Genomic DNA, 56,766 nt, shown 5'->3' with positions numbered 1-56,766 from the left:
TCCCATGTGATCAGCCTTTCGGAAGGCCGAGCACCTGCTCGGCGAGAACGTTGGTCATGGTGTTCGACTCCGTGCGATAACGCCGCATCGGGTGCGTTGCTCGGACCACTCCGTGTGCGCGGAGATCGAGCCCACGAGCTCACCGTCGAGATAAGAGTACACTGATTTATTGGACCGAACAGACAACCGGGGAGCCTGATAGATCACATCCGTGCCGTGAACATGCAGATGTCGGCTCCAGAATTCCCCCCTGCCACATGATTCGAGCATTGTTCAGTCAACAGCAACACCGGGTCGAATGGCGGCGAACTGATGCGATACACCAACGCGCTATCGTTCAGCGATCTATTTCAGGGCACCGATATGGCGCGCGACCGATCATCGCGCCGATGCTTGCCTGCGAGTCGCCACGAGAAGACTTGGCACAGTGCGGATTCCGGGCCGGACGAACGCCGTCGACATCTCCGACCCGGACCGCTCAGATTCCGACGAGGTCGGCCAGCCGCGCCCGATGCAAAGCCGGGCCGCCGAACAGTTGCTCGGACGACTTCGCCCGCTTCAGATACAGGTGCGCGTCATGCTCCCAGGTGTATCCGATGCCGCCGTGGATCTGGATGTTCTCCTTGGCCGCATGGGTGCCGACCTGCGAGCAGTAGGCCGCTGCCAATGCCGCGGCCGTCGACAGTTCGGTCGAACCGGCGGACGCGACGGTCGCGGCATGGTAGGCGGCCGAGCGGGCGGCCTCGACCTCGAGCAGCATGTCCGCGCACTTGTGTTTGACGGCCTGGAACGAGCCGATCGGCCGGTCGAACTGAACCCGGATTTTGGCGTATTCGACCGCGGCGTCCAGACATGCCTGTGCCACACCGACCTGCTCGGCGGCCAGCCCCACGACCGCGAGATCGAGCACGCCCTGCAGGTACGCCGACGCATCGGTCGGTGGGCTGATCCGTTGCGCCACAGCGTCGTTCAGGTCGATTCTGGCCAGCCGGCGGGTCGGATCGAGTGTCTCCAACCGGGTTCTGGTCACCCCGGCCGCAGTTCCGTCCACGGCGAACAGTCCGATCCCGGACTCGCCGTTCGCCGCCACCAGCAGCAGGTCTGCGGTGTCGCCGTCGACGACGAACATTTTGGTACCGGACAGGGTCCATGCCTCGCCCGCCCGCGTCGCCACAGTGGTGACGTCCGCGAGCCGCCACGAGCCGCTCTCCTCGGCCAGCGCAAGTGTCGCGGTCAGCGACCCGTCCGCGAGCGCGGGCAGCCAGCGCGCCTCGGCCGCCTCGTCACCGCAAGTGGCGAGCGCCTGACCGGCGAGTGCGACCGTCGCGAAATACGGCGACGGCAGCAACGCCCGCCCCATCTCCTCGAGCACGATGCCCAGCTCGACCGGTCCGCCGCCGGAACCGCCGTACTCCTGCGGCAGTGCCAGGCCGTGCAGGCCGAGTTGCTCGGCCATCTGCTGCCACACCGCAGGATCGTGGCCCGGGTCGGTTTCCATCCAGTGCCGCACCGCCGCGCTCGGCGATTTGTCCGCCAAGAAACGGCGTACGGTGGCGCGGAGTTCTTCCTGCTCCGCCGTAAATGAAAAGGCCATCACCGCGGCAACTTCGAGCGCAGGTAGACGTCGAAATCCGGCATCCGCGACCGATCGACGATCTCGAGCCGCACACCCGAAGGCGACAGGTGATAGGCGAAGATCGACGGCTGGCCGTCGACCACCGCGCAGGCCTCGAAGGCGAAACCCGCCGCCGCCAACCGCTTCGATGTGGTCGCGACGTCATCGCAGAAGTAACCGAGATGGTGCGTCGCGACGTGCGGCGGCGCAGCTGTCCACGGTGTTCCCGGAATCTCCTGCACCAGTTCGATGTGCGGGGCGTCGAGCGAATATGTGAAACTCAGCTGCATCACCCGCTCGCAGTCGGCCAGCCGGACCGGCACTTCGGCGGTCTGGGTCGCGGTCCACCGGTAGCCCGCGAGCGCGGTCATCCGCACTTTCCATTCCTCGATGTCCGGCACCACGATCCCGGTGTGATAGAGATCCGCGGCGCGGAGTATTTGTGTCACAGGGGAAATCGTCATGGCGGTCACCACTCCAATCGCAGCGATTGGATGCCGTACATGTTGCCGTGCTGCGACAGATCCTGTCCGGCCACGATCCGATACTCCAGAATCCGCTTGTGCCACTCCTCGACCGCGACATTCAGCTCCAAGCGCGCCAGATGCGAGCCGAGGCAACGGTGCGGACCCGAGCCGAAGGCGATGTGGTTGGTCGCGGTGCGATGCAGATCCACCTCCAGCGGATTCTCGAACCGCTCGGGATCGCGATTCGTGACCGCCAACGGCAGCATCACCATCTCGCCCGCCTTGACGGGGCAGCCGCCGATCTCGGTGTCCTGCACAGCTTTCCGCGCGGGCACCACGAACGAGTAGACGCGCAGGATCTCCTCGACGCTCGTCGCGATCAGCGACGGGTCGGCAATAATCGCTTCGCGCTGCTCCGGATGGGTCGCGAAGTGATAGAGGGCCCAGCCGATGGAGATCGGTACCGTATCGAAGCCCGCCTGGAACAGCAGAATGCAGAATGCGTGCATATCCGCATCGCTGATCGGCTCGCCATCGATCTCGTAATCCAGTGCACGCGAGAGCAGATCGTCGCGCGGGTCCGCGCGCCGCAGTGCGATCTGCTCGTCGAAGTAGTCCGACACGGCCCGCATCGCGGCAAGCTGTCGGGTTCCCTCCGGATCCTCGTCGTAGGGCAGGTGCAGCATGTCGTGCACCCAGTCCAGGAAGATGGGCAGATCCGCCTCGGGCAGGCCGACCAGCCGCATGAAGATGATGGTCGGGAACCGGCGGGCGAATTCGTCCAGGACATCGGCACTGCCGCTGTCCTTCAGCTGATCGATCAGCTCGATCGCGACCTGTCGGATCTCCTCCTCACGAGCGGCGATGGTCTTCGGGGAGAAGTCGTTGCCGAGCAGTCGCCGCCATTTCGTGTGCACGGGCGGATCGAGCATCTCCGGAATCCACAGGAAACGGGGATTCGGCTCGAGCGCGGTCACCGAGGTATTCGAGAAGGTTCGCCAGTCCTGCAGCGCCTCCTGCACCGCCCGGCCGTCCGTGACGACCCAGTACCCGCGCGCGATGGTGCTGCGGAATCCGGAATGGGTGCGGGCGATTTCATCCCATCGCTGCTGATGACTCAGGACCGGACCGCCGAGCCGGTTGTCGAAGTGATACGCGGGGACACCTTCATAGGTGCCCTCGGGCTCGAGCGCAATGCTCATCGCTGATCCTCTCTGGAAGGCCGTCGCGCCGGGCGCTGTATTCGCGCCTCCGCGGGCCGGTGGGCGTTGCGGCCGCACCCGTGCCGCGTCGCAGCCTCGTAGTACGTCATGCGCATGCCATGACCTGGCATGCCTCGACTCGTCGTGCTGGTCCAATATACCGGCTAGTCCTTATTTCGTAACCTCTTTTGCCTTCGCTTCGACGAAGCCTTGCTCGTCAATCTCTGGAAAAACTCACAATTAGCAGCCTATTTGATGGCCGATACGAGTAGGTGGGAATCCCATGGGATGGACGTTCAGCTTGAAAGAGGACACTTTCCTTCCGCATGCCTGCGATGCGGAAGCGACTAGGTGACCGCGCCGTCGATCTTCAGCGCGATCAGCTCCTCCTCGGTGAGACCGATCTCGAGCAGGACCTCGTCGGTGTGTTCGGCGAATTGCGGTGCCCGTGTAAGAGTTACCGGCGTCTCGTCGAACTGGACCGGGTTGGCGACCAGTTCACGGTCGACCCCATCGGCATCGACGACCGAGGCGATCAGATCGTTGGCACGCAGCGATGGATCCTGACCGACCTCCCACGCGTTCTGCACTGCCGCCCACTGTCCCTCGCCGCCGCCGAGGATCTCGACCCACTCGGCGAACGGACGCGCCGCGATGATCTCGGCGACGAGTTCGGCGGCCTGCCCCGCATTGGCCATCAGCTTCTCGGTGTTGTCGAAGCGCTCGTCGACGGCCAATTCCTCGCGACCGGCCAGCCGGCAGAACTCGGGCCAGTAGCGGCCGGGCTGCAGCATCGACAATTCGAGCCACCGCTGGTCCGAGGTGCGGTACGCCCCGATGAGCGGATTCGCGGCCGAACCGTGCCGCGGCGGCGGATTCACCGGCAGCGGACCGCCGTTCATCAATGCGAGATTGACCGTGAACTGCGTGGCCCAGGCGCCGACGCCGAGCAGCGAGACGTCCACCACCGACGGCTCCCCCGTCATTTTTCGCGAGTAGAGCGCAGCCGCTATACCGCCGGCAATGGTCATGCCACCGATCGAATCGCCGTAGGCGCCCGCGGGCATCCGGGTCATCCGGTCGGCGCCGGGCGGGGTCACCCCGGCCGCGCTGCCGCCGCGCGCCCAGAATGCCGTGCTGTCGTAGCCACCCTTGGTCGCCTCCGCGCCGCGCACACCGAAGCCGCTGCCCCGCACGTAGATGATGTCCGGATTGATCGCGCGCACGTCCTCGAGATCGATCCGCAATTTCGCTCGCGCCTCCGGCAGGAAGTTCGTGAGGAATACGTCGCTGCTGCGGATCAACTCCTCCAACACCCGGCGCGCGGCCGGCTTCTCCAGGGCGAGACCGACGCTGCGTTTGCCTCGGTTCGGTCCCTCCATGATCGGGAAGAACGACGACCCGGCACTGTTCGCCTCGTAGCCGAGCACCCGGACCAGTCCGCGCTGGGCATCACCGCGCTCCGCGTGCTCGATCTTGATCACGTCGGCGCCCCAGTCTGCGAGCACCGCACCCGCCGCCGGCACGAAGGTGAATTGCGCGACCTCGAGTACGCGTACGCCCTGCATCGGTTTGTGCATCGAACCAGCTCCTCTTAGCGTCGATAGTTGAAGAAGAGTATCCGCTATTCAATGGACACCACAAGGTTGTGCAGGGTCAGACCGCATCGGTCACCCCTGGTTTCGGTGCCACGATCCAGGCCACGAGATGCTCGACATCCGCGGCCGTCGGCACCTGTTCGGTCCACAGGAACTGCTCCATGACGGCGAAGATCGCACAGGCGGCGACCAGGGCGTCACGGTCCGGATCCGCGCTCCCACCCGCACCGAGCGGCACCGCGAGCAGTTCGGCGATCCGGCGGCGCAACTCGACACCCCCGAAGGCCGACCGGCCGTCACGGGAGGTATTCCGCAGCACTGCGCGGGTCGTCGCGGCCACCTCGGGATCGGCCGCCTGCTTGAAAACCACCTGAATACAGGCCCTGACCTGGTCGACCGGGTCGGTGTGCCGCGCGCAGCGGCGACGGATACGGCCGAGCAACCGCCTGGCCCCGTCGTCGGCGATCGCTGCCATGAGATCGTCCTTGCTCCGGAACGCCCGGTAGAAGGCGTCGTTGGAAACCCTTGCCCGGCGCACGATCTCGACGATTCGCGGATTCCCGTTCGGATCGGCCCGCATCAGCTCCATGCCCGCGTCGAGCAGGCGGCGCACCTCATCCCGCGCGGTCGCGTACCGATCCCCCGTACGCCGCCGCACCGCGCGGGCCACCAGGGATTCGCCGCCGACCGAGTCGTCCTCGATGTATGGACTCGTCATGTAAAAGAGTGTACTGTTCGGTTATCGATTCACAAGAATCGTTTTCTTGCACGGTGGTATGACGTTCTGTCGAACGGAGTGGGTATGGCCGACGGGTCACAGGTGGTGGGACCGAAGGTCGGTGTTGCCGATCCCGCCGATATCGCGCGTCGCGCGGCCGCGGCGATCGGCCGTCCACTGCACGACCTGACGCAACTGACCGGCGGCACCTCCAGCCTCACCTATTCGGCGGTGACCGACGAGCGGGTTCGCGTCGTGGTCAAGGTCGCCCCGCCGGGTCTCGAACCAGTCCGGAACCGGGATGTACTGCGCCAAGCCCACGCACTGACCGCGCTCGCCGGGGTGCCCGACGTAGCCGTGCCGGAACTGCTCGGTTCCGACATCGGCGCGCCGCCGGAGGTCCCGCCGCTGTTCGTCATGTCCTTCGCGGACGGCGAAGGGCACGAACCCCGCCATAGCGCGCTCGAGCGTCGTCCCGCACCGAACGAGGTGCGCGCGCGGGCCGCCGCGGCCGCCCGCATGCTGGCGGCCCTGCACACGGTCGGTCCCACCGAATTGGGCATCGACGAGCCAACGGTCACCCTCGGCGCCGAGGTCGAGCGGTGGCAGCGGGCGTTCGCCACCTGTGCGCTCGAACCGGATGCGGAACTCGACGAAATCAAGTGCCGGAAACTGCTCGCCGCCGCGGTTCCGAAGCCGCTGCCGCCCGCGCTCCTGCACGGCGACTGGCGGCTGGGCAATATGCAGTGCGTCGGTACCGAGATCCGGGCGGTGATCGACTGGGAGATCTGGTCGGTCGGCGATCCGCGCCTGGACCTGGCGTGGCTGCGACTGATGTCCGATCCCGCCCATCCGACGGCCGTCGCGCCCGCGGCTCCGACACTCGAACCCGACGAACTGCTCGCCGTGTACGAGGCGGCCAGCGGCGCGCCGGTGACGGATCTCGGCTGGTTCGACGCCCTGGTCCGCTACAAACAGGCCGCCGCATCCGCGCTGCTGGTCAAGAACGCCGAGCGCCGCGGCCAGGTCATCGAGCGGGTGGAGCGGATGCGCCACGGCATCCCGCCGCTGCTCATGGCCGCCCGCACCTACCTCACCCACTGATCCCTTCCGGAGGACCGATGCTGGATTTCACGATCGAACCCGAGTTCCAGGCCAAGCTGGACTGGGCCGCGGAGTTCGTGCGCAAGGAGGTCGAGCCGCTCGACCTGCTGTTCCCGCACGGCGGCGACCCGTACGACACCGGTAACGAGAAGGCCCGCGCGATCCTGCGGCCGTTGCAGGAGCAGGTCCGGGCGCAGGGCCTGTGGGCCTGCCACCTCGGCCCCGAATTGGGCGGGCCGGGCTACGGTCAGGTCAAGCTCGCCTACCTCAACGAGATCCTCGGCCGGTCCTATTGGGCGCCAACGGTTTTCGGCACTGCTGCACCGGACACCGGCAATGCCGAGATCCTGGCCATGTTCGGCACCGAGGAACAGAAGGCCCGCTACCTGCAGCCGCTGCTCGACGGCGAGATCGTCTCCACCTTCTCTATGACCGAACCGCAGGCGGGCGCCGACCCGAAGGAGTTCGTCTGTCGCGCATGGCGCGACGGGGACGAGTGGGTGATCGACGGCGAGAAGTGGTTCTCCTCCAACGCCCGGTACGCGTCATTCCTCATCGTCATGGCCGTCACCGATCCGGACGCGCCACCGCACACCCGCATGTCGATGCTGATCGTGCCCGCCGAGACGCCCGGCATCGAGATCAAGCGCAATGTCGGCACCATGGATGAACGCGACTCCCTCGACGAGGGCATCCACGGCTACATCCGCTACCACCAGGTCCGGGTCCCACTCGACGCCATGCTCGGCGCACCCGGCGAGGGTTTCAAGGTCGCCCAGGCCCGCCTCGGTGGCGGCCGCGTCCATCACGCCATGCGCACCGTGGGCAAATGCACTCGAGCCTTCGACATGATGTGCGAGCGCGCGATCTCCCGCCGCACCCAGGGCACCCTGCTCGCCGATAAGCAGGCCGTACAGCAGTTCATCGCGGACTCCTGGATCGAATTGCAGCAGTACCGATTGCTGGTGCTGAACACTGCCTGGATCATCGACACCCAGCCGCACGGCGCCGCCCGCACGCAGATCGCGATGTGCAAGGTCGCCATGGCCAAGGTGCTGCACGACATCATCCAGCGCGCGCTGCACCTGCACGGCTCACTCGGCACCACCAATGAGCTGCCGCTGGCGAAGTGGTGGATGGCCGCCCCGAATCTCGCCCTGGCCGATGGCCCGACCGAGGTGCACCGCACGACGGTCGCCAAGCAGATGTTGAAGAAGTATCGGTCCGCCGAGGGACTGTTCCCCAGCGAACATATCCCGCCGAAGCTCGAGGAGGCGCGAAAGCGCTACGCGCACATCATCAATGACGACAGCCTCAGCGGCGGGGTGAACGCATGACGGCGCAGCTTTTCGATCTGACCGGCAAGGTCGCGCTGGTCACCGGTGGCAGCCGGGGCCTCGGCCTGGAAATGGTGCGCGCCTTCGCCGCCGCGGGCGCGGATGTGGTGATCACCAGCCGCAAACTCGACGCCTGCGAGGTCGCCGCCAAGGAAGTTCGCGAGCTGGGTCGGCGCGCCCTGCCCTTCGCCGCGCACGTCGGCCACTGGGACGACCTCGGCCGACTCACCGACGCGGCCTACGAGGAGTTCGGCAAGGTCGACATCCTGGTCAATAATGCGGGTATGTCGCCGCTGGCGCCGTCCTCGGAGGAGACCAGCGAAGAGCTGTTCGACAAGGTGATCGGGGTCAATTTCAAGGGCCCGTTCCGGCTCGCGTCGCTGATCGGGCGGCGGATGGCCGACGGCGACGGCGGCTCGATCATCAATATCTCCTCCTCGGGGGCACTGCTGCCGCAACCACGATTCGGCCCTTACGCCGGAGCCAAGGCCGCACTGAATGTGCTGACCACCGTCTTCGCTCAGGAGTACGGGCCGAAGGTGCGGGTCAACACCATCTCGGCGGGGCCGTTCCTCACCGATATCTCCAAGGCCTGGGCGGAGGAGAAGCGACACATCACCCGCAGTGCACTCGGCAGGCCCGGTAAGCCGGAGGAGATCATCAGCACCGCGCTGTACCTCGCCAGCGACGCTTCCAGCTACACCACCGACGCACTGATCCGGGTGGACGGCGGATTGTACTGAGGGCCGACCCGATTGCACGAAAGCGCAATTGGCATTCTCAGTGGAGAATAATGTCGATCTTGGACCGAAAGGCGATCTCATGCCATTGACCGAAATAGATGCGCACACGGCGCTGGTCGTCGTCGACCTGCAGGATGCGGTGGTGGCGCTGCCGACCGTGCACTCCGCGAAGTCGATTGTCGAGCAGTCGATCCGGCTGGCCGACGCGTTCCGGGAACGCAACCTCCCGGTCGTGATCGTGACGGCGGCCGGTGTCGCGCCAGGCCGCACCGAGGCGAGCCGCGCTCGCGCAGCGGGCGGACAGTCCAGCTCGGCGGCCGCGAGTTCGGCGGCCGAGGCCGTTGCCCTGCTGTCCGAGTTGGGGCCGGGTGACCACACCGTGGTCAAACGGGTCTGGGGCGCGTTCCACGATCCCACGCTCGCGGGGTGGCTGCGCGAGCGCGAGGTCACCCAGGTCGTCGTGACCGGGATCGCCACCAGCATGGGCGTGGAATCGACCGCGCGTGGCGCGCACGAATACGGTTTCAACGTCACCATTGCCACCGATGCCGTGACCGATCTGGATCAGGAAGATCACGACTACGTACTGCGCAAGGTATTTCCCAAGATCGCGGAAACCGGTACCACCGACGAGATACTTGCCCTATTGGACAGGTCGACGATCGACGCATGAACGTCGCCGAGACCGTGGTCTGGACCCAAGCTCCAAACGATTGGCATGTCCAAGTCCATGAGAGTCTGCCGAAGACAATGCGACGGCGCGTTTTTCAACCACTCGTGCTCGGCTTTGGCTTCGGCAAGTTCCCTCGCCTGCTGCCGGTAATCGACCCGGGCATCACGCCGCCGATATTCACGCCGCTGCTCGAGCGCGGCCGATAACCGCGAACTCGGGATCGGTATTCACACGATATTCCCCGGCGAGCCGACCAACACCACCGAGCCGCGTCCCGCACTGCATACCGCTGTGCGGTACCGGCAAGCCCGCGGCTGAGCTTCGGCATCAGCCCAGCAGTTCCATCGCCTCATCGAGCAATACCGGCAACGCGGGCAGCATGCGTTGGTGCATGTCGTTCCACTGGCCGGACTTGCGGCCGCGTTTGATCAGCAAGGCGGTCGCGGCGGACTCCTTGTATTTGGTCAGCGCCTCGAACCAGGGCAGGTCGAGCAGGGCGGCGCCGCGCGCCTCCTGGTAGGCGTCGACCAGTTCCGCCTTGCCCGGCATGCCGGTCGGCTCATCGGATACCGATGCCGGATGCGCGGCATCGTCGGTGAAGAAGGTCAGCCAGCTCACGTCGATCCGGGGGTCGCCGAGGGACCAGATTTCCCAGTCGATGATCGAGGTGATGTGATCCGCTTCGCATAGCGTGTTGCCGAGCCGGTAGTCACCGTGGGTGAAGACCGGTGTCATGGCGGCGGGCGCGGTGGTGTGCAGGCGGTCCGCGATCGCTTCGTATCCGGTGCGCAGATCGTCCGATACGGTGGTGAAAGCCCTTGTCCAGCGGTCGATCTCAGCGCCGAGGGAAACCACCGGCTCGGTCTCGAGCGCGGTGCGCGCCGGGTTCACTCGATGCAGATCGGCGAGCATTCCGGCCGCGTGGAATGCGCGGGCCCGCACCTGGTCAGCGGGCACCGTGCCGCGCGGCACGAGCACCGGTTCGACGCAGGTGCCGGGCACCAGGTCCATGACGATGAACGGCGGAACCGTCGGTGGTGCGCCCGCATCGTGGAACAGGACCTTCGGCACCCGCACCCCGGGCCGATCCGCCAGTGCTTCCATGATTCGGGCTTGGCGTAGGACATCTCGGTTGCGGACCGGCGCAAGACCGGGAGGTGCTACCTTCAGCACGACGCGCTCGTATCCGGCTGGTGCACAAGATAATTCGGCCACATATGTCAGGCTCGACGTTCCGCCGGTGAGTGGTTCGACACCCACTACCGTCGCGGCGGGTGCCCAACCGCGGACCGCGACAGCGGTGCGCGCGGTCAGCTCCTGCACCAACTGCGAACTATTCGCGACAACGCTCATGCTCACTCACCCTTGCCATTTCGTCGGTACGATCGGCGAACCATATGTGCCGGCCCCGGTTTCAGCACCACTGCTCGCGACGATCTCGTTCGCATCCATGCAATGCTCTTGGGCGAGGAAGCGTTTCGCGCCCGGTACGGTGGCGATCAGATCGCAGGTGCCCTCCGAACGGATGCGCACACCCTTGTATCGGCGATACGATCGGCCGATCATTTCCGCACTGCTCACTCCGGAACCGGAGCAAGCGCTGTCCTCACGACTCATGCAACCGGATCGCCCGGCACACGCAACGCCTGGGCGGTCTGCGCGCGCTGCTCTCCGGTGAAGAATCCGTGGTGCAGTTCGCTTTCCACCGCGATGTAGTCCGCCGGCTCGGTGCGTTCGGCCAGTTGGAGATTCGCCTTCAGGATCCGCAGGGCGGCGCGCCTGCGCGCCGCGGGTTCGCGCACCAAATCGGCGACCTCGTGGTCGAATTCGTCATCGGGAAACACCCGGGAGACGAATCCGATGGCACGGACCTCGTCCGCGCGCACCCATGCGACGCGCCCCTCGATCGTGATGTCGAAAGTGCTCACCCCGCGGTCGGCTGACGATCGGCCGTCAGCGCCGCGGCGATATCCCGGCGCACCAGCTTGCCGGTCGCGGTACGCGGCAGTTCCGGCCAGTACGTGATGCGATCGGGAGTCTTGGAGCCGCGCAATGTCTTTCGCACCTGCGCGCGCAGTTGTTCGGCGTCGACGTCCACCCCGCTGCGCAGGACGACAACGGCCTCGATTCGCTGACCCCACTCCTCGTCGACCACACCGACGACGACCGCGTCGAGCACATCCGGATGCCGCAGCAGGACGTCCTCGATCTCGGCGGGCGCGATATTCTCCGCGCCGCGGATGATGGTGTCGTCGACCCGGCCCTCGATGTAGAGGTAGCCGTCGGCATCCACGTGGCCGTGGTCGCGGGTGTTGAAGAAACCCCGCTCGTCGACCGAGGCACCATGCCCGGCGTATTCGCCCGAGACCTGCTCGCCACGCACCCAGATCTGGCCCGGCTCCCCCGCCTCGGCGAGCGCACCGGATTCGGCGCGCACCTCGAGCTCGATACCTGGCACCGGCCGACCGGCCGAGCCGATGCGGGCACGCATCGCGGGATCATCGCTGGCGACCGCCGCGCGATGCTCGTCAGGCCCGAGCACCGAGATCGTGGACGAGGTCTCGGTCAACCCGTAGGCATTGACGAAATCGACGTGCGGCCACTCCCGCAGCGCGGTCTCGATCACCCGCACCGGCATCTTCGCGCCGCCGTAGGCGAGCGAACGCAATGACGGGACCGAGCGGTCGAGCCCGTCGCCGTCCATGATCCGGGCGAGCATGGTCGGAACCACCATCGCATTTGAAATCCGCTGCTCGCGTACGAGTTCGAGCCAATGCTGCGGCGTGAACTGTTCGAGGGTGAGCACCCGACGCCCGGCATACAGGTTCGTCAAAACGTTGGACACGGCCGCGATGTGATACGGCGGCACGCTCATCAGCGCCGCCTCGTCGGCGTCCGCGCCCGCGAATTCCACCGTGCCGAGCACATACGACACCAAGTTGTGGTGCCGCAGGACCACACCCTTCGGCGCGGATGTCGTGCCGCTGGTGTAGATCAAAACCGCGGGTGTTTCGGGCGCGGGCGCAACCTCGTCACCCTCGTCGACACCGGCATCCGCCGCGGTAGCCAACCACTCGTGCGGGCTCCGCACCGACAGCCCCGCCCGGCGCAAGGCCCCGGCCTGCTCGGGATCGGCGACACCGAATGCGCGTGGATGATTCGCCAACAATGCGTCCAGTTGCTCCGCGCCGAGGCGGTAGTTCACCGGCACCAGCGGCACACCCGCCTGGGCCGCCGCGAACAGCGCGACCGGGAAGGCCGGACCGTTGACGGCGAGGTACACGATCGCGTCGGCACCCGCCGCGCGGACCACCCGCGCCCCACCGGCGGCCAGTTCACGCAAGCGCGCCGGTGTCAGTCCATCGGCCGTCCGCCCGACCACGATTCGGTCGCCGAAACCGTCGGCGGCCATATCCAACAGCATCGCTACGTTCATCGATGCGCTCTCAGTCCGAGGCCGGCAGCGGCTTGGCGTTCTTCAGCGGCAACGCGACACCGTTCACCGCCAGCGTGCCCTGCCCCGCCTTGGTGCAGAGCAGTTCCACACCGAGTTCCTCGTCGGCGTAGCGCTTGCCCAGCTGCGAACCGCCCAGCTGCTCGGGATCGGCGGTGCCGGCGGGGATGGCATCGGGGCCCTTCGGATCGACCATCGCCGCTCCGCCACAGGTGATCTCCAGATCGGCCTGCGGAGCGCGCACGACGATGACCGTCGTCGTGTCGACCGTGCTGGCGAGCGTCTGCCCCACGCGTGGCTTCATCGAAACTTCCTCCGTGGATCTCGTCGTGCCATCTCGCCCCGACCGCCGTCGTCACGAACACATCCGGACAACCGAGACCAGAGAAGAGTATACGACTTATCTAGAATACGCAGCAGCCCAAGGGTCGGGCCGCACGGCACTATTGCTTGTCTACCACATATTAAGCGGTTCGAATCGGACCACGACCAGCGCGGAGCCGAATGTCGCAAGCGGAACAATTTGTTACACTCTAATCCAGCCCCTCTCCGGAGGGCCGCATTCAGCCGACCCACGAACATCGGAGTTTCCGGATGGAGCTGAAAACCGTCCTGTTCGACGTGACCGACCACGTCGCGACGATCACGTTGAACCGACCGGAAGCCATGAACAGCTTCAACCAGGAGATGCTCGAAGACTTCGAGCGCATCTGGCAGCGAGTGAAGTTCGATGACGATATCCGTGTCGTCGTGCTTCGCGGTGCGGGCGACCGCGCGTTCTGCACCGGCATGGATGTCAAACAGGGCTTCGACCGACAGTCCAATGTCTGGTCGCAGACCGATCCCGGGGAGAAGTTGTCGCCGAAGCTCAACCAGGTGTGGAAACCGCTGGTCTGCGCGGTGCACGGGATGGCGGCAGGTGGCGCGTTCTACTGGCTCAACGAGGCCGACATCATCATCTGCGCGGAGGACGCGAGTTTCTTCGACCCGCATGTCAGCTATGGGCTGACCGCGGCGCTGGAACCGATCGGGCTCGCCCGCCGCATTCCGCTGGGTGAGACATTGCGCATCGCGCTGCTCGGCCTGGACGAGCGCCTGTCCCCTGAGCGCGCCATGCAGATCGGCCTCGTCAGCGAGATACTGCCGCGCGATCAGCTCTGGGATCGCGCCGAGGAGATCGCCCGCATCATCGCCGCCAAACCACCGGCCGCGATCCAGGGCACGGTCCGGGCGATCTGGGAATCGCTCGATGCCACCCGCACCCAGGCATTGCGCACCGGCCTGTCCTACACCCAGATCGGCAACCCGATCGGCAAGGCCGACGTCGACCGCGCCGCGGTGCCCCGCAGCGATTGGACGCTGCGCTGACGCGCATCCACCACCGATCAGTCTGTCCAAGAGGAGAATTCGATGAAGTTCGGCATGCCGTGGCCCGGCCGCGACGTCGGGAGGGAGGCCGAGCAGGCCGGTGTGGAAGCCTTCTGCACCGGTGACTTCGTCGACCACGACGCCTACCTCACCGTGGCCGAGATCGTCGCCAGTACCGAACGCGCACTGGTCGGTCCGGCCATCGCCTACGCCTTCGCCCGCACCCCGTACGCGCACGCCACCGCCATGCGGCAGCTGCACGCGCAGGCATCGGGTCGACTGTTCCTCGGCCTCGGCACCGCCGCCTTCCGGATCAACCGTGACTGGTTCGGCGTCCCCGCCGATCGCCCAGTCGACCGAATCGCGGAGACCATCGATGTGGTGCGCGCGTGGCTGCACGCGGAAAACGGCGAGAAGATCCAGTACTCCGGTGAGTTCTATTCGATAGACGCCGATGTCCGGGCCCCAGTGCTCGGTCGCCTCGATATCCCGGTACTGCTCGCGGGATTCAACAGCCGGATGGCCGCTACAGCGGGCCGGGTCGGCGATGGTGTGATCGGCCACGGCCTGTTCACCAGTACCTGGTGGAACGACATCGTGCGTCCAGCGGTCGACCGCGGGGCGGCCGGTAGCAGTCGGAGCCCACTCGAACACGGTTGGATCATCACCGCCATCGATGACAACGCACCGGAACGCGCCATTGCCGACGCCAAGCGCATGATCGCCTTCTACCTCACCGTCAAGACCTACGACCCCTACGTCGCCCATCACGGTTGGGAAAGCCCTGTCGCACAACTGCGCTCGGCATTCCGCGCGGGCGATACCGACGGCATGGTCAGGGCGGTCACCGACGAAATGCTCACTGAGATCGCGCTCTGCGGGACCACCGCGGACGCTCGTGCAGCCCTCGCGCGCCGCGCCGACGCCCTGCCTCGCGATGTCGGCTACTTCGCCCCGCCCTCGTATCTGGTGAGTCCCAAACGTCGTGCCGCGTATGCCCATTCCAGCCTCGCCCTGATCGGCACCACATCCTGAGGAAGGCGGCCGCGTTTGCACGCGGCCGCCCTCGTCTCGATCAGTGCGTCAATACCGGAGCCTCGGCACCCCGCACGACGGGTGCCGGCAATTGCTCGATCTTGCGGGGCAGCAGCGCGGCGAGCAGCGCGCCGATGGCGCAGGCCACCGCGCCGATCAGGAACGCGACCTGGAATCCCCTATCCGTGTAGAGCACCGCGCCATGGGTCATTTCGAGCGAGATCGGCGCGATATAGGAGTTGCGAGCCGAGCACCGCGACGGCGACGCAGGCCAGCAATATCTTCCACTTGCCGTACATATCGGCCAGCTTGCCGAGCAGCGGACCCGTCACCGCCCCGACCAGCAGGAATGCCGTCAGCAGCCAAGCCCCCTGAGTCGTCTGGAAATGCACGGAGATTTCCGGCGCCGCCATCACGACCATCACGTAACTGAGGGTGAGTATCTCGAGCATCAGCACGGTCGAGGCCAGGGAAAGCACCAGCCGCGGCGTCGATGTCTGCGGCATCGGGCGATTCGTCGAATTGCATTGCAGGGCTCATCGAACGAGTCCTTTCGGGGCTGCCACGGAGCTCACGTTTGGCGAATAGCACCGAGCAATCGATCCGTGGCGTTGGTTCGTGATCGCGTTCGCCCTGCTCGGAGTGGGACGAAGACGTACGCGACAGCACACCCCTGTGCGGCGGATCACACAATCGACCTTTCCACTCAGCGGCAATTGGACAAACGACTCGGCCAGTTCGGCTATTCAGTACACTTTTATGGTGCGGTATGCGGGCAGCGCCGCAGGTGAGCCTGTCCAGAAGACCGACGCAGATCCGGCAATCAGGAGACCGAACATGACCACGGCGTACTCGTTCTCGACGCAGCTCTACATCGACGGACGCCGCACCGACGGCGAGTCGGACGAACTCGTCAGTGTGAGCAATCCGGCGACGGAGGAGGCGATAGCCGACGTCCCCCAGGCATCGATCTCGGATGTGCGTCGCGCGATCACGGCCGCGCGCAAGGCATTCGACGAAGGTCCCTGGCCGCGGATGCAGCCCGCCGAGCGGGCCGCGGTGCTGCTGCGCATGGCCGAGGAGATGGAGCGCCGTCTGCCCGAACTCGTCGCCGTCAATATGGCCGAGGCGGGATCGGTCCGCACGTTGGCGGAGACTCTGCAAACCCGGGTGCCGGTTGCCCATCTGCGCGATATGGCGGAACGGGTCATGCCGACATTCGCGTGGGAGCGCCCGATGGAACCCACCATCGCCGCGGGGATCGGCATCTCCCAGGGACAGATCCGGCGCGAGGCCTTCGGGGTCTGTGCGCTGATCGCGGCCTACAACTTCCCCTTCTTCCTGAGCATGATGAAGGTGATCCCCGCCCTCGCCGCGGGATGCACCGCGGTGCTGAAGCCCGCACCGACCACCCCGCTGGAATCCTTGTTGATCGGTGACTTCGCCGATGCCGCCGGTCTGCCGCCGGGCGTACTGAACATCGTGACCGGCGATATCGACGCGGGCCGGGAGCTGACCACCAATCCCATGGTGGACCTGGTCAGCTTCACTGGATCGGACACCGTTGGACGGATGGTCTACGCGCAGGCCGCGAGCTCGATCAAGAAGGTCGTACTCGAACTCGGCGGCAAGTCCGCGAATATCGTCCGCGCCGACGCCGACCTCGACGGGGCGGTCCGGTCCGCACTCATGGGCATTACGGCGCACGCCGGCCAGGGCTGCTCGATCCTGACCCGCACGATCGTGCACGAATCCGTCCACGACGAACTGGTCGCACGGCTGCGCGTCGCGCTCGCCGGTGTCCGGGTCGGCGATCCGGCACACGAATCCACCACGATGGGTCCGTTGATCACCGCGGCGCAGCGGGAGAAGGTCGAGAAGCTGATCCGCGTCGGCGAGGAGGAGGGCGCGCGGATCGTCAGCGGTGGCGGACGCCCGGCCGGCCTGGACAAGGGCTACTTCGTGGAGCCGACCCTCTTCGTCGATGTCGACAGTTCCATGACGATCGCGCAGACGGAGTTCTTCGGCCCGGTCGGCGTCGTCATCCCGTTCCGCACCGACGACGACGCGGTCCGCATCGCCAACGACAGCCCCTACGGTTTGGCCGGCGCCGTCTGGAGTGCCGACATCATGGCCGCCTACGACATCGCGACCCGTGTTCGCGCGGGCGGCATAGCGATCAACAGCGGCAGCGCGGGGGTCAACCCGCGCGTGCCGTTCGGCGGATTCAAGCAGAGCGGAATCGGCCGGGAATGGGGCGAATTCGGCCTCGACGAATTCCTGCAGACCAAAGCCATCAGCTGGGTCGCGCGCTGATCGACCGGGCTCGAATGTCTGCGTGCCTGTTACGCTCCGCCTTGAAGTCACTGGTGTAGGGGCGAGAATACGAAAGAGCCCGCCATGAATGCAGAGGTAGCCGCAGCGGTCGGCGAACTGTTGCCGACGCTGGCCGAACGGGCGGCGCTGGTCGACGAGACCGCTGAGATACCCGCGGAGACGATGACCGATTTGATCGGTACGGGCATCTTCCGGCTGCTGCGACCGAAATCGCAGGGCGGGCTGGAGGCCGATCCGCTGGACTTCTACGATGCGGTCCGCGCGGTCGCCACCGCGTGCGGCTCGACCGGATGGGTGACATCGGTACTCGGCTTGGCCCCTTGGCATGTGGCACTTTTCGACGAGCGGGCGCAACGTGATGTGTGGTCGCAGGATCCGGACGCATTGATCTGTTCGTCCTACGCACCGGTCGGGAGATTCGTTCCGGTCGCCGGAGGCTACGAAGTCTCGGGCCATTGGCGATTCGCCAGCGGATGCGCGCACTCGTCGTGGGCTCTGCTCGGCGGCACCATCGTGGCCGAGAACGGCCAGCCGGTGGATATGGTCAGCGGGCTGGTGCCCGGTGCCGACTATCGGATCTCGAAGGTGTGGGATGCGGCCGGACTGCGCGGCGCGGGCAGCGACGATCTGTACGCCGAGAAGATTTTCGTTCCGGAACACCGCGTTACACGGTTCTACGACATCGCACGGCTGGAGAGCCCGGGACATAAGGCAAATCCCGGCCCGCTCTACCGGATGCCGTACGGCACCATGTACACCTACGCGAACAGCTCACCGATGGTCGGTATGGCACAGGGCTGCCTCGACGTCTTTCTGGCGCGGATGCGAGACAGTAACCGGCTCAGTTTCGGTGGTGGCAGTATTACCGCGGATCAGTCGACCGCGGCGGCCCGCGCGAGCGCGGAAATCGACGCGTCCATCCTGCAGATGAGCCGGAGCCTCCGTGATTTGTACGAATGCGTCTGTGGGCGACAGGACATTCCGCTCGAATTGCGGTTGCGGGCCCGTCGTGATCAAGCGTTGGGTGCCGAGCGCGCGTTGACGTCGATCGATCTGGTGTTCGCTGCGACCGGTGGGATGCTGCTGCGTCGTCGCAATCCGATCGAGCGGGCCTGGCGCGACGCACATATCGCCGGCATTCACGCGTCCAACGATGTCGGCACGGCGCTGACGTTGTACGGACGGGGCACCTTCGGGTTGCCGGTCGACGACATGTTGGTGTGAATCCGAATCCGGGCCCGGGTCACCACCAACCGACGAGACGATCCATCAGCAGCGTCGCGCTGGCGAGATAGTCACCGTATCCGCCGCGGAAGAAGAGCAGCGGTGTCCGCACGGACTCGATATTCAGATCGCTGACCCGGCCGACAACCAAATAGTGGTCACCGATCTCGACGACCTGTACGAGCGTGCAGTCCACCCAGGCCACGATGCCGTCCAGCACCGGATTGCCGAGCGGTGACGGTGCCCAGGCCACCCCCGCGAACCGATCCGCGTCCCGAGCCGACAACCGGCGTGAGGTCGGTTCCTGGTTGCCGGCGAGCGCGTTGGCGCAGAATCGGCCCGCCTGCTGGATCGTCGACAGCGTCGACGAGGTCCGGTTCACCAGGAAAGACACCAATGGTGGCTCGAGCGAAACCGAGGTGAAGGTGCCGACGATCAACCCGTGCGGACGCCCGTCCGGTGCCGTGGTGGTAATCGCGACAACACTCGTCGGAAAATGACCGAGCACATCACGGAAGCGCCTGGCGCCCATCGACACCGGATCCGGAAGCGGACGCATAGGGGTCCTCACCTCTCTTGCGGGGGATCGAGCCGACGGCCGACTGGAACGCAAGTTTGGTCAGGAAATGCGATGGACCTGTGGTGCTTTCCGCTCAGCGGAAATCAGCCCGGCTGCGTACGGGGAGCTCAGAACCACTCGCCGCGCTCGCCCAGAGCGAGGATTCGTCCGACGGTCTCGGTGAGTGCCGGGCTCTGCGGCTCATCCCGCACGACAACGGTTTCGAAGCGCGCCGAATGTTTGCGCGCGGTGTCACCCATCAGCTTCTCCGATATCGCTTGCGCGGTATTGGCGACCAGGGGCGCCAGTCGCTCGAGCGGTGCTCGCACGTCGCCGACGAGGGAAATCCCGCCGACCGGCCCCTTGGGTCCGCGGACAGCCGCACCGACACAGGCGATGTGCTGGAAGCATTCGCCGCGCTCGAAAGCCAGACCGCGACGCGCGCGAATGCGAATCAACTCCTGGTGCAGGACCTCGAGATCGCCGATGCTGTGCGCGGTCCGCTTGGTCAGGACATCGCGGTACAGATCGTCGATCTGTTCCGGCGACAGCCACGCCAGCATGCTCTTTCCGACGGCCGTGCAGTGCGCCGGCACCCGGCCACCGACGACCGACGGCACCTGGACCGCGGCCTTGCCGCCGAACTTGTCCAGGTAGTACGCCTCGGCGCCGTCGAGCACAGCCAGGTGCACCACCATTTCCGTGCGCACCGACAGGTTGTGCAGGAGCGGGAACGCCGCTGTCCGCAACGCATCGTGCCCTTCTTCCCGGCCGCCGAACCCGAGTGCCCGTTGACCGAGGCCGTAGTCACGACCGTTGCGCTCGAGCCAACGCAGCCGGACCAGCTGTTCCAGAATGCGATGGGTTGTCGAGCGCGGCAGATTGGTGCGTCCGGCGACATCCTCGAGCGAGAGCCGGATCTGCGGGCCACCGAACGAATCCATGATCAGTGTCATCCGCTCCACCATCGACGGTGGCGCCTCGTGCCGATCGGAGGTGGCGACCGCATTGTCATTCACCACTGAGGCCATTGGCCAGCCTCCTTCTTGGAGCTCGAACCTCAGCGCGAGTGTAGCGAAAGAGGGCCGCTCTGTAGTGGCGATATCGGAATTAAGTTCCCTCTTTAAGAGCAGTATCGCCGATGTCGATCGGTCCGCCGCAGGCCGCGCCGAGCAGGCCCGAGAAATCCACGCCGGAATCAGTCAATGCGGCTCTGCAGGCGGCGACATCCTTCTGCAAAAAGGATGCGACCGCGGCGGCGAAGGATTCGGATCCGCCGCGGTCGGCGATATAACGCCCGGCCGTCGAACCGCCGCTGCTGATCGCGAGCGCTTCGAGCATTACGCCTTCGTCTATCCCTACCCCGCGGCCTAATGTCAGACCTTGCAGGGTCAGCTGCGAGACCGCGGCGAACAGCAGGTTGTTGATCAACTTCACCCGCAACGCCGAGCCCCGACCACCGGTTTCGATGACGGTTCCGGCATAGCATTCGACGACCTGGCGCGCGCTCGCGACGTGATCGGGCGCGCCACCGAGGAAGACCACCAACTCGCCGGCGCGTACGGCCTCCGGTGTCCCGCTGAATGTCGCGTCCACGACCGCGGCCCGTCCGGTCGGCGCGAACCGGTCCAGACTGCGCAGCACCTCCGGCGTCCCGGTGGTGTGCGACAGCAGGACCGTGCCCTCGGCCATCGCCTCGACGACTTCGGGCAGCAGAGTGGATATCTGGTCGTCGCCGAACAGACAGCTGACCACGACATCCGCGGCCGCGATATCCCGTATTCGATCGACAGGCTCCGCACCGAGTACCGCCAGTCGGTCCCGCACTTCCGGCCGTCGCGCGTACAGCCGGACCCGGCGCCCCGCCGCCAGTAGTCGCTCCACCATCGCCGCACCGATCCGTCCGGCGCCGATGAATCCGATCGTCGGTGCGGTCATGATCGGTTCCGTCGCTCTCGCACGATATCGAGCAGTTCCATCCGGCTCACCTTGCTCGATGGCGTGCGCGGCAGCTGGTCCAGAACTACGACGTGCACCGGCACTTCGTACGGCAGCAGGTGTGCGCGACAGAGCGCGACGAGTTCGTCGCTGTCGGGAGGTATCAGTCCCGGTTCGATTTCGATCGCGGCCACGGGCACATGTCCGAGCCGGGGGTCGGGCAGTCCGGCCACCGCGGCCTCACGCACCGCCACATGCGACTCCAGCACCCGCTTGACGGTCTCCGGCTGGACCTTGAAGCCACCGCGGATGATGGCGTCGTCGGCACGTCCATCGATCCAGAGGAAGCCGTCGACATCGATGCGCGCCAGATCACTGGTCTGGACCCACTCTCCGGCGCCTTCCGCGGTCTGCGCGGTGCGGACCTCGAGCCGTCCGGTCGTCCAACCGCCGAGCTCGACGCCGTCCTCGCCGGTCACCCGCAACTCGACGCCGGGGAAGGCCCGACCGGCGCTGCCTGCCTTCAGGTCCCACCACTGTTCGTGCAGCGCCAGCGTCCAGCCGGCCACTGCGCCCGCGAATTCGGTTGCCCCATAGGTCATCAGCACCGGGATGCCGTACGTGCGAAAGAAGGAGTCCGCCAACTCTTTCGGACACGGCGCCGTCCCGGAGGTGACGACCTGCAGGCTCCCCAGTCGCTCCCGCGACACTCCGGAATCGAGTACGGCCCGCAGCGCCGCGGGCACCAGGCTCACGGCCCGCAACCTATGCCGCTCCACGGCGCTGACCCATGGTTCCAGGACGAACTTGGGCATGAGAATCATCCGCCGACCCATGGCAAGGCACGCCAATGCCCGCCACAGGCCGCCGATATGGACGAGCGGCGCGTTCACCAGTACCGCGGATCGGGACAGCAATCGGTCTCCCCGAGCCGTCTGTCCTCCGGAAGTCAGTGCCTGATCCAACTGCTCGGTCCGCAGATGCACCCGTTTGGGCACACCGGTCGTCCCCGAGGTGAGCATTTCGACGACGGTTCCCGGATTGGTCACGGCGCAGGCACAGACCTGGCCGCCCACTCGTCGCACCGAGCCGTCGGCCCGCAGTTCCAGGGCGATACCGGCCGCCGTGGCGGCATCGAGCACGCCGTCACGGGCGAGCAGCTCGGATCCGCACACGACCACCGGCAGATCACACGCGATGATATCGGCGGCCAGCCGCGGCGCCGGCTGCAGCGGTGCGAGCAGCACGACGCATCGACCGGACGCGATCAGCGCGGCGACCACCGCGACATGTTCGGGTCGGTTCTCCAGGACCACACCGACTCGGGATCCCACACCTGGACCGGCCGATTCCAGCGCATCGACGACCGAGCGCGCGGTCGCCTGAATCCGACCCCAGGTCCACCAGATCTCCTCGTGCTCGATCGCTTCGGCATCGGCCGGCGCCTCGGCAAGCAACCGGGTGAGCTGGTCGCGAATTCCCACGTGGTAAAGCCTTTCGACGGCGTGAATTTCGGTCGTTTCGTCATGCGCCGGCCCGGCCGTGGTTCACCACTCGAGGCGCAATGACATCAGGCCGTACATGTTTCCGGTCTGCTCGAGCTGCTGTCCGGACGCGATCCGGTAGTCCGGAATTCGCTTGTGCCACTCCTGCATCGCCACATTCAGTTCCAGCCGGGCCAGGTGCGAACCCAGGCAGCGGTGCGGGCCCGAACCGAAGGCGATGTGGTTGTTCGTGGCGCGATGCAGATCCACCTCGAGCGGATTGTCGAACCGCTCGGCGTCGCGGTTGCTCACCGCGAGCGGAAGCATCACCATGTCACCGGATTTCACCGGACAACCACCGATCTCGGTGTCCCGCATCGCCTTTCGCGCCGGAATGACGAACGAATAGACCCGCAGAACTTCCTCGACGCCATTGGCGATCAACCCGGGGTCGGCAACTATGGCCGCGCGCTGCTCGGAGTGGGCGGCGAAGTGATACATGGCCCAGCCGATCGCGATGGGGACGGTATCGAAACCCGCCTGGAACATCAGAATGCAGAACGCGTGCATATCGGCGTCGCCGAGAAGCTCGCCATCGATCCGCCAGCCCATCATGCGGGACAGCAGATCATCGCGCGCGGCGTCGCGGCGCAGCGCGATCTGCTCTTCGAAATAAGCCGACGCGGCGGTCATCGCGGCCAGTTGCCGACGATGGTCGGGATCCTCGGCGTGCGGCAGATGCAGCATCTCGTGCACCCATTCCAGGAACTGCTCCAGATCCTGCTCTGGCAGGCCCATCAGCCGCATGAAGATCAGGGTCGGGAACCGGCGCGCGAACTCGTCGAGGACGTCCGCGCTCCCCGCGGGCAGCAGCCGGTCGATCATGTCCGCCGCGATCTTCCGTATCTCCGCCTCGCGGGTGGCGACCCACTTGGGTCCGAACTCGCTGCCCAACAGCCGCCGCCACTTGGTGTGCAGCGGCGGATCCAGCATCTCCGGAATCCACAAGAACTTCGGATTCGGCTCGAGGACCGTCACCGAGGTGCTGGAGAACGTCCGCCAGTCCTGTAGCGCCTCTTGGACCGCCTGACCGTCCGTAATGACCCAATACCCCTGTGCGACAGTGCTTCTGAACGCGGACTGGGTGCTGGCGAGCCGGTCCCACTGCTCATGATGGCTCAGCAGTGGACCGGATAGGCGATTATCGAAGTAGTAGGCGGGCACACCGTCATGGGTGCCCTGGGATTCGAGCGTCATACTGATCCTCTCGTGGTCACAATCCGGCCGACGGTGTCGTCGACAGGAATGCGCCGCCCGGACCGACATCGAGGGCCTCGCCGTACCACGTCTGCCCCCACTGCAATTCGGGGATCTTCCACTCCAGTGCCTGCCAATCCGGATCGAAGACGAGGTATCCGCCGGAGTACAGCTCGACCCGGTGACCGGAGCCGGGATCATGGATATACAGGTACATCGCCTGGCCGATACCGTGCTTGCCCGGACCGTGCCCGAAATCGATCTCGAGATCACGGATCTCGTCGACCGCTCGCAGAATGTCGTGGAAGTTCTCGATATTGAACGCCACGTGGTGAAACGCCCCGTTCTTCTCTTCCCCGTTGACACCGATCGCGATGTCGTGCACCTGGGGCGTCACCGACAGCCACGAGGCCAGGATGGTCTCCGGGAACTGCGGGATCATCGCGAACTCCCGGCGCTTGAACCCCAGCGCATTGCGCAACCAGCCCTCGGCCTGATTCACCGAAGTCGGGCTGCACTGCACGTTCAGATGGTCCAACCGCCGGACACCGAAACCGCGCCGGCGCGAAGAGTTACTGAGCAGTTTCGAACGCAATTCCGGTGGTGCGAGCGGCTTTTCGATGTCGTAGTAGAGCTCGAAGGGATGTTCGCTGCCCGGCACCAGGAAGCGGATCGCCGTGCCGCGGCCCAGTTCGTGATCGGCGGGCAGTTCCACCGTCTCGAGCTCCGCCTCGGTCAACTGCTTGTGGAACAGCTCGACATCCTGCGGCCGTTTCACCCGGAAGCTGTAGCTGTTCACCCGCGCCTCGTCCTGCTGGGTGAGCACCAGCGAGTGGTGTACCAGTTCCTGGTACCCGCGCAGATAGGCCACACCGTCGGACTCGGCGACCACCTCCATACCCAGCAGGTCCCGGAAGAACCAGATCGAACGCCGCAGATCAGGCGTCCCCAGGTTCAAGCCACCGGCGTGGGCAATCTGCGGGCCGGGATCGTAATCGTGCGAACCAGCCATGCGAGCTCTCCTTCGAGTCGGAATGTCGTGCTGGCTCGCAAGTTTGAGCAGGAACCGGACGCAGGATGCCCGACTTTCCGAACACTGAGACGCACCGCCCTCCGACGAGCCGCCACGGACGGCTCGCCCACCTCGACCGGCATCATCCCGCTGAGCGGAATCCCGCACTCGGCCCGACATCGTCGGCCGCACACTCGTCGGAATCCGATCCCCCATGACCGGTCGCTCCGCTGCCGCGTGGTCCGGCGTCGCCGCAACCGACCGCGCGAGCTATCGACACGGCGAAACAAGGAGACAGCAATGCCCGCTGACCAGGAAACTTACGATGTCGTGGTAGTCGGCTCCGGCGGCGGTGGCCTGATCGGCGCCTATGCGGCCGCCGCCCGTGGACTGCGTACGCTGGTCCTGGAGAAGACCGCACTGTTCGGTGGCACGACATCGTATTCCGGTGCGGGACTGTGGTTTCCGGGTAGCGCCCCGATCTCGCGCGCGGGCATCGAGGATGACCGCGAGGCCGCGCACACCTACCTGCGCGACGTCGTCGCCGACAATTCGCGTGCGCCACTGCAGGATGCCTACCTGCGAACCGCGCCCCGGCTGATCGACGAACTCGAGCAGAACCCGCGGTTCGGATCCTTCGCCTACCAGCCCGTGCCGGATTACTTCTACGGGCGCCCCGGGTCGACCGCCACCGGGCGGACGGTATTCCCGCCGGAGATCTCGGTCGCCGAACTCGGGGAACTCGCCCCGCTCATCCGCCGCTCCATTCCCGAGGAACGCTGGGGCATCGCCGAAGGATCGGTGCTCGTCGGCGGCCGCGCGCTGATCGGCCGGGCGCTGCGGGCATTCCTGGCAACCGGCAATGGCTCCTACCTCCTCGAGACCGCCCTGACCGACCTCGTGGTCGAGGACGGCCGGGTCACAGGTGTGGTGGCAGTCAGCGGCGGGGAGCGCCGCACGTTCCACGCGACGCGCGGTGTAATCCTGGCCGCGGGCGGATTCGACCACAACCGGGAAATGCGCGAGCAGTACTCACCCGTGCCGCTCACCGGCGAATGGTCCCACGGCGCACCCGGAAACACCGGCGACGCGATCCTGGCCGGTCGCGCGATCGGCGCGGCCACCGACCTGCTCGACGAGGCCTGGTTCGTGCCGGGGGTGCTGCAGCCCGACGGTCGGCCCGTCTTCCATACCGGCACCCGCGGCGGGATCTGGGTCAATGCCGAGGGCGAACGCTTCACGAACGAAACGCAGCCCTACGACCGCGCCGGACACGACATGGTCCGGCAGCAGCGCAGCACCGGTACCACGCACAGCAGCGTGCACTGGGTATTCGACCACCGGCAGTTCGAACGTGACGGCTTCGGCGGCGATCCGGAGCTGCCGGTGCGCCCGGAGTGGTTCGAGTCGGGCGCATTGCGCCGCGCCGACACCCTCGAAGAATTGGCCGAACTGATCGGTGTGCCACCGGAGAAACTGCGCAAGTCGGTCGAAGAATTCAATGGCTACGCGCCGACCGGTGTCGACGAGCGCTTCCACCGCGGCGAGGCACCGTGGGACCAGATGTTCCAGTTCATCGTCGGTTTCCCGGCCGATCCCCGACAGAACTACCTCGTGCCGCTGGCAACCGAACTGCCCAACCCGTTGCTCATCCCCATCGACACACCGCCCTATTACGCGGCCACCGTCGTGCTGTCCGATATCGGAACCAAGGGCGGTCTCGTGACCGACGACCACGCCCGCGTGCTCCGCTCGGACGCGACGCCGATCGATGGTCTCTACGCGACCGGCAACACCATGGCGGCCATGTCCGGCGGCGCGTATCCGGGCGCCGGAACACCGATCGGCTCCAGCCTCGTCTTCGCCTATCTCGCCGCACTCGACCTCGCCGGTACAACACCAAACGATTAGGAGTCGGCCGTGACCCGAGTAGCCACACCCACCGAATCGACCCTGTCGGGAAGGTCGTTCCTGCCCGCCACACTCGACATCGCGCTGCGTTGCCCGGCCCGATCCGACTACATCGAACTGCGCTTCACCACCTCGGCGGGACCCTGGCAATGGTGCTTCCCGAAGCCGCAGCACCGATACGCCGACCCGAGCACCGCCACCTCGATCGCACTGGCATGCGGGCGATACGGCGCCCAAGCGCGACTGATCCGAGCGGGTGGACTCGGCCCCGCGCTCCCGAGCTCCGCAGCCCTGCCACTGATCCTCGCGGGCGCCCGAATTCTGGTCGAGCGCCAACTGATCAGCCCTATCTTGTCCGTGACTCCCGCCAAAGGCCCTGCCTCATAAGGAAATACCGTCGTTGCACGGGAGGGGTAACGCACCAGGCTTCAGGAGAGAAATGGCTACGTTTGTTCTGGTGCGCGGCGGCGGGCACGGTTGCTGTCGCGTGCGGGGCACGATATGTACGCGCCGACATTGTCCGGCCTGGCCGAGCGTTCACACCTGCAGTTGGACGATATCGGGCTGAACACCCACGTGCAGGACGTGGCGTCGTTGCTGCACTACGACGACCTTCGTGAGGTGATCCTGGTCGGGCACAGCTATGGCGACATGGTGATCACCGGCTCCGCCGACTGAGCCACCGGCCGAATCCACTGTCTGGTCTATCTGGACGCGGCCAACCGGGTGAGCGGTCAGTCGCTGGTCGAGGTGGCCGGGCCGGTCATCGAGGCGATCCGACCGCTCGGCACAGTGCTCGATGGTGTGGAGTTGGTGCTGTTACCGACGCAGGACGCCGCATTGTGAGCAACGCACTACTCGACATCGCCGCCACGTGAGCCGAACTGGGCAAAGTAGTTATCGGCAGCCGTGAGCGAACGGTACCGGTAGTGGCGCATCGACTGTCCGCAGCCATACGGCAGGCACGACAGGAGCAGCCCGAGGTATTCCCGCGGGCGTAGGGTCGAGCCGTGCAGCGTACCCAGTGGAAGATCCACGGTGAGAGGCTTGTAGACGAGAACCGACACATTCGGTTGTCGACTGTTGACGTCGAGTTGCCGGATGGCGTGCGGTTCACGCAGTACGTGGCGCGGATGCCGCGTTGTGCAATGACGCTGGTACTCAACGAGAACCGAGAAGCCCTGCTGATGTACCGCCACCGGTTCATCATCGACGAATGGGTGTGGGAGTTGCCCGGTGGCTATGTCGACCACGCTGAAGACATTGCGACTGCCGCTGCGCGCGAAGTGGAGGAAGAGACGGGCTGGCGGCCGAAGTCGATGGAGCGCTTGGTCACCTATCAGCCGTCAATCGGCAGCCTCGACCAACCCCAGGAGATCTATATCGCGCGGGGTGCCGACCTCACCGACACAGTGCCGGACATCAACGAAGCCGAAGACATCCGTTGGATTCCGCTCGATGACGCGGTGGCGATGATCGACCGCGGTGAGATCGTCGGCGCGGCTACCGTTGTCGCGATCTATCGCGCGCTCAGTCTCGACGTGTAGTCAGCTCGCGGACTTGTTGCCGGAAACCCTCAACGTCTGGCATCGCGGCATGGGGGCTCAGTCGCTGACGCAGGTCACCCAGGTATGCGAAGCTTCGCCGCGATGACAAACCCGCCGCGATATCCAGCGCCTGGTGACCGATACGCACGGCCTCCAGCGGGTCCTCGCTCACGCGAGCCGAAGCGAGGAGCGCCAAGTTGAAGGCGCGTCCGCGCAGGTAGCCGTAGGACATGTCGAGCGATTGTTCGGCGAACCGCGCGGTACGTGCGTCGTCTCCCAGCTCGCGGAAGCAGTGGGCAATCTTGGCGGACATGTACGCGCTGTCGAAGTAGGTCAGCCAGGCTGGCCGATCGCACGATCCTGCCTTGGCGAACGTGCGTTCGGCCGCAGTAATGGATGCGGTGCACATCGAGTCGTCAAGACGCGCGGCGTGGCCATGGGCCTCGACCATATGGCATTCCGACTCCAGCACCGCTAGTCCGGCGCTCCGAGCGGAGATTTGGGCTGCACGAGCCAGGTCCACAGCATCACCTGGTCGACCGACGTAGGTGGCCTGATGGCTCATCGCCGCAAGAATCTCCGCACCCAGACCGGGGTCTCCGGCGGCACGAGCCAGCCGCAACGCTTGGATCAAGTACCGCTGGGCAAGACCGTGTTCTTCTTGGTCGTACGCAGCCCATCCCGCAAGTTTGGTGAGTTCGGCTGTCGTGGCAAGCAATTGACGGCCGATATGCTCGGCATAGTTGCCGCGCAGCAATGGTGCAACGGAGCTGTGCAGGTATTGCACGATCGTCGGCCGCACCTTGCCGCCACCGACCTTGTTATCGAGGTCACGAAACGCCACCGTCATGGTGCGCACAGCATCGACATCACTTTGGCCAACGCGCCGGATACCTACTGAGACAGGGTGTTCCGGACCAGGCAGGGTCAGCCAGCGCATCGAGGCAGCCGGGTACACGGCAACCGCGTATGTGGCTCCCGTCAAGAACCGTCGGCGCTCCACGTCACTCCTCCACAGCGCCGCTACCGACGCCGTCGCTTCCGCCAAACTCAGCGGGAACTCCAACCCCAAATCGACCGGATCCCGGCCGCCGGACATTCCACAATCCGTCGGCGTAATCCGACGTCCGAGGGCTTCGGTCAAAACTTCAGCAATCAGTTCCGGCCCTGGCGAATTCGGTTGTTGGCCATCCAGCCATCGGCTGACCGATCGATGGTCATATGCCAGCTCGAGGCCGGTCGCACACCCTCGCTCGACAACCCGCCGTGCGAGACCCTTGTTACTGATACCGGACTCGTCGAGCAGATCGTCCAGTTCCCGGTTCGGTTGCTTGGGCTGGCGTCCCATAGCCGGAGTGTGGCATGAGCAACACCCCCCGCGCCATCCTCAGCCGGTTTCGCACACCCCCTCTGCACACCCCCACCCCATCTGCGCACACCTCCACTATTCGCACGTCTTATGCAAGTACCCGACAGCGCGCTGTCCTGAAGCTATGGAAGACATGAAACCGAAAGCCGTTGGCCTGGTACGCCCGGACAAATCCGGGTCAGCTGCACCACGGCATGCGATCGCTGTACGCCGTCACGCCGAGCATTTGGGCTACCGCTATCTGTACACGGTCCAGCCGCCCGAGCACTGTCCCGACCCGATCGGGTGCGCGCTCTATATCGCATCCGGTGTGCCCGCCGCTGCGTTGATCAGCTACGACCTGGCCACGACCGACAACACACCGGCCCGCGTGTGCGACTTCTGCACCCTCGAAACAGTGTGCCCGCCCACCACTTGGGCTGCCGCATTGCCAGGAGCCATCAATCCTGCTCACGCACATCCCGGACGCCCGTTGACGGTCGACGATTCCTATCGAATCATGCAGCAGCACATCGCTTGTCGGGCGATTGCTTGCCCTCGGAAGGCGAGCGCCTTGGACTGCCTCGTCCGCGCTGGCAAGCTCGTCCCACCCATTAGGACTCCCCGCGAACGCGCCGCCGCTCGTGGTCTGCCGTTCCCTGCGCTGGATTGCAACGCACCGCTAACCGTCGGCCCTGACATTCAAACGCTGCTGGATGTGCTCGACGGACTCACCGCTGTCGACGCTGACGTTCATGCCTTGGCCGCCCAACTCGCCAACAACCGACGCAGGTGACATGCACGGGAGCCCACAGCATGGACGAGTTCGAACCCGTGAGCGCGCTTCATGACAGCGCGGTCCAGCTCACCTCGTCTGGAAGAGGACGACGTGCGTCTGTCGGTCCACTTGCACGATGTGCGAATGGATTTCGCTGCTTGTCGTACCGCAGCATTGCTGTTCGTACAGGACTGGCGCACCTATCACTATCACGATGCCGTTGCAATCCTGCCGGGCGATACTGCCGGACTACCCCGCCTCCCGAATGAGCGCCTGTACCTCGAACCATGAACGCCATCCGACCGCCCCAGCCCGGCGGTCCCGGACTTCTCAGCGGTGCACCATGATCGGCATGACCAATCCCTTCGCCCACGAACACAAATCCGAATCCACTTATCTCGATATCGCGGCCAATGACCACGGCTACGAAAAGGGACTATTGGTCTGCCGCGCGCTCACGCGCATCCCTGAGATCGAGCCGCATTTGATCGAGATCGGCCCCGGTGGCGGTGCCGCAGTTGAATTCCTCGCCGATCAGCTTCAGGATCAGCCGAAGAAGCCACGACTTACTCTTATCGAGGCCCCGGGCATCTGCTCGCAATCGCTCGCGCGGGCGATCGACCGGTTCCACTCGGTGGGGCGATGCGCCTTGGTGCGAGGCTGGGCGCACGACCTCGCCGCTCTCGTACCTGAGCCGGTGGACGTCATCAGCGCGTCGGCACTCCTGCACGAAGTCTATTCCTACGGTGGCGCATACAACGGATTGCATTCGCTGATGCGCACGTTCCCGACGGTGTTGAAGCCCTATGGATTCTTCGTCTACCGCGACGTGTACGCCGTCGACGCTGCCTCGTTGCACGAGACGACAGTCCAGTTCTATAGCACGCAGTCGTGGTTGCAGTTCCTGCGCTTGTTCCTACCGCACTACCTGCGTGAGGGCACCCACCCCTATCATCGTCACGACGACGAGGTGACGGTTCGCCAAGACTCCCGAATCGTGCCTGCAGTGGATCTGAATGCCCACGTCTGCGCGGTCATTCGGGCACCCATCGGTTTGTTCCGTGAGGTACAACGCCACTACATCACAATGCGCGATCATATCTGGCGCTCGGGCGTACTCGGGTTCACCCCTGTGCTCGACGGCCAGCTGTCCGGCGACTGGATTGATCTGCGCTCCGGCCACAAACGCGTCCACTTCGGATTCACCGACAGCGGCTGGATGTCGGCCACCGACCGCGAGAACATATTGGCAGTCAGCGAACCTTACGCCGACCACCACGTCATCGACGGCGACATTTTCGACGCAGTCACCGATGTCGCCCTCAACCTGTTCCTCGCTGCTACCGAGACCGACGAATCCTGCGCCGACATCTGGCGAAGCTGGCTCGAGCGTGAGGGCCGCGAAACCTACGCCTACCTGACCGCCGATGAACTACTAGCTGCGTTCGCAGTCAATTCTGTTGAGGCAGAGTCTGATTCACACTCAGTGCTGATGCCGGTCATGGATTCTGATGTCGTTGTCAGGCACCGGCACTACTACAACCGCTTCCTGACCAAACAGCTACCCAACCCGCTGATGGATGCCAAGCAGATGGTCCTGTTCCAGAACATCCCAGTCGCCGACTCGGTTGCGCTGCAGCAGGCCCTCGGCACCGTTCGCGCGCATTGCTCCAAACCCAATCTGGCCCGCGTGCACACCGCCATCCACACGAGAGGATGATCCACCCATGCACCTGATCGAGGTCGAACGCAAGCGCGAACTTCCCGACAGCGAAACCCTCCTTGCTCGGCTGACCGAGCTGGGCTACAGGCAGGCCGGTCAGCTTACCGAGGTCGACACCTACTACAGCCGCCCCGACGTCGATTACATGGAAACCGTTGAGTGCCTTAGGGTTCGGCATCGCGATGGCTTCGCCGAGATCACTTACAAGCCGCCCTCAACCGCGAGCACACACAGCCACACCGACGTGATCGCGAAGCACGAAACCAACGTGATCCTCCACGGCCCCGACCAAGCCGAGGCCGCCAACCAACTCCTCGCCGCGATCGGTATGATCGAACTCGTCCGCGTCGAGAAAGCCCGGACCACCTACCGCCACCCCCACCATGACGACATCGTGGTCAGCATCGACACCGTCACCGGAGCCGGAACTTTCGTCGAAACCGAAGTCACCGCAACCGAAACCGCCGTCGCAGCCACCCAGCTCGAACAAGTTGAGACCGAACTCGGAATCGCCGACCACCCTGTGATCAACCTTCCCTACCGCGACCTCGTCATGGCGCACAGCTGACATCCGATGGCACGGTGCCGAGAGTCTGTATTTCCGTGAAACATTCCCTGCACTAAAGGTTTTCGCGATACGCGTCGTATCGAGGAGGTTTTTCGGTGGTGCGCCGCGTTGTTCGATCCGGTTCATCCCCAGTTGGTTGTTGTCGCGGGGCACCACTGTCACGCTGGCTGATGTGTATACGTCCGGGCGGACGAGCCGGGCCGGGTATGCCGAGCTGACTCCGCACTACCGACTCCTCGACATCGTGCACAGCACCGCGCTCGCGCGCGCCGAGCGACGGCTGTGCCGCGAGTTCACGATCCTGTTCGATGCCAACACGATTCACCGTTATCTACACGACTCCTACGCGCAGATCGGGCGGCAGGCGCCGGTCAGACTTTACCTGCCGCTGCTCGCCGAGCGCTTCGCCCGCCAGCGACTGCACGCCCGCGCCAAGGTGGAGGGTCGCATCGAGCACGCCGTCCCGGTGGTGCTGTTCCTGTGTTCGTTCAACGCCGGGCGGTCGCAGATGGCGCTGGGCTTCTTCGAGCATTACGCACAGGGTCGGGCGCTGGCCTGGTCCGGCGGATCGGAGCCGAGCGGAGCGCTGAACACGGCGGCGGTCGCGGCCATGGCCGAGGTAGGCGTCGATATCTCCCACGAGTTCCCCAAGGCCTGGACCGACGAAATCCTCCAAGCCGCAGACATCATCATCACCATGGGATGCGGCGACGAGTGCCCCCTGGTCCCCGGCGTCCGGAACGAAGAATGGATCGTCGACGACCCGGCCGGGCTGCCACTCGCCGAGGTCCGTCCGATCCGCGACGACATCCACCGCCGCGTACTCGACCTATTCGCCAGCCTCGACCTCCCCGTCGCCACCTGACTCCCCGGCGCACGGCAGCCGGCGGCTTCGGTTCAGGCCGAGGGGCTTTCGCCGAGTTCGAACGCGGCCGTGATCCTCGAACAGCGGGGCGCGGTGAGATGAGTGTGCGCCGATGCGCGAACTCGGAGTAATCGTCGATGCCTGTGGATTGGCCGTCGGCATCGGTAATGTAAGCGCATGATCGTTCGAATCTGGCGGGGTTGGACGACTCCCGAGAATGCCGACGCATACGAGTCGATCGTCAGCACGCGTGTTTTGCCCGCCATCGCCGAGCGCAAGCTCGTCGGCTACCACGGTGCCTACTTGCTTCGGCGTCCGCTCGCCGACGGTGAGGTCGAGTTCTCCACCATCATGCTGTTCGACTCGGTCGACGCTGTCCGGGAGTTCGTCGGCCCGGACTATGAGGTTGCGCATGTCCCGGCCGAGGCAAGGGCGGTCCTGGCGCGGTTCGACCAGCGGTCCGCCCACTACGAGACGCTGTTGACGCCGGAGGCCACGCGTCCGATGTGAGTGTTGCGGCAGTCCGGGCTGGTCGCCGATCGGTTGGCGATCCACCCGCCACCGCTGTTGGGGACTCACGAGCGTGAAAGTCATTGCCAAGGCGGCGGCCGCGCTACCGACGTCTTTGGTGACCTTCGTGCGCAGGCGGACGGTGACGCACGTGGACTCGATCGGATTCGTCGTGCGCAGCAGGAATCGGCTGATTTCGAGGTAGCCGCTGCAATGCGGGCGATAGGGCCGGGTTCTGTCGGCGGCGAGCGGGTTCCACCACGCGCAAGATCGCTGTGCTGCGCTGTAGCACCCCGTGTGGGTGCTGTCGTCCCATTGCGGGGGCCTCCGGAACTGCTCGATCGAATGACCGAATGGCGCTGAGCTATCGCTGAATCCACGAGTCAGCAGTGAACGGCGGAATGCGCGCGACCTCGGGTGGTACCGTGACCGCTCATCGCATCAACGTGGAGGATCTCATGAGCCGTGCCATGCTGAACGTCATTGCCGTCGGCGCGATCTCGCTGGCAATCGGTGTACAACCGGCGGTCGCGGCAGCGGCCCCGGACGCGTCACCGTTGAATTCCGTACCCACCATCCGAAACGAGACGACAGCTCCTTTCGACCCCATTTGCCCCCTGTGCTTCCTGCGGGAACTGATCGAGAGTGGCTCGGCGCGGTGACGTCCGGGCAGGTCGTCCCGGGTTGACCGCTAGTCGGATGCCGGGAGCGGCTTGGCTTGCTTGAGCTCCAGCACCTCGCCATCCACGGCTGGGATGCCGGGACCTGGCTTGGTGCACAGCAATTCGACTGTTGCGTCGGCGTTGGTGTAGCGCTTGCCGATCGCGGTGCCGCCGGTGGAAACTGCCGATGCGGCAACGCCGTTCCTCTCCGCCGCGGACAGCACCGCGGGTGCGCCGCCGATGGTGAGGCCGATCGGATCCGCGGGGACTTTGACGACGATCAGCTCCGTGGAATCGACCGCGCTGAAGACGCGTGTGCCGGGTTTCAGGGCCAGTGCCATGGGTGTTCCTGCCTTTCTAATGGGCGCTCAGGTCCTCGAGTACGAGCCTGCGCAGCAGCTTCCCGGTATCGGTGTGCGGCAACGACTTTCGGAAGACGATCATTTCCGGTGTTTTCGAGCCGCGCAGGCGCGAGCGCACGAGGGTGCGCAACTCTTCGCCGGTCGCGACGGCGCCCGCGCGGAGTACCACCGCCGCCGCCAGCGTTTGTCCCCACTCGTCATCAGGCGGACCGACCACACATGCCTGGGCGACCGCCGGATGCGACAGCAGGACCTCCTCGATCTCGGCGGGGGCGATGTTCTCGCCGCCGCGGATGATCGTGTCGTCGGCCCGGCCCTCGATGTACAGATAGCCGTCGGCATCGACATGGCCCCGGTCGCGGGTGCAGAACCAGCCGTCGGCGTCGAGGAGGCTGCCGGTGGCGTATTCACCGGAGATCTGTTCACCGCGTAAGAAGATGATGCCCGAACTGCCCGCAGGCAGTACCTGTCCGTTGTCGTCGCGGATCTCGATCTCGATCGTCGGGAGGACCTGCCCGGCCGCGGACAAACGGGCTCGGACCAGTGGGTCGTCGGATATCAGGGCGGCTCGGTGGTCTTCGGGGCCGAGGACTGCGATGGTCGATGCCGTTTCGGTCAGTCCGTAGGCGTTGACGAATCCGACGTCGGGAAGTCGGGTAAGTGCCTCGCGCAGTATGCGTTCGGATACTTTCGCGCCGCCGTACGAAAGGGAACGCAGCGTCGGAAGGCTCGCACCGTCGAGTCCGGCGACCGCGTCCACGATGCGCGCCAACATAGTCGGGACGACCATCGCGTTGGTCACGGCTTCCGCGCGGACCGTGTCGAGCCACACCGATGGATCGAAGGCGCGCAGGTACACCAGGCGCCGACCCGCGAACAGGTTCGACAGCATGTTGGCCACGCCTGCGACATGGTAGGGCGGCACCGATACCAGCACCGCCTCTTCGGCACCGGCACTGCCGAATTCGACGGTGCTCAGCAGGTAGGCCATCAAGTGGCGATGTCGAAGCAGTGCCGATTTCGGGGCCGCCGTCGTACCGCTGGTGTACAGCACAACCGCCACGTCGTCATCGGCGACCGGCGGGTCCACGGGTGGCGGGTCGGCGGGGAGTTCCGCCAACCAGTCGTCGAATACGGCTACCCGCCCGGCCGCCTGCACTCGTGGCGCGGTCGCCGCATCCGCAAGCACCAACGCCGTGGGTTGCCGGTCGATCAAACTGTTCAGCTGAGTGTCGTCCAATCGGTAGTTCACCGGCACGAACGGCACCCCGGCACATGCCGCGGCCAACAAGGCGACCGGCAGCAGCGGATGATTCTCCCCCGCGTACACCAGCGCCGGGTACGCAGGTAGCGTCGCCGCGCCGCGCTTGGCAAGTACACCCAGTTCGGCACCGGTGACCCGCCGCTCGGCCGCGCCGAGCAGTTCCCGGTCGGCGAAGCCCGACTCGATCATCTCGACCATCGATGAGAGATGCACGTTTTCGAAAACCTCCGCAGGGTGATCGTGCGAACGCCGCATGCCGGTCGCCGGAACGGTTTGTGCGGCAACAACCTTCGATATTCGGCGCGTTATCGGCCGGGATCCGCGCACGCATGATTCGCCGCCGCATACCCGAATACGGCCGACGCGGCGATACTCGCCCCAGCGCCTAGATACTTGCGGCCCATCACGGATGCGGTGCAGTTTCCCGTGGCATACAGCCCGCTGATCGGCGACCCGTCGGAATTCAATACCCGGGAGAACTGGTCACAGAGCAGTCCGCCGCTGGTACCGATATCTCCGGGGTACAGCGCGGCGGCATAGAACGGGCCCTTCTCGATCGGTCCCAGGCTGGGGTTCGGCTGGTGGGTCCGGTCGCCGTAGAACCGCTCATGGTCGCCCTCACCGCGATGGAAGTCCGCATCGATGCCGGTTTCGGCGAAGGTGTTGAACCGATCGATCGTCGCCCGAAGCGTATCGGCGGGGATATCGCACTGGCGCGCAAGATCTTCCAGGGTGTCACCGCGCTTCAGCACACCACTGCTGAGCAACTGCTTCGGCGTCCAGCCCGCAGGAGCCATCCCGAACGGGTAGCGCGCCCGGTGGCGGGAATCGATGATGAGCCAGGACGGAATCGCCGCGCCGTTCTCACGGTGCCGCGCGTACATCCGCTGACCGGCCTCCTGATATGAGCACGCCTCGTTGAAATATCGAAGACCCCGCGCATCGACGATGATCGATCCCGGCTTGCACCGCTCCGACAAGCACATGCCCGGGGTGCCGTCCGGCATAATCCACGAGGGCATCCACCACGCCTCGTCCAGCAGGTCGGTCGCGGCTCCGAGCCCCGCCGCGATCCGGATGACCTCCCCGGTGTCCCCCGGGTTGGCCGAGGTCCAGTCGGCACCGATGGGAAGTCCGTCCGAATGCTCCTTGCGCATCACCTCGTTGCGGGCGAAACCGCCTGCGGCGAGCAGGATTCCGTCCCGGGCACGCACGCGCACAGCGCGGCCGTCGCGGTGGATGACGGCTCCGACGACCCGGCCGTCATCGACGACGAGATCGGTCAGCGCGGACCCGGACCAGATCGGCACCTCGCGCCGCAGCAGCGCGCCCACCAACCGCGCGATCAATGCCGCGCCATTGGCCGCCAACTTCTGTCCGCGCATGCGCCCGCCGACAGTGCGCCGCCCGACCCTGGCCATCGTGGCCATGCCGATTCGCGTGCGCATCAACGACATCGGCGCCGCCTCCACGGTGTAGATCACCATGCTGCCCGCGAACCCGGGCCGGATGCGGTCGCACCACGCACCGAGCTTCTTCTTGTCGAAGATCTCCGGTTCTATCGATCTGCCTCGGGCGGATCCGCCTGCACAGCCTCGGACACCAGCGTAGTAATCGCTGTATCCTTCGCAGCGCCGGAATCGCAGGCCCTCGGATTCGAGGAAGCCGACCATATCGATCCCGGCGTTGATGTAGGCCAGTCTGCGGGCCTGCGACGACGCCGGTCCCGCGTCGCCGACGACGGTCTCGAAGTATCGCAATGCGTCGTCGATCGAATCGGATACGCCCTCGCGCTGCATGAGTGGATTATTGGGAAGCCACAGCACGCCGCCCGACATACAGGTCGATCCGCCGAGCAGGTCGGACTTCTCGACGACGAGAACATCCTTGCCGAGGGCACGGGCGCGGAGTGCGCCGACCATTCCGGCACCACTCCCGACGACCAGGAAGTCGGTCGTATGATCCCAATCGCTCATCGTCGTCACCGTTTTTTCTGAACCGAGTTGTACATGGCAGGCGCCTGCCCGATAACGCCGTCGGTTTCCAGTGCGGCGATGTCGGATTCGGTCAATCCGAGTCCCGCCAGCACTTCCCGGTTGTGTTCGCCGAGCAACGGCGCGTGGCGCACATGCCACCGCTCGGGCCGGTGTGATAAAGCGAACGGCACTGTGCTGTGCCGGACCATCGGGTTCACCGGATGCTCGACGTATTCGTAGAAGCCGCGCGACTCGAGCTGTGGCAGTTCGGCGACGCGATGCGGCTGCATCACCTTGCCCACCGGTACTCCCGCGTCCCAAAGGATTTGGACGATTTCGCTGGCGGCGCGCTTCGCACACCACGCCGCGAAGTGCTTGTCGATGAGGTCGTGCTGCGCACGACGTCCCTCGACTGTGGACAGGTCCGACGCCATCGCCCACCCTGGACTGCCGATCGCGTCGCGCAGGCCGAGCCATTGCTCGTCGGTGGCCACCGCCACCGCGACCCAGGAATCGTTGCCACCGTACTCGTCGACATCGGCGGTTCGGTAGAGGTTCTGCGGCGCTGCCGCCGGTCCCCGATTGCCCTCGCGCACCAGGAGTTTCCCGTATGCCGAGTACTCGATGACCTGTTCGGCGGCGACATTGATCGCGGCCTCCACCATCGCCGCTTCGACCAGCATGCCCTCGCCGGTCCGCCGCCGGTGCTCCAGTGCGAGCAGCAGCGCGTTGAGGGCGTGCAGACCGGCGTTCGGATCGCCGATCGTGTACGGCTCGACCGGATTCTGGTCGGGATGGCCGGTCAGCCAGGTGAGTCCGGACGCGTCCTCGATGATGTAGGCGAAGGCCGGATTATCCCGCCACGGTCCGTCGAGTCCGAATCCCGGCATCCGGACCATGATCGCGTCGGGCCGCAGGTCGCGCACCCGCTCGTAATCCAGTCCGATCTGCTCCAGCACCCGCGGGGTGTAGTTCTCGACGATCACATCGCAGCTCTGGATGAGCCGGTGCAGCACCTCGAGCCCGCGCTCGCTCCGGAAGTCCAGCGTCACACTCTTCTTATTGGTGTTCAGGCCCGAGAATATCGGCGAGCGCTCCCACCATTGTTCCTCGGTGACCGGGACACCGGCGATGAGCCTGGTGCCATCGGGCCGGGTCGTCGACTCGAGATGGATCACTTCGGCGCCGAGCATGGCGAGGAAATGTGTGCAGGACGGTCCGGCCCAGAAAGCGGTCATATCCAGCACCCGCAGGCCGCTGAAGGGAAGTTCTCGCGTACTCGCGGCGGCGGTCGTCTGCCGAGCGGCGGGGGGTGCGGCGCGATAACGTTCCCCGTGCTCGTCCAGCCGCGGGGCGGGGCCAGGTGCGCGCTGCGGCTCGGCCCCCAATCGGTAGGGCGGAGCGGGTTGCATGTACCCGTCGCGGGGATTGGTCACGAACGATCCACGCGCCTGGTAATGATCCATCCCCGCGCTGTTGTCGCCGTTGGCCACCGGGGCGTTGGGAATTCTGAATGCCGTTGCCAGGTCCCGGATTTCGTCGATGGTGTGGTCGGTGAACCATGGGGCGATCTCAGCGGCCAGGTCGGCGGCCTTCCCGCTGATCGAGAACGGCGCGCTCTCGTCGATCCACTCCGGGTGGCCGACCATCGCGCACAGGTCGAACCACTGCTGCGCGGTCCCGCAGCCGACGGCCACCATGCCGTCCTTGGCGGTTGCCACACCGGGCACCATGAGCGCGCGTCCCGGCCGCGGGAACGGCCGCCGCAACGCCTCGAAGAAGGTGACGGAATAGTAAGTCAGAGTGAGGATCTGGGTCTCGAGCATGGAGAGGTCGACCAATTCGCCGACTCCGGTGTCGAGGGTCCGCGACCGAGAGGTCAAGGTGCCCGCTGCCGCATATGCCCCGGCAACCCATTCGCCGACCTGGCCGCCGATGGCGACCGGGGCACGGTCGGGAGCGCCACGACCGAGCCCGATAATCCCGCCCGACCATGCCTGCAGTGTGAACTCGGTGGCCGGGTGGTCGCGCCAGGGACCGTGCAGGCCGAATGGGGTGATCGAGGTGACCGTGAGATGGGGATGGCGCTGCCGAATGGCTTCCGGCGCGAACGACGGCTGCTCCGCGACTCGCGATCCGCGACTCCAGATCACGGCGTCCGCCCCGGCCAAGAGTTCGTTCACGAAATCGATCGCACCGGCATCGTCGGGGTCGGCGACGACACTGCGCTTGGCGCCCGCCAGAAATCCGAACAGCGCACCGTCGGTGCCGGACGGGATGTCGGTGCCCGACGCCGACCAGGTTCGCAGCCGATCACCTTCCGGCGCTTCGACTTTGACGACCTCGGCACCGGCATCGGCGAGCAGCTTCGTACAGTAGGCTCCCGCGATCCCGCTGGAGAAGTCGACGACCACATAACCATCAAGCGGTTCCACGAGCTAGTCCTTCCGCTCCCGAGCGCGCTTGCTCAGCCGCCATTCCGGCGGAAATTTGCTGTCGTTGTCCTTGACCGCGTTATTGATTCCGCGATCCATGGCCTGATCGAACATCATGTCGTCGGTGTCGGGCGCCGCGAAGCCGCCGACCGTTTCGAATAGTCCGCTGATCATGCTGCCCAGATATTCGCCCTGGTACTGCTTCATGAACTCGAAGAAGGACTTCTGCATGAACACCGTGTCGGTCGGACGGTTGCTGGCGCAGGCCTGTGCGTACTTGTCCACCTCCGCTTCCAGCCGATCCCGCGGGACGACGCTGTTGAGGAAGTTGCACTGGAACATTTCGGCGGCGGTGAATGCCCGCCCGGTGAATACCATTTCCTGGAATTTGCGCAGACCCATCGTCTGCGCCCACCACCACATGCGCGGCGCCCACCCGACGTAGCGGAAGGCCGGGTGGCCGAACAGCGCGTCATCGGAGGAGATCACCAGATCGGCGTCGGCGGCCTGGTAGAAGTGCCACCCGTAGCAGTAGCCCTTCACCTCCAGGATGCTGATCTTCTTGAAATCCTGGAGGCTGCGAATTCCGGAGTGGGAGTTGGCATACCACGAGCTGAGGGTTGCGCCGTGCCGGAACGAGCCCTGTGGCGGATAGGTGACCTCGTCGGCGCCGATCCGGAATTCGGCGAGCTTCGGTCCCTGATCGGGACTGGTGTGCGCAGCCATGAATTCCGGTAGGTCGGCTCCGGTGCCGAGGTCATCGCCCTCGCCGCGGATCACCAGCACCTTGACGTCGTCGTCGACGCTGGCGCGGTGCAACAGGTCGGCATAGCGCACCCGGGCAGCGATGGTCGGCGCATTGAGGTGGTCGGGCCGGTTGAAGGTGATCGTGGCGATCCGGGTCTCGGGATCCTTCTCGTAGACGATGATTTCCTCGGCGGAAGGCGCGGATTCAGTCATTCGATGCTCCAATCGCGGTGCCCACGTTGCTATTCCACGACGGACCGGAGGTGAGTACCTCGGGTTCATCGGCGGTGATCAGCGCCATCTCCCGTCCGAAAACGGCACCGATGCCCCGCTCCCAGACGTAGCCGGTGACGGCGAGCACCATCCCGGGTTCCAGATGCTCCGCGGCGGCGGTGGCCGGAAGATGCCGCGACACCACGGGCGCGTCGAATCCCAGTCCCAGGGCGTGGGCCACCGGCAGCGGCGGCAGCGGTTCGCCCGCGGCCTCGTAGGCGCTGAGGAATTCGGTGGCGAGCCGACCCGGCCGGCAGGCGGCGAGCAAGCGGGACCACAGCTGATCCCACCGGTCGTAGAGCGCACTCGTACCGTCTTTCGGCGCCCAGGTCGGCCAAGTCCGGCCGACTTGCGCGATGTAACCGTTGCCGATGACTCCTGCGGAGAACGCCACCAGATCACCGGCCTGTGCGCGCCGATCACCGGGCACGCGCCGCCACGGGTGATCGGGCGCGGTCACCCAGGCGGCGTCCTGGGTTGCCGGGGTACTCATGCCCCCGGCGGCCATTGCCTGCAACATGGTTCCGGTGAGGGTCTTCTCGCTGACCCCGGGCCGCAGTTCGGCGACCGCCGCCGCCAGGCCCGCTTCCGCGATGCGGATCGAATCCCGAAGCACCACAATTTCTTCGGGAGTCTTGATCCGCCGGGCGGCACGCATGGCCTGTTCGCCGTCGACCAGTTCCGCCTGGGGAAATGCCATCGGCAGGAACTGGGCGAACAGCGGGGACAGGGCATCGGTACCCACCCGCCTGGCGGTGGCGGCACCGCCGATCTGGCGTAGCACCCCCACGAGGTTGAGCGGATTCCACATGATTCCGTACAGGTTTTCGTGCGGAATGTCCTCGGGAACGCCTTCGTCCCAGGTGCTCAACAGATGAATGTCGCCGGTTTCGCGGACGAGGACGCATCCGGGACCGAACGGCCTGGTCCCCGCCGTCCACAGCTGCGGTGTACCGGTGACATAACGAATATTGGCCTGCCTGCCCAGTACGAGCAGGTCGAGGTCGTGGGCTTCCATCTGGGCCAGCACGCGCTCCCGTCGCCCGAGACGGAGTGCGCGTTCGTCGGCCAGGATTTCAGTTGCCATAGGGGGCGTAGGTGTAGTCGGTCAACGGAATGAAGCCTTCCTCGGTGATCACGATGATCTCCTCGCTGCGGTAGCCCCCGGTGCCGTCCTCCCACACCACCGGTTCCAGCACCACCACCGTGCCCGGTGCGAGGACGAAGTTCTTGTCGAAGTCTTCGCCCAGATCCGTGCCGATCATGGGCATTTCGGCGGGGCCGACGCCGATACCGTGCCCCAGATAGAAGTGGGGCAGCCAGGGCTTTTTGCCGCCGTTGGCGTCGATGGCCGCCCTGGCCAGTTCATTCAGCGAGGCTCCGGCGCGGGTCACCGCGAGCACCGCGTCGAGGATCTCCCGCCATCTGGTGAATTGCGCCTGCTGCCTCGAGGTGGGGTCCTGGCCGACCACCCAGGTCCGGCCGAAGTCGGAGCAGTAGCCGCCGTAGCTGATGCTCACGTCGGTCCACAGGACATCGCCGCGCGCCAGCTCGCGTTCGGTCGTCAGCAAGGGCAGCGCTAGATCGTCGTGTACCGTCCAGACGCCCTCTGCCTTGCTTTCCGGCATGACCTGCCAGATGGGGTCGAGGATATTGGCGGTGGCGCCGAGTTCGAACGCCCGCCGCACGAAGGCCGCCGACAGATCGATCTGCCGGATTCCGGGTGCCAGCGCCGCGTGGACATCGACCATCGCGGTGTCGGTTATCCGGCACGCCGTGCGGATGCAGGCCAGCTCGTCCTGGGTCTTGATCAATTTGGCCGCGCTGAGTACCAGGGCGGCGTCGGTGGGCGGACCGGACGGGAACAATTTCTGCTGCGCGCGCCGCATCGCTCCGGTGGACTGGTCCACGGCCATCCGCGCCCCGTTGGGGACGAGCTCGGCCAGGATCCGCGCGAAATCGGTTACGCCTTCGTCGAATTCGAGATAGACCGGTCCGTGGACATAGTCCGCGGGCAGCTCGGTTTCGGTGGCCGCGCCTTCACGGAAGGGCAGGAACAGGTGCGGCCACTCGTCGTCTACCAGGACCACCGCGACCGGACACTCGATATGCGACAAACCGGCGTCACCGAGCGGCCAGCTCGCTCCGGTCGCATACATGACGGATTGATCTTCGAGCAATACCAGGGCATCCACGCCCTGCTCCGCCATCGCCGCCCGCAACCGAGTTCCGGTTTCGCGCCGCATGCGAGCGCGATCCGGTTCGTCCGGAATACGGATCGACGTCCTTACCGCTGTCGGAGAATTAATCATTCGATACCCAGGAATTTCTTGATATTGCCGCTGACGATTTTGGCTGCGTTTTCCGGGCCGACGGCGTCGACAACGAGCTGCAGCGACTTCTCCGAATAGCCGAAAGTGCTTTCGTTGTGCGGGTAGTCGGTGGACCACATCACGTTGTCGACGCCGATCTGGTCGATTTGCTGCAAGCCGAGCGTATCCACCATGAACGCGGCACTCATATGCTTGTTCCAGTAGTAGCGGACGTCGTGCTGCAGTTTCGGATCGCACATGTGCTGGTAGGACGCGTACAGATGTTCGGCGTCCTGCAATGCCGACGGAACCCAGGCGATCCCGCCCTCGAACCAGCCGATGCGCAGCTTCGGATGCCGGTCGAGAATGCCGGAGAAGATGTACCTGCCGAACATCTCCCGGAACGAGTCGACATTGACCATCATCCCGACCACGATGGTGTTGAACTCGCAGGGCGCCTTCAGCCCGGTCTCCCCGATGTGATGGGAAACGGGTACGCCCGAGGCTTCGATCTCGTCCCACACCGGGTCCATCGCCGTACTCGCGTAGTCGATCTGGTTGCCGTCGGCGTCGGTACCCGGGTTGAGTGGCAGCAGGAAAGTCTTGAGCCCCAACGACTTCAACTCTTCCAGGGTCCGGCGCGTTCCCGCCGGATCCCACCAGTTGATCAGGCCCGCGGCGTAGAACCGGCCCTTGGAACGCTCCTGCAGGCCCGCCATGTACTGGTTGTAGATCCGGAACAGCCGCTCGCGCATTTCCTTGTCGGAATGGAAGAACAGCGCCAGAACGGCGTTCGGAAACGCCAGTTCCTTGTAGACGCCGTCTTCGGCGAGCTGCTGAATACGGGCCTCGAGGTTGCCGCTGGCCGCGCCGACGAGGTCGTCGTACTGCATCAGGACGGCACTGAATTCGGGCGGCAGGAACGAATGTCCGACGGCGCCGACCTGATAGGCACCTTCCTCATACCAGATCCGCGGGGCCTGAGCCTTCAGCTCCTCGGGAAGATACTGGAAGAAAATATCGTCCGAGAGCGAGATGTGATTATCGGCCGAGAACACCTCCGTCCCCGGGGGCAGGCCCACCTCACCTGTGGCGTTGCCGTGCCGGTTCTTCGGCGCGCCGTAGCCCTCGGATGGATATAATGAGACGTTCTTGGTCGGGCTTGACATCACTTGCCTCCATGCAGTTCTTGTCGGAATCGGTCACCACTCGACCGGCAGCTCGTAGACCCCGTAGGCCAGCCGGTCGTGTTTGAAGTCGATCTGGTCGACGGTCGTCGCCAACCGCAGCGTCGGAATGCGCCGGAACAGTGTCTGGAAGACGATCTGCAGCTCCGCACGTGCGAGCTGCTGGCCGACGCACTGATGCCGCCCGTGTCCGAATGCCATGTTCTGGTTGGCATTCGGACGGTCGGCGTCCAGCCGGTCCGGCTCGGGGAAGGTGTTGGGATCCCAGTTCGCCGGGGCCAGGTCGATGATGATGCCTTCGTCGGCGCGGATCACCTCACCACCGATTTCGATGTCCGCCATGGCAACTCGCCGCTGCCCGGTATGGATGATGCTGAGATACCGCAGCAGTTCCTCGATGGCGTTGGCGAGGGCCTTCGGATCGTCGGTGTCGCGGATGAGCGCCAGCTGTTCGGGATGCTCCAACAGGGCGAGCACGCCGAGACCGATCATGTTCGAGGTGGTCTCGTGCCCCGCCACCAGCAGGCCGACGCCCTGCATCGCGGCCTCCCACTTATCGATCTCACCGGCCTTGACCCGTTCCGCCAGGTCCGATATCGCGTCCTCGGCGGGATTCTCGGCCTTGACCTCCGTCAGCTCCGCCAGATAGTTGAGCAAGCCGAGGACATTCTGCTGCGACTCCTCCGCGGTGGTGTATCGCCCCAGTCCGACATCGCTGTGGCGCTGGAAGAATTCGTGGTCGGCGTATGGCACGCCCAGCAGCTCGCTGATGACCAGCGACGGCATCGGCAATGCCAGCGCCGCGACGAGGTCGGCAGGCTGCGGACCGGCCAGCATGGCGTCGATATGCTCGTCGGTGATCTTCTGGATCACCGGCCGCAATGCCTCGACCCGCTTGAGCGCGAACGGTTTCGTCAGCATTCGCCGGTACCGGGCGTGTTCATCCAGGTCCCGGTTGAATACCGACGCCGGGCGCGAGGTCGACATCGCCTGCATGCCCTCGTTCCAGTGTGGAAAACCGGGGCGGCGGTCGTCGACGCTGACCCGCGGATCGTAGAAGAGCGACCGCGCCTCGGTGTATCCGGTGACGACCCACGGCTCACTGCCGTCCCAGATCCGTACTCTGCTCAATGGTTTCGCGGCCGCCATATCGAGCAGCTGGGGTGGCGGCGCGAAGGGGCAGCCCGTCGAGCGCTCCATCGGATACTGGGGCACGGCGGCGTCGGTGGCGGTTCCGATCGATATTTCGGACATGGTCTCCGTCATTCCTCGATGTGGATGGCGCGGGCGGGGCACGCCTCGGCGGCCTGATGGACGGCGTCGGCCTGCGCTGGCGCCGGACGCTCGTTCAGCAGTACGACGACGCCGTCCTCGTCGCGTTGGTCGAATACCGCACCCGCGTACAGCGCGCATTGACCATTTGCGAGGCATTTGTCTTGGTCGACAATCACTTTCATCGAAGGTCCTTGACCTGGCTCTTCATGCCCGCGACGGTGCCACCGTCGACCGGCAGGATCGTGCCCGTCACATACGCCGACCGGTCGCTGCCGAAATACAGCGCGGCCTCGGCGACGTCGCGAGCTTCCCCGTCTCGCCGCAGCGGTTTGTTATTTCGCATGATCTCGCGGGCGGCACCGACAAACCTTTCGGCTTCCTCCGCACTCATGTTCGCGACGGCCGAGGCGAGCAGCGATGTCGGAATGTTTCCTGGTGCGATGCAGTTGATTCGGATATCGAAGGCGGCGAATTCCATCGCGGCCGATTTGGTGAAATGTATTACCGCCGCTTTGGATGCGCGATACGACAGCACGCCGGCACCGGCCTGAATTCCGCCGATCGACGACACATTGATGATCGAGCCGCCGCCGTTGGCAACCATGTGGCGTGCCGCCTCCCGCGTTCCCGCCATCACACCGAGCAGGTTGACACCGAGCACCTGATGGAAATCGGCGAGGTCGTCTTCGAGGAATCCGGCATGCATCGCACCGGAAATGCCCGCGTTGTTGACCATGATGTCGAGACCGCCGAACCGTTCGACAGCGGTGGCGACCAACTGGGTGACCTGCTCGGGATCCGCGACATCGGTCTTGGCGTAGATGACGTCCGCGCCAAGGCGTTCGGCCAACTGTTCCCCGCGATCGGAGTCCCGGTCGGCGAGCACGACCCGTGCGCCTTCGGCCGCGAACCGCTCGACAATGGCCTCGCCGATTCCCGCCGCGCCACCGGTAACGATGGCGACTTTGCCGGCTAATTCATTCACCACAGCGTTTATGCCTTTCATCGACGGCCGTATGAGCATCGGCGACCCGCCACTCGGCGTGCGATACGAAAAATCTTGGACGACAACGGATCCCATGCAGGCCGGCGAGTTTCACCAGGCGCTGCGCTCCGGGCCGATGCTATTGACCGCAGGAATATCGCGGGTCGCTGTCTCACTCAGTAGAAAGCCGAGCTACCGACCCGTGGCGCGGCGATCAGCAGCTGGCCGGAGCGCCGCCCTGCAACTTCAGCAGACCGCAGTAGGTCGCCGCGGCGACCTTCCACTTCCCGTCCACGCTGATGGCCTTACCCGCCTGATTCGGCAGGGCCGGGCTGCCGTTGATCAGGACGGTGTAGGTGACCGAGGCATGCGTGCTGTCGTCGAGCTTCACAGTGGACACCGTCGCCGTGGAACCGGCGGCCATCGGACTGCTCGCCTGTGCCGCGAGCGTCGGGGCGAATGTCGAACCGTTCTCCACGAGACCGGCTTTCGTGTCGGCGGGGGTCTTGCCGTCGAAGAATGCGACGAAGGCGTCGGTGATTTCCTTGACCGCCGGGTCGTTCGAATCAGCCTGTGCGGCAGTGGACTGTGCGGCGGCGCTCGTCGCCGTCGTGGTGGCGCTCGCGGAGTCGTCGTTCGAGCTGGAACAACCGATGACGGTTGCCGAGACCACTGCCATGGCTCCGGCGGTGGCCAGTACCCGGCGAACGAACAGATGAGTCATGGTGCGTCCTTGTGAAGGGGGTGTGTTGGGAGACACATGAAAGCCCTCGATGACCCGTCGCATATCCGTTGTTCCGCTCAGCGGGCAAAGCGTGCTCGTAACTCATCGGTGTGACCGCGCTGAGTGCGCCGACCAGTACCGCCACGCCTCGGTCTCGACCGCATCTCCGAAGGTCGCCGCACGGAATTGCCCGAATTTCCGGTGAGTAGGACGAACGCGCAGACGACGTGGCGAACCTCATATCGTCCGCCGCCAAGAGCCGCCGCTGTGTGACTCCCACTCATCGTTTTTCTCCCCCTGGAGCGCCCTATGTCCGCTACCACCACTCCTCCACCGGATGAAGTCGACCTCGCCGTCGACACCGGTCGGCTCGAGAGCGCCTCGCGACTTCGCATCTACGCGGTACTCGCGCTCATCGTGCTGATGACCGAGGTCGTCCCCGTGCAGTACACGATGATCACCCCCGCACTGCACGATATGAGCGCCACCTTCCCCGACGTCGGCGCCAATATCAACTGGATTGTCATCCTGATCGGCCTGGTCGGCGCCTCCGCGACGCCGCTGCTCGGCAAGATGAGCGACATCTGGGGCAAGAAGCTGCTGTTCGTGGCATGTGGCGTACTGTTCGTCGTCGGCTCGTTGATCGACGCGGTCACCGACAACTGGACCTTGTTCCTGATCGGACGCGGTCTGCAGGCATTCGCCGTCGCCAGCCAGTTCATTGCCTTCGGCCTGATCCGGGATCTGATGCCGCGGCGGTTCGTGGCGACCGCGCTCGGCTTCGTCGGTGCCGGGATCGGTATTGCCGCCGCGATCGCGCCGGTGATCGGCGGTGTGCTGCTCGACCACTTCTCCTGGCGCTCGTTGTTCTGGAGTCTGGGCGGTTTCACCGCCCTGATGACGCTGCTCGTCGTGGTCGTGGTCCCGGAATCGAAGCTGCGGGTACGCGATCGGATCGATCCGTTCGGCGCGGTGCTGCTGTCCGTCGGTACGCTGCTGGTTCTGCTCTACCTGGACAATGGCCAGAGCTGGGGTTGGGGCCGTGCAACCAGCATCGCCTGGCTGGTCGGCGGACTGGTGCTGCTGGCATTGTTCTTCGTGGTGGAAACACGAGTGAGCCGCCCGATGGTCGACCTGCGGCTGCTGTTGAACCCCAAGGTCAGCATGGTGCTGCTGATGTCCTTCTTCGGTGTCGGCATCATCGCGATACAGCCGCTGACGCTGGCTTACATGACCCAGACCCCGAATGCCGACGGGCTGCGCGACCAGGTCGCCCAGGGTGTCGTGGCCAAAGCCCATGAGATGACCGGAGCCACGCTGCCGGTCGATATGGTGAAGGTGGTCCTCGATCCCAGCTACAGCTACGGCAACGGCTTCTCCATGTTGCAGTACGCGCTGCACGTCGGGCTGTGGGCCGGGCTCGTCGCCGTCATCGCCGGCCCCCTCGGTGGCTGGCTGGCGCACCGATACGGCGCACGCATACCGGCGATCGCGGGCTTCGCCGTCAACGCGGTCGCCGGCGTGGGCTACATCCTGGTCGACTACAGCTGGGCCACCTATTCGCTGTTCTACGCGCTGTCCGGGATCGGGTTCGGCTTCTTCTACGCCGCCGTGGCCAATCTCGTCGTCGACGCGGTACCGCAGGAACAGCAGGGCATCAGTACCGGCATGCTCGGTGTCACCATCAACCTCGGCACGGCGGTCTCCCTCGCCGTGGTCACTGCCCTGCTCAACAACAATCCGATCAAGGCGAGCATCGACGTCATGGGCAACCACGCCGTCCAGCCGATACCGCAGGTGTTCGCCGACAGCGGCTACACCCAGACTTTCTGGTTAGCGCTGGGCACCGCTGTGATCGCACTGGTCCTCGCGGTGATCCTGCGGCACGGCCGCGCAGCGGCGCGTGGCGGCGCCGACCACACGGATTAAACCACTCCCGCAACACAATCCCCCGCCGACGGCCGTCACCCATCGTGCCCACGTCTTGTCGGCGGGCCCGACCTCCCGCAGATGTCGTCAACCCACCGCACCCACCGACATCCGCGGGAGGTCCCTCGAAACCCTGCGCGAAATCCACTGCCGCGGGCCGGTATTCCTCGCTCTCAACATCCCGCGGGATTCGCCGCGGTGATCCCCTGGGACCCTGCGCGCGAAATCACCTGCCGCGCGGGCCGGAACTTCTTCCTCTCGGCATCCACGGGATCCGCCGTGGGAGGTCCGACGAGACCCGCGCGCGAAATCACCTGCCGCGCGGGCCGATATTCCTTGCTCTCAACATCCCCGCGGTATCCGATCCCGCGGTCTGGAGGTCGATCAATCTATGTCCGCATTCACGCGCCGGTCGTTTCTCGGTGGCACCGCCGGTGCCGCAATCGCATTGGCGGGTACGGGAATCGCCACCGGTAGCAGCGGTATCGCGACAAACATGAGGGCGGTCCCGCTCGTTCGCGAAGACCATCGGGTCATCGTGATCGGGACCGGATTCGGCGGCGGTGTCACCGCGCTGCGCCTAGCCCAGGCCGGAGTACCGGTGTTGCTGCTGGAGCGCGGATTACGCTGGCCGACAGGTCCGAACGCGGAGACGTTCCCGCATGCCACGTCTCCGGATAAGCGCATTCTCTGGTACGAGTCCGCGCCGGAGTTGTTCGGCAAGCCGGTGGCGTTCGATCCGTATGCCGGGCTGCTCGAGACAGTGTCGGGCGAGAATATGACAGCGCTGTGCGCGGCCGGTGTCGGCGGCGGATCGCTTATTTACCAAGGCATGTCGCTACAGCCATCGCAGGCTGCGTTCGCCACGCAGTTCCCCGATGGCCTGGATTGGGCGACGATGAACCGGGTCCACTATCCACGCGTCGCGCAGATGCTGCAGCTCGCGGTCGCTCCGGACGAACTGATCGCCAGTCCGAACTATCAGGCCGTCCGGGTCTTCGAACAACATGTACGCAAGGCTGGTTTGCCGGTGTCGAAGATTCCGATGCCGATCGACTGGAATTTCGCGCTCGCCGAACTGCGTGGCGAGATGAAACCGTCGTATACCAATGGCGATGGTGCGCTCGGTGTGAACAACGGCGGAAAACACTCCGTCGACGTCACCTATATCGCCGCGGCGGAGGCAACCGGCCTGGTGCGGGTCGAGATACTGCACCATGTCAGGGAGGTCGAACGCGCCAGGGACGGACGGTGGACCGTCTACGTCGACCGCACCGACTCCTCAGGCACGGTGTTGGAGAACAAGATCCTCACCGCGGGCACGCTGGTCATGGCCGCCGGAAGCCTCAACACCACCAAACTGCTGGTGCGAGCCAAAGCGAAGGGAGCTATCCCGGACCTCCCAGACGGACTCGGCGGCGGTTGGGGCACCAATGCCGACCGCATCTACACCTGGACCTGCCTGGACAGCGACCTCGGCTCACCGCAGGGCGGACCGGTCGTCTACGGCAGCCTGAACTGGGACGATCCCACGAAAGCGGCCACGATCATCCAGGCATCGATCCCCCCGGCGGGCATAGATGCGCGCACCACCATGATGGTCGGCTACGGCGTCAGCAATGCGCGCGGACGCTTCGTCTACGACTCGGGCAAGGACGAGGCAGTGCTGCGCTGGCCCAAGGACGGTGACGCGGTGATCCAGAACGGCGCCATCGGTCCACTGGTGCAGAAGATCGCCGGGCCGGCAAGCGTTCTCGTCGATACGAACCTGGCGGCCCCGTCCACCTGGCACGCGCTCGGCGGTGCGAATATGGGCCCGGTCTGTGATCTGGAAGGCCGCGTGCACGGGCAGCGCGGCCTCTATGTCCTCGACGGCGCTTTGATCCCGGGCAACAGCGCGGCCTGCAACCCATCTATGACCATCGCCGCCGTCGCCGAACGCGCACTCGACCACATCGTGGCACAAGACGTCGGTTCGATCATCTGATCACCTGTCGGCGGGGTCGCCGCCCGCCCCAGGGGGCGACCCCGCCGATCTGTCAGTGGGCGCACCCGTTCCGAGCCGACGAGAACGCGTCGATTCCTTCATCGAGCAACTCCGCCAGATCGAGTTCGCCATTGGATGCCGACCAGCGCTCGACGGCGATATTCGGGCAACTCGTCGCGGCGGCGACCTTGATCTCCACCGAGATGGGGACCGATCCCGACACGCCTGCCCGCTCGGCCAGCGCCGCGGTGAGGGCGGGTCGCCAACTGTGCTGTTTCTCCAGTTGCCGCCCGGACAACTCCGGGGTGTCGAAGATGAGTCGCGCCATCGCGAGCGCGGCGACCGGGTCCTGCAGATAGAACTCGATGACCCCGCCCAATGCCCGGCGCAGCGCCGTCCAGTTCTCTGCTTCGGCGGGCCGGGCGCGTAGCGCGTCCGCGCTACAACACGGTTTCCATCATCGAGCCGGAGTGATCCGAAAGGAGCCGAAGCCATATGCGCCTCGGCCCCTTTGCTGTGCACACCTCAAGCCGCGGTGGCGTCACCGAGATAGCCGCGCAGCAGTTCGTCACCCGCTTGGTCGGCGGCACCCGACCAGGCGATCCGCCCGCGCTGCAGGATGAGGCAGTGGTCGGCGAAAGCCAGTGCGCGACTGGCGAACTGCTCGATCATGAGCACCGCGACACCGGCCGCCCTGGCCCGCTGCAAGCTCTCGAAGACCACATCGACCATCTTCGGTGCCAAGCCGAGCGACATCTCGTCGGCGATCACCAACCGCGGTTCGACCATCAGCGCCCTGGCCAGCGACAGCATCTGCTGTTCGCCGCCGGACAAGGTGCCCGCGGCCTGGCGCTGCCGTTGCTGCAGCACGGGAAAGATCTCGAAGGCATGCTCGATGGCGGCGGCCCTGCGCCGCCGGTCGGCCGCGGTGGCCATGCGCAGATTCTCCAGCACGGTCAGGGTCGGGAATACGCCGCGGCCTTCGGGCAGATGCACCAGGCCCGCGCGCCGGATCCGGTCCGGCGTCGCGCCGGTGATATCGCGGCCGTCGAGTTCGACGGTTCCGTCCACCGGTGTGACGAGCCCGGACAGCACCCTGGCCAGGGTGCTTTTTCCGGAACCGTTCGGCCCGAGCACGGCGAGCGCGCTGTTCGGGTGCACATCGAAGGTCACGGCCTGCAATGCCTGCGCGGCGCCGTACCGGACGCTCAGGTCGCGGACGGCGAGCAAGGCAGACGTGGTGGTCATGCCGAGGTCCTTTCCTCGTCGGGGCCCGCGCCCAGGTACGCGGCGCGCACGGCCGGATCCGCGCGGACCTCGGCCGGGGTTCCTTCGCTGATCTTGACGCCGAAGTCGAGCACATGGACGACATCGCTGAGCCCGAGCACCAGATCGACATCGTGCTCGACCAGCAGCAGCGATACGCCGTGGTCGGCCACGACACGGGTGAATGTGCCGGCGAGCTCATCGGTTTCGCGTGCGTCCAGCCCCGACGACGGCTCGTCGAGCAGTAGCACATTCGGATCGACGGCCAGTGCCCTGGCGATCTCGACGAGCCGGCTGGTGCCAAGCGGCAGCCCGGCCACCGGCAGATCGGCGTGCCCGGTCAGTTGCAGTGCGGCGAGGATCTCGTCGACCCGCCGGTCCTCGTCTGCGGGGGCGCGGCGGAAACCGCCCGCCGTCACCAGGTCGGTCCACATCCGGCTGCGGGCGTGCCGGAGCCGGTAGCCGAGCACCACGTGTTCGCGGACGGTGAGCCCGGGGAATAGCTCCGGATGCTGGAAGGTGCGCGCGAGGCCGCGCCGCGCTCGCGACTGCGCACTCGCCTTGGTGACATCGTGCCCGTCCATCAGGACGGCGCCGGAGCTCGGTTTCAGCAGTCCGGACAGCACCGCGAACAAAGTGCTCTTACCCGCGCCGTTGGGGCCGACGAGACCGACGATGGAGGCGGGCGGGACCTGTAGGTCGACGTCGTTGAGGGCGACGAGTCCACCGAAGCGTACGGTCACACCTTTGGCCTCGATCCGCGGTGGGGTCGGTTCGGTGGTCATGCCAGGTCTCCCGGGGTCAGCTGTGGTTCCCCGAGGACGCGCTCGCGGGATTGCTCCGCAGCCGGTGTCGTCTCGGAACCCGTTGTTGCCTTTGATATTTCGGAGCTTTCGACCGGCCGTCGGCGCTGCCACCACCGAATGACATCGTCGAGTTGCCGCGCGTGCATCGCGACGATCCCGTCCGGATTGCGGGCGAGCATGATCGCGCCGAAACCGAACATGATGACCGGGATCTCGGCCCAACTCGTCGGCAGGTAGGTCTGGAACGCGCTGGGCAGCACGGCGAAGGCCACCCCCGCGACCAGCGCGCCCATGATCGACCGTGAGCCCAGGGTGACCAGGACGGCCAGCCAGACCAGACCGGTGAACGCGTTGAACGAATCGGGCAGTGCCGACTGGTAATTCAGCGCGAGGAATCCGCCGCCGATCGCCGCGACGAACGTCGCGAGAGCGGATACCAGCACCTTGATCGGAAGAATGCTCAGGCCCAGCGTGCGCGAGCCGGGTTCGCTCCACCGGACCGCGGTCACCGCGAGTCCCGCGGTCGAACGCCGCAGATTGACCACGAGTAGACCGAGTCCGACGAATACCACCAGGGCGAGCAGAGCGAATCTCGCGTTGTCCGCGGCCCATTCCGGGCGCGGCATATAGATGCCCTGGCCGGAGTTGTAGAACCGATCCCGCATGAAGATCAGGTTCTGGGCGAGCAGGCCGAAGGTCAGCGTGACCAGGGCGACGTACAGGTTGCCGAGGCGGATCGTGAGCAGGCCGAGGATCACTCCGATCGGCACGATGCACAGCGCGCTGACCAGGACCGCCACCAGCGGCGACCACCCGGAATTGGTGGTCAGATCGGCCGCGAAGATAGCACCCGACCCCGCAAAAGTGATCTGACACAGCCAGATCATGCCGCCTTCACCGGTGACCAGTGTGAACGAAAGCAGCGCGATCGCGAGCGCGATACCCGCACCGACCAGACCGGCCCAGAAGTCCTCGAGAACCAGGGGCAGTACCGCGACGATGGCCAACGTCACCACGGCTGTGACGAGTGCGGCCGTCGGTCGGGTCCGCCCGGTGCGTGACCCGCCCGAACGACCGGGCGCTCCGGCATTGGCGGTGCGGATCGCGCGATCGAGCGCGCCGCCCGCCGTGGTATCGCCCGCCTGTCCTCGCACCGCGTAGTACAGCAGGAAGACCAGCATGAACATGAACGGGATGCTCGGCACGATCTGCGCCGAGAACGGGCTCTGCGGGTCGAGGTAACGCTGGATGACATTGGTGACCACACCCATGGCGAGCGCGACCGAGACGGCCATCGGCAGACTGCGCAGTCGCGCCGCGACCACCGCCGCGAAGGCGGCCGACATCAATGAGGTCATGCCCTCGACCGTGAGTCCCGCCGTCGGGGCGACGAGCACACCCGCGAGTCCGGCCAACAGTGCACTGAATGCCCATACGCCGCGCGACACCCGGGTCGGGCTGACGCCGGACATGGCGGTCAGCGCCTCGGAGTCGACCAGGGCCCGAACCCGCAGGCCGATATCGGTATACCGGAGCAGCCCGGTGCCGACGAGCAGAACCACCACCAGGCCCGTATAGGTGATCACCTGGTTCATGTCGACGACCGCCCCGAATACGTGGAATATCCGCAGCGGTCGGGGAGCCAGGCCGGGTGCCGTGGTGTTCACCAGGTGTCCCAGCACCAGGTTGACCAGCGGTGGCAATGCGACCGACAGGCCGATCGTCGCAACGATCTTGACCAGCGGTGAGCGCAGTCGCAGGTAACGGAAAAGCAGGACGTAGAGCGCGATGCCGAGAGCCGGGCCGAACAGCCCGATCGCGACGACGGCCGCGAGCGGCACCGACCACCCGTGTTCGACGTGCAGGAAGTAGTAGAAGCGGGCGACGGCGAAGGCCATGGCGCCGAAGGCGAAGTTGAAAACGCCCGAGGAAACGTAGGTGACGACCAGCGATGCCGCGGCGATTGCGTAAATCGCTCCGAGGGCTAGGCCGGCGAGAACGTAGGAGAGCAACGGTGAGGCCCCTAAAAGTTCGACGCTCTGGAGGTATGGGTAAGAGTGCTCTAATAGAGGGTCACCGTCAAGGATTTTGTCCGGATTCTTCGTGAAAACTAGATACAAAGGGTACTGAATATGCTCCACTGTAGCCCTCAGAGCCGTTCCGGCACCGTAGCTGGATCGGCGATAGCTAGAGGAGTGCAG

General features: G+C 65.5%; 56 protein-coding genes and 2 pseudogenes (1 of these 58 running past the window's edge). 22 read left to right on the top strand and 36 right to left on the bottom strand.

Features of this window, described 5'->3' with window-relative positions; all coding sequences use genetic code 11:
- From AB0L58_RS16700 to AB0L58_RS16675, 6 genes are all read right to left on the bottom strand, one after another.
- Positions 1–6, bottom strand: partial view of an AMP-binding protein gene (locus AB0L58_RS16700; protein ID WP_364387354.1) — the beginning only. The gene continues 1,491 nt to the left of window position 1, outside the view; only the first 6 of its 1,497 coding nucleotides appear in the window; it begins with the start codon at positions 4–6; its stop codon lies off the left edge, out of view.
- 472 nt (positions 7–478) lie between these two features.
- Positions 479–1,594, bottom strand: coding sequence for an acyl-CoA dehydrogenase family protein (locus AB0L58_RS16695; RefSeq protein WP_364387352.1), 1,116 nt, complete (start codon positions 1,592–1,594; stop codon positions 479–481).
- Positions 1,594–2,064, bottom strand: a complete 471-nt coding sequence (locus AB0L58_RS16690) for a VOC family protein (protein WP_364387350.1) — start codon at positions 2,062–2,064, stop codon at positions 1,594–1,596. The genes AB0L58_RS16695 and AB0L58_RS16690 overlap by 1 nt, the downstream gene beginning before the upstream one ends.
- A 20-nt stretch (positions 2,065–2,084) precedes the next feature.
- Entirely contained in the window at positions 2,085–3,284 is a 1,200-nt protein-coding gene (locus AB0L58_RS16685) for a cytochrome P450 (protein WP_364387348.1), read from the bottom strand.
- Between the two features lie 347 nt (positions 3,285–3,631).
- Complete coding sequence (locus AB0L58_RS16680; protein ID WP_364387346.1) at positions 3,632–4,864, bottom strand: CoA transferase; 1,233 nt, start codon at positions 4,862–4,864, stop codon at positions 3,632–3,634.
- A gap of 76 nt (positions 4,865–4,940) precedes the next feature.
- Complete coding sequence (locus tag AB0L58_RS16675; RefSeq protein ID WP_364387344.1) at positions 4,941–5,600, bottom strand: TetR/AcrR family transcriptional regulator; 660 nt, start codon at positions 5,598–5,600, stop codon at positions 4,941–4,943.
- Positions 5,601–5,684: 84 nt separating this feature from the next.
- Between AB0L58_RS16675 and AB0L58_RS16670 the strand changes: the two genes are divergently transcribed.
- The 5 genes from AB0L58_RS16670 (at position 5,685) to AB0L58_RS16650 (ending at position 9,663) form a co-directional block, all read left to right on the top strand.
- Positions 5,685–6,704: a phosphotransferase family protein gene (locus AB0L58_RS16670; protein ID WP_364387342.1), complete on the top strand. Its 1,020-nt coding sequence runs from the start codon at positions 5,685–5,687 to the stop codon at positions 6,702–6,704.
- A 17-nt stretch (positions 6,705–6,721) separates the two neighbouring features.
- On the top strand, positions 6,722–8,041 hold the full coding sequence (locus AB0L58_RS16665; protein WP_364387340.1) for an acyl-CoA dehydrogenase family protein: 1,320 nt from the start codon (positions 6,722–6,724) through the stop codon (positions 8,039–8,041).
- Positions 8,038–8,784 (top strand): glucose 1-dehydrogenase, encoded by a 747-nt coding sequence (locus AB0L58_RS16660; protein ID WP_063039187.1) that lies wholly within the window; start codon positions 8,038–8,040, stop codon positions 8,782–8,784. The genes AB0L58_RS16665 and AB0L58_RS16660 overlap by 4 nt, the downstream gene beginning before the upstream one ends.
- Before the next feature lie 79 nt (positions 8,785–8,863).
- The gene (locus AB0L58_RS16655) at positions 8,864–9,457 is read left to right on the top strand and encodes an isochorismatase family protein (protein ID WP_364387337.1); all 594 of its coding nucleotides are present in this window, start codon (positions 8,864–8,866) and stop codon (positions 9,455–9,457) included.
- Positions 9,454–9,663, top strand: coding sequence for a hypothetical protein (locus AB0L58_RS16650; protein ID WP_364387335.1), 210 nt, complete (start codon positions 9,454–9,456; stop codon positions 9,661–9,663). The genes AB0L58_RS16655 and AB0L58_RS16650 overlap by 4 nt, the downstream gene beginning before the upstream one ends.
- Before the next feature lie 121 nt (positions 9,664–9,784).
- Here the strand turns inward: AB0L58_RS16650 and AB0L58_RS16645 are convergent, their stop codons facing one another.
- The 4 genes from AB0L58_RS16645 to AB0L58_RS16630 all read right to left on the bottom strand — a co-directional run bounded on the left by AB0L58_RS16645 (position 9,785) and on the right by AB0L58_RS16630 (position 13,215).
- Entirely contained in the window at positions 9,785–10,810 is a 1,026-nt protein-coding gene (locus AB0L58_RS16645) for a phosphotransferase family protein (protein WP_364387333.1), read from the bottom strand.
- Between the two features lie 260 nt (positions 10,811–11,070).
- Positions 11,071–11,385, bottom strand: coding sequence for an enoyl-CoA hydratase-related protein (locus AB0L58_RS16640; RefSeq protein WP_364387331.1), 315 nt, complete (start codon positions 11,383–11,385; stop codon positions 11,071–11,073).
- On the bottom strand, positions 11,382–12,893 hold the full coding sequence (locus AB0L58_RS16635) for a long-chain fatty acid--CoA ligase (RefSeq protein ID WP_364387329.1): 1,512 nt from the start codon (positions 12,891–12,893) through the stop codon (positions 11,382–11,384). The genes AB0L58_RS16640 and AB0L58_RS16635 overlap by 4 nt, the downstream gene beginning before the upstream one ends.
- Before the next feature lie 10 nt (positions 12,894–12,903).
- Complete coding sequence (locus AB0L58_RS16630; RefSeq protein WP_364387327.1) at positions 12,904–13,215, bottom strand: hypothetical protein; 312 nt, start codon at positions 13,213–13,215, stop codon at positions 12,904–12,906.
- 290 nt (positions 13,216–13,505) lie between these two features.
- Here AB0L58_RS16630 and AB0L58_RS16625 point away from each other — a divergent pair, with 290 nt between their 5' ends.
- Positions 13,506–14,279 (top strand): enoyl-CoA hydratase/isomerase family protein, encoded by a 774-nt coding sequence (locus AB0L58_RS16625; RefSeq protein ID WP_364387325.1) that lies wholly within the window; start codon positions 13,506–13,508, stop codon positions 14,277–14,279.
- Between the two features lie 42 nt (positions 14,280–14,321).
- Positions 14,322–15,314: an LLM class flavin-dependent oxidoreductase gene (locus AB0L58_RS16620; protein WP_364387322.1), complete on the top strand. Its 993-nt coding sequence runs from the start codon at positions 14,322–14,324 to the stop codon at positions 15,312–15,314.
- A 40-nt stretch (positions 15,315–15,354) separates the two neighbouring features.
- Here the strand turns inward: AB0L58_RS16620 and AB0L58_RS16615 are convergent, their stop codons facing one another.
- A complete protein-coding gene (locus tag AB0L58_RS16615; protein WP_364387606.1) occupies positions 15,355–15,510 on the bottom strand; it encodes a hypothetical protein in 156 nt (51 codons plus the stop codon).
- Positions 15,511–15,537: 27 nt separating this feature from the next.
- Positions 15,538–15,820: pseudogene (locus AB0L58_RS16610) on the bottom strand (MFS transporter); the annotation flags it as partial.
- Between the two features lie 331 nt (positions 15,821–16,151).
- Here AB0L58_RS16610 and AB0L58_RS16605 point away from each other — a divergent pair.
- Positions 16,152–17,630, top strand: a complete 1,479-nt coding sequence (locus tag AB0L58_RS16605) for an aldehyde dehydrogenase family protein (protein WP_364387320.1) — start codon at positions 16,152–16,154, stop codon at positions 17,628–17,630.
- 84 nt (positions 17,631–17,714) lie between these two features.
- Positions 17,715–18,875 carry a 3-hydroxy-9,10-secoandrosta-1,3,5(10)-triene-9,17-dione monooxygenase oxygenase subunit gene (hsaA, locus tag AB0L58_RS16600; RefSeq protein WP_364387318.1) on the top strand — a complete coding sequence of 387 codons (1,161 nt, stop codon included), beginning with the start codon at positions 17,715–17,717 and terminating at the stop codon, positions 18,873–18,875.
- Positions 18,876–18,894: 19 nt separating this feature from the next.
- Here hsaA and AB0L58_RS16595 read toward each other — a convergent pair whose 3' ends face one another.
- From AB0L58_RS16595 to AB0L58_RS16570, 6 genes are all read right to left on the bottom strand, one after another.
- The gene (locus AB0L58_RS16595) at positions 18,895–19,434 is read right to left on the bottom strand and encodes a flavin reductase family protein (protein ID WP_364387316.1); all 540 of its coding nucleotides are present in this window, start codon (positions 19,432–19,434) and stop codon (positions 18,895–18,897) included.
- 128 nt (positions 19,435–19,562) lie between these two features.
- On the bottom strand, positions 19,563–20,465 hold the full coding sequence (locus tag AB0L58_RS16590; protein WP_364387314.1) for an IclR family transcriptional regulator: 903 nt from the start codon (positions 20,463–20,465) through the stop codon (positions 19,563–19,565).
- A gap of 79 nt (positions 20,466–20,544) precedes the next feature.
- Positions 20,545–21,372, bottom strand: coding sequence for an NAD(P)-binding domain-containing protein (locus AB0L58_RS16585; protein ID WP_364387312.1), 828 nt, complete (start codon positions 21,370–21,372; stop codon positions 20,545–20,547).
- Entirely contained in the window at positions 21,369–22,856 is a 1,488-nt protein-coding gene (locus tag AB0L58_RS16580) for a fatty acid--CoA ligase family protein (RefSeq protein WP_364387310.1), read from the bottom strand. Before AB0L58_RS16580 ends, AB0L58_RS16585 begins: the two co-directional genes overlap by 4 nt.
- A 63-nt stretch (positions 22,857–22,919) precedes the next feature.
- A complete protein-coding gene (locus AB0L58_RS16575) occupies positions 22,920–24,113 on the bottom strand; it encodes a cytochrome P450 (RefSeq protein WP_364387308.1) in 1,194 nt (397 codons plus the stop codon).
- A 16-nt stretch (positions 24,114–24,129) separates the two neighbouring features.
- Positions 24,130–25,125, bottom strand: a complete 996-nt coding sequence (locus AB0L58_RS16570; protein WP_364387306.1) for a VOC family protein — start codon at positions 25,123–25,125, stop codon at positions 24,130–24,132.
- A 300-nt stretch (positions 25,126–25,425) separates the two neighbouring features.
- Between AB0L58_RS16570 and AB0L58_RS16565 the strand changes: the two genes are divergently transcribed.
- The 4 genes from AB0L58_RS16565 to AB0L58_RS16550 all read left to right on the top strand — a co-directional run bounded on the left by AB0L58_RS16565 (position 25,426) and on the right by AB0L58_RS16550 (position 28,583).
- On the top strand, positions 25,426–27,036 hold the full coding sequence (locus AB0L58_RS16565; protein WP_364387304.1) for an FAD-dependent oxidoreductase: 1,611 nt from the start codon (positions 25,426–25,428) through the stop codon (positions 27,034–27,036).
- 9 nt (positions 27,037–27,045) lie between these two features.
- Complete coding sequence (locus AB0L58_RS16560) at positions 27,046–27,423, top strand: hypothetical protein (RefSeq protein WP_364387302.1); 378 nt, start codon at positions 27,046–27,048, stop codon at positions 27,421–27,423.
- Between the two features lie 114 nt (positions 27,424–27,537).
- Positions 27,538–27,714, top strand: coding sequence for a hypothetical protein (locus AB0L58_RS16555; RefSeq protein ID WP_364387300.1), 177 nt, complete (start codon positions 27,538–27,540; stop codon positions 27,712–27,714).
- A gap of 332 nt (positions 27,715–28,046) precedes the next feature.
- Entirely contained in the window at positions 28,047–28,583 is a 537-nt protein-coding gene (locus AB0L58_RS16550) for an NUDIX hydrolase (protein ID WP_364387298.1), read from the top strand.
- Here the strand turns inward: AB0L58_RS16550 and AB0L58_RS16545 are convergent.
- On the bottom strand, positions 28,567–29,682 hold the full coding sequence (locus tag AB0L58_RS16545; protein WP_364387296.1) for a hypothetical protein: 1,116 nt from the start codon (positions 29,680–29,682) through the stop codon (positions 28,567–28,569). The genes AB0L58_RS16550 and AB0L58_RS16545 overlap by 17 nt on opposite strands.
- Before the next feature lie 394 nt (positions 29,683–30,076).
- Between AB0L58_RS16545 and AB0L58_RS16540 the strand changes: the two genes are divergently transcribed.
- From AB0L58_RS16540 to AB0L58_RS16515, 6 genes are all read left to right on the top strand, one after another.
- Entirely contained in the window at positions 30,077–30,727 is a 651-nt protein-coding gene (locus AB0L58_RS16540; protein WP_364387294.1) for a hypothetical protein, read from the top strand.
- Between the two features lie 126 nt (positions 30,728–30,853).
- Positions 30,854–31,000, top strand: coding sequence for a hypothetical protein (locus AB0L58_RS16535; protein WP_364387292.1), 147 nt, complete (start codon positions 30,854–30,856; stop codon positions 30,998–31,000).
- 61 nt (positions 31,001–31,061) lie between these two features.
- A complete protein-coding gene (locus AB0L58_RS16530; protein WP_364387290.1) occupies positions 31,062–32,429 on the top strand; it encodes a hypothetical protein in 1,368 nt (455 codons plus the stop codon).
- 7 nt (positions 32,430–32,436) lie between these two features.
- On the top strand, positions 32,437–33,000 hold the full coding sequence (gene cyaB / locus AB0L58_RS16525; protein WP_364387288.1) for a class IV adenylate cyclase: 564 nt from the start codon (positions 32,437–32,439) through the stop codon (positions 32,998–33,000).
- A gap of 241 nt (positions 33,001–33,241) precedes the next feature.
- Entirely contained in the window at positions 33,242–33,865 is a 624-nt protein-coding gene (locus AB0L58_RS16520; RefSeq protein WP_364387600.1) for an arsenate reductase ArsC, read from the top strand.
- Between the two features lie 177 nt (positions 33,866–34,042).
- Positions 34,043–34,375, top strand: coding sequence for a hypothetical protein (locus AB0L58_RS16515; RefSeq protein WP_364387286.1), 333 nt, complete (start codon positions 34,043–34,045; stop codon positions 34,373–34,375).
- 45 nt (positions 34,376–34,420) lie between these two features.
- On the opposite strand, the pseudogene AB0L58_RS16510 reads toward AB0L58_RS16515, so the two are convergent.
- Positions 34,421–34,555: pseudogene (locus AB0L58_RS16510) on the bottom strand (IS256 family transposase); the annotation flags it as partial.
- 245 nt (positions 34,556–34,800) lie between these two features.
- Between AB0L58_RS16510 and AB0L58_RS16505 the strand changes: the two are divergent.
- Positions 34,801–35,037 (top strand): hypothetical protein, encoded by a 237-nt coding sequence (locus AB0L58_RS16505; RefSeq protein WP_364387284.1) that lies wholly within the window; start codon positions 34,801–34,803, stop codon positions 35,035–35,037.
- A 29-nt stretch (positions 35,038–35,066) separates the two neighbouring features.
- Here AB0L58_RS16505 and AB0L58_RS16500 read toward each other — a convergent pair whose 3' ends face one another.
- The 12 genes from AB0L58_RS16500 to AB0L58_RS16445 all read right to left on the bottom strand — a co-directional run bounded on the left by AB0L58_RS16500 (position 35,067) and on the right by AB0L58_RS16445 (position 48,577).
- Positions 35,067–35,378: a hypothetical protein gene (locus tag AB0L58_RS16500; protein ID WP_364387282.1), complete on the bottom strand. Its 312-nt coding sequence runs from the start codon at positions 35,376–35,378 to the stop codon at positions 35,067–35,069.
- Between the two features lie 16 nt (positions 35,379–35,394).
- Positions 35,395–36,876: a fatty acid--CoA ligase family protein gene (locus tag AB0L58_RS16495; protein WP_364387280.1), complete on the bottom strand. Its 1,482-nt coding sequence runs from the start codon at positions 36,874–36,876 to the stop codon at positions 35,395–35,397.
- A 92-nt stretch (positions 36,877–36,968) separates the two neighbouring features.
- The gene (locus tag AB0L58_RS16490) at positions 36,969–38,639 is read right to left on the bottom strand and encodes an FAD-binding protein (RefSeq protein ID WP_364387278.1); all 1,671 of its coding nucleotides are present in this window, start codon (positions 38,637–38,639) and stop codon (positions 36,969–36,971) included.
- 5 nt (positions 38,640–38,644) lie between these two features.
- Positions 38,645–41,074 carry a CoA transferase gene (locus tag AB0L58_RS16485; RefSeq protein ID WP_364387276.1) on the bottom strand — a complete coding sequence of 810 codons (2,430 nt, stop codon included), beginning with the start codon at positions 41,072–41,074 and terminating at the stop codon, positions 38,645–38,647.
- Positions 41,075–41,077: 3 nt separating this feature from the next.
- Positions 41,078–42,034: an enoyl-CoA hydratase/isomerase family protein gene (locus AB0L58_RS16480; RefSeq protein WP_364387274.1), complete on the bottom strand. Its 957-nt coding sequence runs from the start codon at positions 42,032–42,034 to the stop codon at positions 41,078–41,080.
- Positions 42,027–43,181, bottom strand: coding sequence for a M24 family metallopeptidase (locus AB0L58_RS16475; RefSeq protein ID WP_364387272.1), 1,155 nt, complete (start codon positions 43,179–43,181; stop codon positions 42,027–42,029). Before AB0L58_RS16475 ends, AB0L58_RS16480 begins: the two co-directional genes overlap by 8 nt.
- Complete coding sequence (locus AB0L58_RS16470) at positions 43,171–44,406, bottom strand: Xaa-Pro peptidase family protein (RefSeq protein ID WP_364387270.1); 1,236 nt, start codon at positions 44,404–44,406, stop codon at positions 43,171–43,173. Before AB0L58_RS16470 ends, AB0L58_RS16475 begins: the two co-directional genes overlap by 11 nt.
- Positions 44,403–45,575, bottom strand: a complete 1,173-nt coding sequence (locus AB0L58_RS16465; RefSeq protein WP_364387268.1) for an amidohydrolase family protein — start codon at positions 45,573–45,575, stop codon at positions 44,403–44,405. Before AB0L58_RS16465 ends, AB0L58_RS16470 begins: the two co-directional genes overlap by 4 nt.
- Positions 45,576–45,608: 33 nt before the next feature.
- A complete protein-coding gene (locus AB0L58_RS16460) occupies positions 45,609–46,847 on the bottom strand; it encodes a cytochrome P450 (protein WP_364387266.1) in 1,239 nt (412 codons plus the stop codon).
- Between the two features lie 8 nt (positions 46,848–46,855).
- Positions 46,856–47,050 carry a ferredoxin gene (locus AB0L58_RS16455; RefSeq protein ID WP_364387264.1) on the bottom strand — a complete coding sequence of 65 codons (195 nt, stop codon included), beginning with the start codon at positions 47,048–47,050 and terminating at the stop codon, positions 46,856–46,858.
- Complete coding sequence (locus AB0L58_RS16450) at positions 47,047–47,856, bottom strand: SDR family oxidoreductase (RefSeq protein WP_364387262.1); 810 nt, start codon at positions 47,854–47,856, stop codon at positions 47,047–47,049. Before AB0L58_RS16450 ends, AB0L58_RS16455 begins: the two co-directional genes overlap by 4 nt.
- Before the next feature lie 211 nt (positions 47,857–48,067).
- Entirely contained in the window at positions 48,068–48,577 is a 510-nt protein-coding gene (locus AB0L58_RS16445; protein WP_364387260.1) for a hypothetical protein, read from the bottom strand.
- 309 nt (positions 48,578–48,886) lie between these two features.
- Between AB0L58_RS16445 and AB0L58_RS16440 the strand changes: the two genes are divergently transcribed.
- Both AB0L58_RS16440 and AB0L58_RS16435 read left to right on the top strand, forming a co-directional pair.
- Positions 48,887–50,506 (top strand): MFS transporter, encoded by a 1,620-nt coding sequence (locus AB0L58_RS16440; RefSeq protein ID WP_364387258.1) that lies wholly within the window; start codon positions 48,887–48,889, stop codon positions 50,504–50,506.
- Positions 50,507–50,897: 391 nt separating this feature from the next.
- Positions 50,898–52,493 carry a GMC oxidoreductase gene (locus AB0L58_RS16435; protein ID WP_364387256.1) on the top strand — a complete coding sequence of 532 codons (1,596 nt, stop codon included), beginning with the start codon at positions 50,898–50,900 and terminating at the stop codon, positions 52,491–52,493.
- 52 nt (positions 52,494–52,545) lie between these two features.
- Here AB0L58_RS16435 and AB0L58_RS16430 read toward each other — a convergent pair whose 3' ends face one another.
- The 4 genes from AB0L58_RS16430 to AB0L58_RS16415 all read right to left on the bottom strand — a co-directional run bounded on the left by AB0L58_RS16430 (position 52,546) and on the right by AB0L58_RS16415 (position 56,577).
- Entirely contained in the window at positions 52,546–52,884 is a 339-nt protein-coding gene (locus AB0L58_RS16430; RefSeq protein WP_364387598.1) for a hypothetical protein, read from the bottom strand.
- A 134-nt stretch (positions 52,885–53,018) separates the two neighbouring features.
- Entirely contained in the window at positions 53,019–53,741 is a 723-nt protein-coding gene (locus tag AB0L58_RS16425; RefSeq protein ID WP_364387254.1) for an ABC transporter ATP-binding protein, read from the bottom strand.
- On the bottom strand, positions 53,738–54,544 hold the full coding sequence (locus AB0L58_RS16420) for an ABC transporter ATP-binding protein (RefSeq protein ID WP_364387252.1): 807 nt from the start codon (positions 54,542–54,544) through the stop codon (positions 53,738–53,740). The genes AB0L58_RS16425 and AB0L58_RS16420 overlap by 4 nt, the downstream gene beginning before the upstream one ends.
- Positions 54,541–56,577: an ABC transporter permease gene (locus AB0L58_RS16415; RefSeq protein WP_364387250.1), complete on the bottom strand. Its 2,037-nt coding sequence runs from the start codon at positions 56,575–56,577 to the stop codon at positions 54,541–54,543. The genes AB0L58_RS16420 and AB0L58_RS16415 overlap by 4 nt, the downstream gene beginning before the upstream one ends.
- Positions 56,578–56,766 lie beyond the last annotated feature (189 nt).

Source organism: Nocardia sp. NPDC052112, assembly GCF_040680135.1.
Taxonomy (GTDB): domain Bacteria; phylum Actinomycetota; class Actinomycetes; order Mycobacteriales; family Mycobacteriaceae; genus Nocardia.
The sequence above is the reverse complement of the archived record's forward strand: the minus strand, read 5'-3'. Positions and strand labels throughout refer to the sequence as shown.

Bases quoted from the DNA above. Each gene is read 5' to 3' on its own strand.
- AB0L58_RS16695 (WP_364387352.1), bottom strand. From the start codon at position 1,594: ATGGCCTTTTCATTTACGGCGGAGCAGGAAGAACTCCGCGCCACCGTA.
- AB0L58_RS16685 (WP_364387348.1), bottom strand. From the start codon at position 3,284: ATGAGCATTGCGCTCGAGCCCGAGGGCACCTATGAAGGTGTCCCCGCG.
- AB0L58_RS16680 (WP_364387346.1), bottom strand. From the start codon at position 4,864: ATGCACAAACCGATGCAGGGCGTACGCGTACTCGAGGTCGCGCAATTC.
- AB0L58_RS16675 (WP_364387344.1), bottom strand. From the start codon at position 5,600: ATGACGAGTCCATACATCGAGGACGACTCGGTCGGCGGCGAATCCCTG.
- AB0L58_RS16670 (WP_364387342.1), top strand. From the start codon at position 5,685: ATGGCCGACGGGTCACAGGTGGTGGGACCGAAGGTCGGTGTTGCCGAT.
- AB0L58_RS16665 (WP_364387340.1), top strand. From the start codon at position 6,722: ATGCTGGATTTCACGATCGAACCCGAGTTCCAGGCCAAGCTGGACTGG.
- AB0L58_RS16660 (WP_063039187.1), top strand. From the start codon at position 8,038: ATGACGGCGCAGCTTTTCGATCTGACCGGCAAGGTCGCGCTGGTCACC.
- AB0L58_RS16655 (WP_364387337.1), top strand. From the start codon at position 8,864: ATGCCATTGACCGAAATAGATGCGCACACGGCGCTGGTCGTCGTCGAC.
- AB0L58_RS16650 (WP_364387335.1), top strand. From the start codon at position 9,454: ATGAACGTCGCCGAGACCGTGGTCTGGACCCAAGCTCCAAACGATTGG.
- AB0L58_RS16645 (WP_364387333.1), bottom strand. From the start codon at position 10,810: ATGAGCGTTGTCGCGAATAGTTCGCAGTTGGTGCAGGAGCTGACCGCG.
- AB0L58_RS16635 (WP_364387329.1), bottom strand. From the start codon at position 12,893: ATGAACGTAGCGATGCTGTTGGATATGGCCGCCGACGGTTTCGGCGAC.
- AB0L58_RS16630 (WP_364387327.1), bottom strand. From the start codon at position 13,215: ATGAAGCCACGCGTGGGGCAGACGCTCGCCAGCACGGTCGACACGACG.
- AB0L58_RS16625 (WP_364387325.1), top strand. From the start codon at position 13,506: ATGGAGCTGAAAACCGTCCTGTTCGACGTGACCGACCACGTCGCGACG.
- AB0L58_RS16620 (WP_364387322.1), top strand. From the start codon at position 14,322: ATGAAGTTCGGCATGCCGTGGCCCGGCCGCGACGTCGGGAGGGAGGCC.
- AB0L58_RS16605 (WP_364387320.1), top strand. From the start codon at position 16,152: ATGACCACGGCGTACTCGTTCTCGACGCAGCTCTACATCGACGGACGC.
- hsaA (WP_364387318.1), top strand. From the start codon at position 17,715: ATGAATGCAGAGGTAGCCGCAGCGGTCGGCGAACTGTTGCCGACGCTG.
- AB0L58_RS16595 (WP_364387316.1), bottom strand. From the start codon at position 19,434: ATGCGTCCGCTTCCGGATCCGGTGTCGATGGGCGCCAGGCGCTTCCGT.
- AB0L58_RS16590 (WP_364387314.1), bottom strand. From the start codon at position 20,465: ATGGCCTCAGTGGTGAATGACAATGCGGTCGCCACCTCCGATCGGCAC.
- AB0L58_RS16585 (WP_364387312.1), bottom strand. From the start codon at position 21,372: ATGACCGCACCGACGATCGGATTCATCGGCGCCGGACGGATCGGTGCG.
- AB0L58_RS16575 (WP_364387308.1), bottom strand. From the start codon at position 24,113: ATGACGCTCGAATCCCAGGGCACCCATGACGGTGTGCCCGCCTACTAC.
- AB0L58_RS16570 (WP_364387306.1), bottom strand. From the start codon at position 25,125: ATGGCTGGTTCGCACGATTACGATCCCGGCCCGCAGATTGCCCACGCC.
- AB0L58_RS16565 (WP_364387304.1), top strand. From the start codon at position 25,426: ATGCCCGCTGACCAGGAAACTTACGATGTCGTGGTAGTCGGCTCCGGC.
- AB0L58_RS16555 (WP_364387300.1), top strand. From the start codon at position 27,538: ATGTACGCGCCGACATTGTCCGGCCTGGCCGAGCGTTCACACCTGCAG.
- AB0L58_RS16545 (WP_364387296.1), bottom strand. From the start codon at position 29,682: ATGTCCGGCGGCCGGGATCCGGTCGATTTGGGGTTGGAGTTCCCGCTG.
- AB0L58_RS16540 (WP_364387294.1), top strand. From the start codon at position 30,077: ATGGAAGACATGAAACCGAAAGCCGTTGGCCTGGTACGCCCGGACAAA.
- AB0L58_RS16535 (WP_364387292.1), top strand. From the start codon at position 30,854: ATGGATTTCGCTGCTTGTCGTACCGCAGCATTGCTGTTCGTACAGGAC.
- AB0L58_RS16530 (WP_364387290.1), top strand. From the start codon at position 31,062: ATGACCAATCCCTTCGCCCACGAACACAAATCCGAATCCACTTATCTC.
- cyaB (WP_364387288.1), top strand. From the start codon at position 32,437: ATGCACCTGATCGAGGTCGAACGCAAGCGCGAACTTCCCGACAGCGAA.
- AB0L58_RS16515 (WP_364387286.1), top strand. From the start codon at position 34,043: ATGATCGTTCGAATCTGGCGGGGTTGGACGACTCCCGAGAATGCCGAC.
- AB0L58_RS16500 (WP_364387282.1), bottom strand. From the start codon at position 35,378: ATGGCACTGGCCCTGAAACCCGGCACACGCGTCTTCAGCGCGGTCGAT.
- AB0L58_RS16490 (WP_364387278.1), bottom strand. From the start codon at position 38,639: ATGAGCGATTGGGATCATACGACCGACTTCCTGGTCGTCGGGAGTGGT.
- AB0L58_RS16480 (WP_364387274.1), bottom strand. From the start codon at position 42,034: ATGACTGAATCCGCGCCTTCCGCCGAGGAAATCATCGTCTACGAGAAG.
- AB0L58_RS16475 (WP_364387272.1), bottom strand. From the start codon at position 43,181: ATGGCAACTGAAATCCTGGCCGACGAACGCGCACTCCGTCTCGGGCGA.
- AB0L58_RS16470 (WP_364387270.1), bottom strand. From the start codon at position 44,406: ATGATTAATTCTCCGACAGCGGTAAGGACGTCGATCCGTATTCCGGAC.
- AB0L58_RS16465 (WP_364387268.1), bottom strand. From the start codon at position 45,575: ATGTCAAGCCCGACCAAGAACGTCTCATTATATCCATCCGAGGGCTAC.
- AB0L58_RS16460 (WP_364387266.1), bottom strand. From the start codon at position 46,847: ATGTCCGAAATATCGATCGGAACCGCCACCGACGCCGCCGTGCCCCAG.
- AB0L58_RS16455 (WP_364387264.1), bottom strand. From the start codon at position 47,050: ATGAAAGTGATTGTCGACCAAGACAAATGCCTCGCAAATGGTCAATGC.
- AB0L58_RS16445 (WP_364387260.1), bottom strand. From the start codon at position 48,577: ATGACTCATCTGTTCGTTCGCCGGGTACTGGCCACCGCCGGAGCCATG.
- AB0L58_RS16440 (WP_364387258.1), top strand. From the start codon at position 48,887: ATGTCCGCTACCACCACTCCTCCACCGGATGAAGTCGACCTCGCCGTC.
- AB0L58_RS16435 (WP_364387256.1), top strand. From the start codon at position 50,898: ATGTCCGCATTCACGCGCCGGTCGTTTCTCGGTGGCACCGCCGGTGCC.
- AB0L58_RS16425 (WP_364387254.1), bottom strand. From the start codon at position 53,741: ATGACCACCACGTCTGCCTTGCTCGCCGTCCGCGACCTGAGCGTCCGG.
- AB0L58_RS16420 (WP_364387252.1), bottom strand. From the start codon at position 54,544: ATGACCACCGAACCGACCCCACCGCGGATCGAGGCCAAAGGTGTGACC.